The 57671-nt window shown below is 57.5% G+C and carries 56 protein-coding genes (1 of these 56 running past the window's edge); 34 read left to right on the top strand and 22 right to left on the bottom strand.

The window, feature by feature from the left end; translation table 11 throughout:
• Positions 1-87: 87 nt before the first annotated feature.
• From RBB47_RS06790 to RBB47_RS06800, 3 genes are all read right to left on the bottom strand, one after another.
• Positions 88-486: a rhodanese-like domain-containing protein gene (locus RBB47_RS06790; RefSeq protein ID WP_305985011.1), complete on the bottom strand. Its 399-nt coding sequence runs from the start codon at positions 484-486 to the stop codon at positions 88-90.
• 17 nt (positions 487-503) lie between these two features.
• Positions 504-956 (bottom strand): DNA polymerase III subunit chi, encoded by a 453-nt coding sequence (locus RBB47_RS06795; RefSeq protein WP_305985012.1) that lies wholly within the window; start codon positions 954-956, stop codon positions 504-506.
• Positions 957-1395: 439 nt separating this feature from the next.
• Positions 1396-2898 carry a leucyl aminopeptidase gene (locus RBB47_RS06800; protein WP_305985013.1) on the bottom strand — a complete coding sequence of 501 codons (1503 nt, stop codon included), beginning with the start codon at positions 2896-2898 and terminating at the stop codon, positions 1396-1398.
• Between the two features lie 237 nt (positions 2899-3135).
• Here RBB47_RS06800 and lptF point away from each other — a divergent pair, with 237 nt between their 5' ends.
• From lptF to RBB47_RS06865, 13 genes are all read left to right on the top strand, one after another.
• Positions 3136-4320 carry an LPS export ABC transporter permease LptF gene (lptF, locus tag RBB47_RS06805; protein ID WP_305985014.1) on the top strand — a complete coding sequence of 395 codons (1185 nt, stop codon included), beginning with the start codon at positions 3136-3138 and terminating at the stop codon, positions 4318-4320.
• On the top strand, positions 4317-5411 hold the full coding sequence (gene lptG / locus RBB47_RS06810; RefSeq protein WP_305985015.1) for an LPS export ABC transporter permease LptG: 1095 nt from the start codon (positions 4317-4319) through the stop codon (positions 5409-5411). The genes lptF and lptG overlap by 4 nt, the downstream gene beginning before the upstream one ends.
• Before the next feature lie 5 nt (positions 5412-5416).
• A complete protein-coding gene (locus RBB47_RS06815; RefSeq protein WP_305985016.1) occupies positions 5417-7789 on the top strand; it encodes an LPS-assembly protein LptD in 2373 nt (790 codons plus the stop codon).
• A gap of 160 nt (positions 7790-7949) precedes the next feature.
• Positions 7950-8930: a peptidylprolyl isomerase gene (locus RBB47_RS06820; RefSeq protein WP_305985017.1), complete on the top strand. Its 981-nt coding sequence runs from the start codon at positions 7950-7952 to the stop codon at positions 8928-8930.
• Between the two features lie 39 nt (positions 8931-8969).
• Entirely contained in the window at positions 8970-9956 is a 987-nt protein-coding gene (gene pdxA, locus RBB47_RS06825; protein ID WP_371932752.1) for a 4-hydroxythreonine-4-phosphate dehydrogenase PdxA, read from the top strand.
• Between the two features lie 11 nt (positions 9957-9967).
• Positions 9968-10834, top strand: coding sequence for a 16S rRNA (adenine(1518)-N(6)/adenine(1519)-N(6))-dimethyltransferase RsmA (gene rsmA, locus RBB47_RS06830; protein ID WP_305985019.1), 867 nt, complete (start codon positions 9968-9970; stop codon positions 10832-10834).
• A 336-nt stretch (positions 10835-11170) separates the two neighbouring features.
• Positions 11171-13027, top strand: a complete 1857-nt coding sequence (locus RBB47_RS06835) for a peroxidase family protein (RefSeq protein ID WP_305985020.1) — start codon at positions 11171-11173, stop codon at positions 13025-13027.
• A gap of 10 nt (positions 13028-13037) precedes the next feature.
• Positions 13038-13943, top strand: coding sequence for a hypothetical protein (locus tag RBB47_RS06840; protein ID WP_305985021.1), 906 nt, complete (start codon positions 13038-13040; stop codon positions 13941-13943).
• Positions 13940-15253 carry an NADH:flavin oxidoreductase gene (locus RBB47_RS06845; RefSeq protein WP_305985022.1) on the top strand — a complete coding sequence of 438 codons (1314 nt, stop codon included), beginning with the start codon at positions 13940-13942 and terminating at the stop codon, positions 15251-15253. Before RBB47_RS06840 ends, RBB47_RS06845 begins: the two co-directional genes overlap by 4 nt.
• A gap of 34 nt (positions 15254-15287) precedes the next feature.
• Positions 15288-16868 (top strand): cytochrome c, encoded by a 1581-nt coding sequence (locus RBB47_RS06850; protein ID WP_305985023.1) that lies wholly within the window; start codon positions 15288-15290, stop codon positions 16866-16868.
• A gap of 16 nt (positions 16869-16884) precedes the next feature.
• Entirely contained in the window at positions 16885-17307 is a 423-nt protein-coding gene (locus RBB47_RS06855) for a hypothetical protein (RefSeq protein WP_305985024.1), read from the top strand.
• A 172-nt stretch (positions 17308-17479) separates the two neighbouring features.
• On the top strand, positions 17480-17698 hold the full coding sequence (locus RBB47_RS06860) for a hypothetical protein (RefSeq protein WP_305985025.1): 219 nt from the start codon (positions 17480-17482) through the stop codon (positions 17696-17698).
• Positions 17691-18599, top strand: a complete 909-nt coding sequence (locus RBB47_RS06865; RefSeq protein ID WP_305985026.1) for a LysR family transcriptional regulator — start codon at positions 17691-17693, stop codon at positions 18597-18599. The genes RBB47_RS06860 and RBB47_RS06865 overlap by 8 nt, the downstream gene beginning before the upstream one ends.
• A gap of 37 nt (positions 18600-18636) precedes the next feature.
• On the opposite strand, the gene gmk is transcribed toward RBB47_RS06865, so the two are convergent.
• The 7 genes from gmk to fabD form a co-directional block, all read right to left on the bottom strand.
• Entirely contained in the window at positions 18637-19332 is a 696-nt protein-coding gene (gene gmk / locus RBB47_RS06870; protein ID WP_305985027.1) for a guanylate kinase, read from the bottom strand.
• Positions 19333-19336: 4 nt separating this feature from the next.
• Positions 19337-20230 carry a YicC/YloC family endoribonuclease gene (locus tag RBB47_RS06875; RefSeq protein ID WP_305985028.1) on the bottom strand — a complete coding sequence of 298 codons (894 nt, stop codon included), beginning with the start codon at positions 20228-20230 and terminating at the stop codon, positions 19337-19339.
• A gap of 69 nt (positions 20231-20299) precedes the next feature.
• A complete protein-coding gene (gene mltG, locus RBB47_RS06880; protein WP_305985029.1) occupies positions 20300-21427 on the bottom strand; it encodes an endolytic transglycosylase MltG in 1128 nt (375 codons plus the stop codon).
• Between the two features lie 125 nt (positions 21428-21552).
• Positions 21553-22818, bottom strand: coding sequence for a beta-ketoacyl-ACP synthase II (gene fabF, locus RBB47_RS06885; protein WP_305985030.1), 1266 nt, complete (start codon positions 22816-22818; stop codon positions 21553-21555).
• A gap of 82 nt (positions 22819-22900) precedes the next feature.
• Positions 22901-23134: an acyl carrier protein gene (locus RBB47_RS06890; protein WP_305985031.1), complete on the bottom strand. Its 234-nt coding sequence runs from the start codon at positions 23132-23134 to the stop codon at positions 22901-22903.
• Positions 23135-23378: 244 nt separating this feature from the next.
• On the bottom strand, positions 23379-24116 hold the full coding sequence (gene fabG / locus RBB47_RS06895) for a 3-oxoacyl-[acyl-carrier-protein] reductase (RefSeq protein WP_305985032.1): 738 nt from the start codon (positions 24114-24116) through the stop codon (positions 23379-23381).
• A gap of 66 nt (positions 24117-24182) precedes the next feature.
• Entirely contained in the window at positions 24183-25127 is a 945-nt protein-coding gene (gene fabD, locus RBB47_RS06900; RefSeq protein WP_305985033.1) for an ACP S-malonyltransferase, read from the bottom strand.
• Positions 25128-25642: 515 nt separating this feature from the next.
• Between fabD and rpsF the strand changes: the two genes are divergently transcribed.
• From rpsF to RBB47_RS06960, 12 genes are all read left to right on the top strand, one after another.
• A complete protein-coding gene (gene rpsF, locus RBB47_RS06905; RefSeq protein WP_305985034.1) occupies positions 25643-26071 on the top strand; it encodes a 30S ribosomal protein S6 in 429 nt (142 codons plus the stop codon).
• Positions 26072-26077: 6 nt separating this feature from the next.
• Positions 26078-26326, top strand: coding sequence for a 30S ribosomal protein S18 (gene rpsR, locus RBB47_RS06910; protein ID WP_029066450.1), 249 nt, complete (start codon positions 26078-26080; stop codon positions 26324-26326).
• Between the two features lie 108 nt (positions 26327-26434).
• Entirely contained in the window at positions 26435-27040 is a 606-nt protein-coding gene (gene rplI / locus RBB47_RS06915) for a 50S ribosomal protein L9 (protein ID WP_305985035.1), read from the top strand.
• 28 nt (positions 27041-27068) lie between these two features.
• The gene (locus RBB47_RS06920; protein ID WP_305985036.1) at positions 27069-27356 is read left to right on the top strand and encodes a hypothetical protein; all 288 of its coding nucleotides are present in this window, start codon (positions 27069-27071) and stop codon (positions 27354-27356) included.
• 53 nt (positions 27357-27409) lie between these two features.
• Positions 27410-28894: a replicative DNA helicase gene (locus RBB47_RS06925; protein WP_305985037.1), complete on the top strand. Its 1485-nt coding sequence runs from the start codon at positions 27410-27412 to the stop codon at positions 28892-28894.
• Positions 28895-29107: 213 nt separating this feature from the next.
• Entirely contained in the window at positions 29108-29383 is a 276-nt protein-coding gene (locus RBB47_RS06930; protein WP_305985038.1) for a PilZ domain-containing protein, read from the top strand.
• 167 nt (positions 29384-29550) lie between these two features.
• Positions 29551-30693 carry an alanine racemase gene (alr, locus tag RBB47_RS06935; RefSeq protein WP_305985039.1) on the top strand — a complete coding sequence of 381 codons (1143 nt, stop codon included), beginning with the start codon at positions 29551-29553 and terminating at the stop codon, positions 30691-30693.
• Between the two features lie 15 nt (positions 30694-30708).
• A complete protein-coding gene (gene radA, locus RBB47_RS06940) occupies positions 30709-32103 on the top strand; it encodes a DNA repair protein RadA (protein ID WP_305985040.1) in 1395 nt (464 codons plus the stop codon).
• 75 nt (positions 32104-32178) lie between these two features.
• Positions 32179-32790: a CvpA family protein gene (locus RBB47_RS06945; RefSeq protein ID WP_305985041.1), complete on the top strand. Its 612-nt coding sequence runs from the start codon at positions 32179-32181 to the stop codon at positions 32788-32790.
• A 138-nt stretch (positions 32791-32928) separates the two neighbouring features.
• Positions 32929-34401 carry an amidophosphoribosyltransferase gene (purF, locus tag RBB47_RS06950; RefSeq protein WP_305985042.1) on the top strand — a complete coding sequence of 491 codons (1473 nt, stop codon included), beginning with the start codon at positions 32929-32931 and terminating at the stop codon, positions 34399-34401.
• Between the two features lie 9 nt (positions 34402-34410).
• On the top strand, positions 34411-35142 hold the full coding sequence (locus tag RBB47_RS06955) for an SDR family NAD(P)-dependent oxidoreductase (protein ID WP_305985043.1): 732 nt from the start codon (positions 34411-34413) through the stop codon (positions 35140-35142).
• A 65-nt stretch (positions 35143-35207) separates the two neighbouring features.
• On the top strand, positions 35208-35822 hold the full coding sequence (locus tag RBB47_RS06960; RefSeq protein ID WP_305985044.1) for an HAD family hydrolase: 615 nt from the start codon (positions 35208-35210) through the stop codon (positions 35820-35822).
• Between the two features lie 261 nt (positions 35823-36083).
• Here the strand turns inward: RBB47_RS06960 and RBB47_RS06965 are convergent, their stop codons facing one another.
• On the bottom strand, positions 36084-36416 hold the full coding sequence (locus RBB47_RS06965; RefSeq protein ID WP_305985045.1) for a hypothetical protein: 333 nt from the start codon (positions 36414-36416) through the stop codon (positions 36084-36086).
• Between the two features lie 263 nt (positions 36417-36679).
• Between RBB47_RS06965 and RBB47_RS06970 the strand changes: the two genes are divergently transcribed.
• Positions 36680-37051, top strand: coding sequence for a VOC family protein (locus RBB47_RS06970; RefSeq protein WP_305985046.1), 372 nt, complete (start codon positions 36680-36682; stop codon positions 37049-37051).
• 10 nt (positions 37052-37061) lie between these two features.
• Here the strand turns inward: RBB47_RS06970 and RBB47_RS06975 are convergent, their stop codons facing one another.
• From RBB47_RS06975 to RBB47_RS07000, 6 genes are all read right to left on the bottom strand, one after another.
• The gene (locus RBB47_RS06975) at positions 37062-37859 is read right to left on the bottom strand and encodes an inositol monophosphatase family protein (protein ID WP_305985047.1); all 798 of its coding nucleotides are present in this window, start codon (positions 37857-37859) and stop codon (positions 37062-37064) included.
• 87 nt (positions 37860-37946) lie between these two features.
• Positions 37947-39374 (bottom strand): ribosome biogenesis GTPase Der, encoded by a 1428-nt coding sequence (gene der, locus RBB47_RS06980; protein WP_305985048.1) that lies wholly within the window; start codon positions 39372-39374, stop codon positions 37947-37949.
• Between the two features lie 222 nt (positions 39375-39596).
• Complete coding sequence (locus RBB47_RS06985; protein ID WP_305985049.1) at positions 39597-40949, bottom strand: PQQ-binding-like beta-propeller repeat protein; 1353 nt, start codon at positions 40947-40949, stop codon at positions 39597-39599.
• Positions 40946-41629 carry a tetratricopeptide repeat protein gene (locus RBB47_RS06990; RefSeq protein WP_305985050.1) on the bottom strand — a complete coding sequence of 228 codons (684 nt, stop codon included), beginning with the start codon at positions 41627-41629 and terminating at the stop codon, positions 40946-40948. Before RBB47_RS06990 ends, RBB47_RS06985 begins: the two co-directional genes overlap by 4 nt.
• A gap of 195 nt (positions 41630-41824) precedes the next feature.
• Positions 41825-42406, bottom strand: coding sequence for an NnrU family protein (locus RBB47_RS06995; protein ID WP_305985051.1), 582 nt, complete (start codon positions 42404-42406; stop codon positions 41825-41827).
• 125 nt (positions 42407-42531) lie between these two features.
• Positions 42532-42939: a Fur family transcriptional regulator gene (locus RBB47_RS07000; protein WP_305985052.1), complete on the bottom strand. Its 408-nt coding sequence runs from the start codon at positions 42937-42939 to the stop codon at positions 42532-42534.
• Between the two features lie 258 nt (positions 42940-43197).
• Between RBB47_RS07000 and RBB47_RS07005 the strand changes: the two genes are divergently transcribed.
• On the top strand, positions 43198-44592 hold the full coding sequence (locus RBB47_RS07005; protein WP_305985053.1) for a mannose-1-phosphate guanylyltransferase/mannose-6-phosphate isomerase: 1395 nt from the start codon (positions 43198-43200) through the stop codon (positions 44590-44592).
• Positions 44593-44688: 96 nt separating this feature from the next.
• Entirely contained in the window at positions 44689-45894 is a 1206-nt protein-coding gene (gene pcaF / locus RBB47_RS07010) for a 3-oxoadipyl-CoA thiolase (protein WP_305985054.1), read from the top strand.
• Here pcaF and RBB47_RS07015 read toward each other — a convergent pair.
• A complete protein-coding gene (locus tag RBB47_RS07015; RefSeq protein ID WP_305985055.1) occupies positions 45861-46253 on the bottom strand; it encodes a hypothetical protein in 393 nt (130 codons plus the stop codon). The genes pcaF and RBB47_RS07015 overlap by 34 nt on opposite strands.
• A 351-nt stretch (positions 46254-46604) precedes the next feature.
• A complete protein-coding gene (puuE, locus tag RBB47_RS07020) occupies positions 46605-47516 on the bottom strand; it encodes an allantoinase PuuE (RefSeq protein WP_305985056.1) in 912 nt (303 codons plus the stop codon).
• A 211-nt stretch (positions 47517-47727) separates the two neighbouring features.
• Here puuE and RBB47_RS07025 point away from each other — a divergent pair, with 211 nt between their 5' ends.
• The gene (locus RBB47_RS07025; protein WP_305985057.1) at positions 47728-47856 is read left to right on the top strand and encodes a hypothetical protein; all 129 of its coding nucleotides are present in this window, start codon (positions 47728-47730) and stop codon (positions 47854-47856) included.
• Here the strand turns inward: RBB47_RS07025 and RBB47_RS07030 are convergent.
• A complete protein-coding gene (locus RBB47_RS07030; RefSeq protein WP_305985058.1) occupies positions 47846-48217 on the bottom strand; it encodes a hypothetical protein in 372 nt (123 codons plus the stop codon). The two genes, RBB47_RS07025 and RBB47_RS07030, sit on opposite strands and share 11 nt — an antisense overlap.
• Positions 48218-48536: 319 nt before the next feature.
• Between RBB47_RS07030 and RBB47_RS07035 the strand changes: the two genes are divergently transcribed.
• The 5 genes from RBB47_RS07035 to RBB47_RS07055 all read left to right on the top strand — a co-directional run bounded on the left by RBB47_RS07035 (position 48537) and on the right by RBB47_RS07055 (position 57017).
• Positions 48537-49088, top strand: coding sequence for a helix-turn-helix transcriptional regulator (locus RBB47_RS07035; protein ID WP_305985059.1), 552 nt, complete (start codon positions 48537-48539; stop codon positions 49086-49088).
• Between the two features lie 25 nt (positions 49089-49113).
• Positions 49114-50217 carry an efflux RND transporter periplasmic adaptor subunit gene (locus RBB47_RS07040; RefSeq protein ID WP_305985060.1) on the top strand — a complete coding sequence of 368 codons (1104 nt, stop codon included), beginning with the start codon at positions 49114-49116 and terminating at the stop codon, positions 50215-50217.
• Entirely contained in the window at positions 50214-54179 is a 3966-nt protein-coding gene (locus RBB47_RS07045; RefSeq protein WP_305985061.1) for an efflux RND transporter permease subunit, read from the top strand. Before RBB47_RS07040 ends, RBB47_RS07045 begins: the two co-directional genes overlap by 4 nt.
• An 887-nt stretch (positions 54180-55066) precedes the next feature.
• Complete coding sequence (locus tag RBB47_RS07050) at positions 55067-55975, top strand: fatty acid desaturase family protein (RefSeq protein ID WP_305985062.1); 909 nt, start codon at positions 55067-55069, stop codon at positions 55973-55975.
• A gap of 91 nt (positions 55976-56066) precedes the next feature.
• Positions 56067-57017 (top strand): helix-turn-helix domain-containing GNAT family N-acetyltransferase, encoded by a 951-nt coding sequence (locus tag RBB47_RS07055; protein ID WP_305985063.1) that lies wholly within the window; start codon positions 56067-56069, stop codon positions 57015-57017.
• A gap of 11 nt (positions 57018-57028) precedes the next feature.
• Here RBB47_RS07055 and RBB47_RS07060 read toward each other — a convergent pair whose 3' ends face one another.
• Positions 57029-57556, bottom strand: a complete 528-nt coding sequence (locus RBB47_RS07060) for a GNAT family N-acetyltransferase (RefSeq protein ID WP_305985064.1) — start codon at positions 57554-57556, stop codon at positions 57029-57031.
• Positions 57557-57643: 87 nt separating this feature from the next.
• On the bottom strand, positions 57644-57671 hold the 3' end of the coding sequence (locus RBB47_RS07065) for an SDR family oxidoreductase (protein ID WP_305985065.1). 722 nt of this gene lie beyond the right edge of the window; the window shows 28 of its 750 coding nt (coding positions 723-750); the start codon falls outside the window, past its right edge; it ends in the stop codon at positions 57644-57646.

Raw genomic sequence — 57671 nt, forward strand, 5'->3', positions numbered from 1 at the left:
AAACTGATTGTGTTTGGTCACCAACCAGTCTCAGATCTTCAATGTGAGTGAACAACCTTCTTAGATTTCACACCTAGGGTATGGACCCTAACCTCTTTCGACCTTCTCCACCGGGCCACCCTGTTTCACCCAGTCGGTGAAGCCGTCTTTCAGGTGGGCGGCTTCAAATCCCATGTCCATGAGTGTTGAAACCGTCAGGGCCGAGCGCCAGCCGGACGCGCAGTGGAAAATGAACTTCCTGTCCTCAGAAAAAATTTCCTTGAAATAAGGGCTTTCAGGATCAACCCAGAATTCGATCATGCCGCGCGGGCAATGAACGCTACCTGGAATGAAGCCAAGTTTCTGGCGTTCGCGAATATCCCGGATGTCGATGACAACGATACCGGGATCATTGTGCAGCCGTATCGCCTCCCCGGTCTCGACCTCTTCGATCCGTTCCCGTGCGCGGGCGACCATTTCGGCCGACGACAACTTGAGCTTCGCCATATGCAGCTTCCCCGGAGCTATGCCTTTTTCTCCCAGCCACCTTGAGGTGTCTGTTGCCAATAGGCAATTTCAAACCCCTCCGCTTTTGCTTCTTTCCAGCGCTGCCGGGCTTCGGTGACGGCAGTTTCGTCATTGCCGTCGAACATATAGATCGCCCGCTTGTACGCATTAAGTGGCGGCGGTGCGGCCCGATCGACCAGAAAGCGCACGTCGGCCTCGTTCGGATTGTCCTGCTCGGCGGTTAGATAAATCGGCTGATGCTCCGCATAACCATCGGTTTTGGTTCCGTGCGGCAAAAAGCTGTCGTCGGCAAATGTCCACAAATGGGCGTCAAGCGCGTTGCAACGTTCTTCGCTTCCCGTCTGCACAACAACTTTCCAGTCGCGTTCAAGGCACTTTTGCAGCAGCTGCGGCAGTGCCATCTCAAGCGGCTTGTGCAGCAAATGGTAGAAAACCACTTCAACGCTCATGTTTGTCCGGAGCCCCTCTCAGCTTCTGATAGGTAGACCGTGCAAAGTCCTGCCCTGCAGTTGTCAAAATGTGATGCGTGCCTGCAACAGTCATTCATTCAATTCCATTTCGCGGCAAAGACGGCATAGACAGGTCACAAGACTCGTATCATTAACCCTTCGCAAATGTCGATTGACTAGGGTCTGATCCTGGGGACGATCCAAGGATCATATTTGGCGGCCGGTGCACGGTGTTTCCGAACCGGTGCAAAAGGGGATTTAGTGAATGATTGCACGTGTTGTTTTGTTTTGTGCATTGGTGGCCGTCGTTGCAGGCGCCACATTAGGAATGGGAATGCTGGTTGAACCGGCAACTGCCTGCCAGACCTACAAAACGTGCTGAGCAGACCGGAAAGAATTTAAAAAAACCCGCCGAAACGGCGGGTTTTTTGTTGTCCGATCAGCTTTCGTAATGATCGGCGACAAGCTGATTGAGCAGCCTCACGCCGTATCCGGATGCCCAGCTTTGGCAAATGTCGTCCTTTGGCGCACCGAAGGCAGTGCCCGCGATATCGAGATGTGCCCAGGGAACATCGTTGGCAAAACGCTGCAGGAACTGGGCTGCTGTAATGGAACCAGCCCAACGTCCACCCGTGTTCTTAACGTCCGCATTCGGCGTGTCGATGATCTTGTCGTAGTCCTTTGATAGCGGCAGGCGCCAGACCGGTTCGCCGCTCGCCTTTCCCGAAGCAATCAGTTTTTCGGCGAGCTCGTCATTGTTGGCGAAAAGACCGGCATTCAGATTGCCGAGAGCCACAAGAACGGCACCGGTCAGAGTCGCAAGATCGATCATGATGGCCGGCTTGTACTTCTGCTGCGTGTACCAAAGCGCATCGGCCAGCACCAGCCGCCCTTCCGCGTCCGTATTGAGGATTTCAATCGTCGTACCGGACATGGCAGTAACGATGTCACCCGGACGCTGGGCATTGCCGTCCGGCATGTTTTCCACCAGTCCGATAACACCCACGACATTGGCCTTGGCCTTGCGGGCGGCAATGGCATGCATCACACCGACCACCGCTGCCGCTCCGCCCATGTCTCCCTTCATGTCTTCCATACCGCCAGCCGGTTTGATGGAGATCCCGCCGGTATCAAACACAACGCCCTTGCCGACAAACGCGACGGGAGCATCCGCCTTTTTGCCGCCGTTCCAGCGCATGACCGCAAGACGCGGAGGGCGCACGGAACCCTGGGCAACCCCAAGCAAAGCCGCCATCTTGAGCTTTTTCATTTCCTTTTCGCCCAGGATCTCTACCTCGACACCGAGAGCTTCGAGCTCGGCAGCTTTTTTGGCAAATTCAACCGGACCCAGAACATTTGCCGGCTCGTTGACCAGATCGCGCGCAAGCATCACACCATCGGCAATCCCTTCCGAAGCGCTCCAGGATTTTTTCGCTGCTTTCAGGTCTTCGACCTTGAGAGACAGTTTCAGGTCCTTGCCGTTTTCGCTGTCGTCCTTTTTCTTGGATTTGTAGGTGTCGAAGGAATAGGCGCGTAACTTCGCGCCCATGGCGAATTCCGCGACAGCTTCGGATGAAAACTCTACCCCATCCGGTGCTTCAAGCAGAACAGTGGCATCCTGAGCTTTGGCTTTCTGAAGTGCGGCGAACACGGCGCCGCCGAACGAACGCCAGTCCCCCGCTGCAATATCCGCAGCCTTGCCGATACCGAAAACAATCAGCCGGTCCAGTGCAAGACCTGCGGGGGCGACGAGATCGAGGCTGGATTTCTTCTTTCCGGAAAACCCGGCAATTCCGGCAGCACGCGCCAATCCTCCTTCAAGGCCCGACACGACATCGCCCGAAATTTTGCCGAGACTCAGGTCGTCCGCCGCCAAAAGGACGACGACGCCCCCTTTAGGAGCGTCCAGTTTGGAAAAGGCGATTTTTGCAAGTTTGGTCATTCGGGGTCCTTGTAGAGAAATCTTGCCGGGAAAGATCGCTTTGCGGCCGGTCTCGGCAGTGCGTTTGAAGAGCTGCGGTATTGTCAGCAAATCATGGGGTTTCAACATCTTTTCGGCAAGAGCCGACAAAATTAATGTATATTAACCATGCTTATTTATGCGCCATTCACCACATTACGTGTTATTCGGTGCTGGGCGGAATTATCACTGTTTGCAGAGGAACCGGTCCGGCCGCACATGAAGACGCTTGAACGCTACATAATTCGCCGGACACTTTATGCATTCACCCTCACGATTGCGGCGATGACAGGAGTGGTTTGGGCAACGCAGGCGCTCCGCCAGCTTGACCTTGTCACCTCGAAGGGACAGACGATCGTTCAGTTCGTCGGCATCACCATGCTTGCGCTTCCGTTCCTGATCATGATCGTCGCGCCGTTCGCTATGATGATTGCGCTGATCCTGGTGCTGAATGCGCTGTCCGGCGACAGCGAACTCATTGTTATCGACGCCAGCGGCGGCTCGAGATTTCTCGTACTCAAACCCGTTATACTCTTCTCCGTCGCCGTGATGGGGATGATCGCCTTCCTGTCTCTTTACGTCGCGCCCACGGGGCTGGCACAGCTTCGGACCGAAATAACGCGCGTCAGGGCCGACCTCGTTGCCAATATCGTCAAGCCCGGCAAGTTCATAAACGTCGAAAGCGGACTGACCTTTCACATTCGAAACCGTTCGGGCAATGGCACCCTGGATGGATTGCTGTTGCACGACACCAGAGACCCGGAAACGGCTTTCACCTACCAGGCGGATACCGGCCAGATCGTCGAAGCGGCGGATCGCACACTGCTGGTCATGCAAAACGGAACGATCCAGCGGCGCCCGAAACAGGAAGGCGACATATCCATAGTCCGCTTCCAGTCCTACGCATTCGATCTGTCCAACCTGATCCCGGAGGCAGGCGAACCGGTTTTCAAGGCAAGTGAACGGACAACGGCCAATCTGTTTTCACCCGGCCGCAACGACGCCTATGCACTGAAGCACCCGGACAAGCTCGCCAAGGAACTGCACGAACGGTTCAGTCAGCCACTTTATGCGGTCGCCTTCGGCCTCATCGTTTTTGCCTTTCTGGGAAAAGCCCGAACAACACGCCAGGGACGCGGTGCCGCTGTTGTCGGCGCAATCGGTTGTTGCGTCATTTTGCGAACGGCCGGTTTCAGCGTAACCGCCATCTCCGGCAGCTCAACGGCTCTGCTTGGCCTGCTTTATGTCGTGCCGATCGCCGGCTCCGCCCTGGCTCTTGTTTCAATTTTCAAGGAACAGAACGAGCCGCCCAAATGGCTGAACGACTTGCATCTTGCGGTTCAGGACCGGATTGAAGCGTTGAGCAACCGCCTCAACAACCGCCAGACCGGAGGAGCATCATGATCCTCGGCCGGACCCTGGCAGTCTATTTTTCGAACCGGTTTTTAAAGGCCATACTGGGTCTTTTCCTGTTTGCTGCCGTGCTCCTGTTTCTGTTCGACGTCCTCGAACTGATCCGAAGAGGCGGTGATCGCGAAGGCTTTTCTGTCCTGCGCGTGTCCCTTATTTCCCTTCTGCGCGTGCCGCTGCTGCTCGAGCAGGTTATTCCGTTTACGGTCCTTTTCGGCGCCATCGCGGCATTTGTCACCCTTAGCCGCGCGCTCGAACTTGTTGTTACGCGCGCGTCCGGTATCTCCGTCTGGCAGTTTTCCACGCCGGCAATTGTCGTCGGGGTCCTGTTGGGCGTCCTGTCGATCACCGTCTACAACCCCGCTGCCGTCTGGTTTCAGCAAAAGTCTGATGAAGTCGCTACAGGTCTGTTCGGCTCCGACCAGACGTTTCTGCTGCAAAGTTCCAACGATGTCTGGGTGCGGCAGGACGGTCTCGATGGGGAATCCGTCCTTCTTGCAAAGCAGTTGTTGGATGGCGGCACGCGGCTTCTTGGCGTGACCGTATTCACATTCGACAAGGACGGGACATTTCGCGAGCGCATTGAAGCGGACCAGGCGCGTCTGGGGGATGAGATCTGGTATCTGGATGACGCAATTGTCTACACGACCGAGCAAGATCCACAGCCCTATGGCCTCTATCAGATCAGTACTTTCCTGACGGCAACCGAAGTGCGCGAGAGCATCGGGTCGCCAGAATCGATCTCTTTCTGGAACCTCCCCCGCTTTATCGAGTTGGCGAGAAATGCGGGGTTGCCTGCCTATCGGTACAATTTGCAGTACCAGACCCTGCTTGCACGACCGCTTCTTTTGGTCGCTATGATTTTGATTGCGGCGGCAGTTTCCCTTAAAGTATCGAGATTTGGTGGATTGGGGAGCATGATTCTGGGTGGAATCCTGTCCGGGTTCGTGCTTTACGTTCTCACCGAGCTGGCCAAGGACTTCGGGGGCGCGGGTATCGTCCCTCCCTTGGTGGCTGCGTGGGCCCCTGGAATATTTGGAGTACTTATGGGTTTGACAATTCTCTTGCATCAGGAGGACGGATAAGGCCGATGTCTTTGCCGGTTTTCCTGAAGACAGAGATGTGGGCTCAAAAGGGCAGTCTGCTGGCGGCGGCAAGTGTGTTCGCCATCGCCACGACGCTCCTCTATTCCGCCGTTCCAGATGCAAGCGCGCAGGATTTGACGAGTAGCCTTGCCGGCCAGGTCAGCCCAGACGAAGAAATGCTGCTGGAATCCAGTGAAATCACTTATGATTTCGATGCCGACGTTATTGTCGCAACCGGGGATGTCCAAGTCTTCTATGACGGCAACACGGTCCAGGCGCACCAGATTGTTTTCGATCGCAAAAGCGGCCAGTTGACCGCACGCGGAAACGTCATCTTCATCGAGTCAACCGGTAATGTGATCCGCACATCCGAAATGACCCTGTCGGAAGATTTCGCGGACGGGTTCGCCAGAGCCCTTCAGATCGACACAACCAAGCGAACCCGTTTTCTTGCGGAAACCGCCCGTCGCGAAGGCGAGAACGTCACGACGATCGAGAATGGTGTCTACACGGTTTACACAAAGCCGACCAATCCGCCGAACAAACCGCCCCTTTGGCGTGTGCGGGCCGAAAAGATCATTCACAATCAGCAGGAAAAGATCATCCGGTTCGAGAATGCGGCGTTCGAGGTCTACGGAAAGCCGATTGCTTACCTGCCTTATCTGTCGATGCCGGATCCGACCATCAAGCGAAAGTCCGGTTTCCTCGTTCCGAGCGGCATCATAAACGACAAGCTCGGATATGGCGTCACGATACCCTATTACTGGGCGCTCAGCCCTCATTATGATCTGACCACGACACTCACGCCGCTCACAAAGCAGGGCCTGTTTACCGACGTGCAATACCGCCACCGGTTCCAGGCTGGTCAAGTCAGTTTTTCCGCCGCAGGCATTTTTCAGGCACAACCGAGCCAGTTCACCACACGAAGAGCCGATGAGCGCTGGCGCGGTGCGGTGAATTCCACTGCCTCATTTGCGATCAGCCAGGACTGGACGTTAGGGTGGAACATCACCTACAAGAGCGACCGGCAGTTTTTCAACGACTACTCCATGGCGTCGTTTGGCGGCGGCAATCCGTCGGAGATCTTTTTCGAAGGCCGAAATGACCGAAACCTTCTGTCGGTCCGCGCCTATGCGTTTCAGATTTCCCAGGAAGACTACCAGGACAGCGAATTCGACGCGATCGGGTTCTCCCCGGTCGGCAGCTCGCTTCAGGACAAGCAGCCGCTCGTTCTGCCTGTGATCGACTACGATTATGTCTTTTCCGATCCGATCCTGGCTGGCGAGCTTTCGCTTGCCGCGAACTTTACTTCGTTGACACGCGATGAAACCGACGCCTTTTCCGTTGATGGCGGAACGACCCCGAAATTCCGTGGTGTCGACGGAACCTTCTCGCGTTTGTCTTTGCAAGGGGACTGGCGGCGGACATTCATCGATCCGCTGGGTCAGACCTTCACGCCCTTTGCCTATATGCGTGGCGATCTCTTTTTCCTGGCCTCGCCCGACGCTGATGTGACCGCGCTTGCAGGTGAAAGTTTCGTCGGACGTGCAATGCCTGCCGTTGGCCTGGAGTACCGGTATCCGATTATCGCAACGTTCAACGGCGGCAACCAGGTTTTTGAACCGATTGCGCAGGTCGTCGCACGGCCTGACGAACAACGGATCGGGGAACTGCCGAACGACGATGCGCAAAGCATTGTGTTCGATACGACCACATTGTTCGACTACGACAAGTTTTCCGGTTTCGACCGGGCTGAGGGCGGAACACGCCTCAATGTCGGCCTGAATTACAAGATGCAGCTCAACAGCGGCTATTATCTCAGTGGCCTGTTCGGACGCTCCTATCACCTTGCGGGTGAAAACTCCTATGCCGTGCCCGATATCCTCGGAGCAACCGAAGATTCCGGGCTTGCGGCCGATCTTTCCGATTATGTCGGCAGTTTCTATCTCGACACGCAATACGGCGTCAAAGTCGGTGCTCAGGCTCGGTTCGACAAGGATGACTTCAAGGTCAACCGGCTGCAGGCGCAGGCAAGCGCAATCTACGGGCCTGTCGTTTCTTCCCTTGCCTATGCATTTTTGGGCGAACAGCCGGATGTCGGCATTGATGCTCCGCGCGAAGAGATTCTCGGCTCGGCAAGTCTCAGGCTTCAGGAGAACTGGCGTGTGTTCGGGTCCATGCGCTATGACATTGAAAACTCAAACATTGTGCAGGACGGTGTCGGCCTGGGATATGACGACGAAGGGTTTTCCTTCTCCGTTTCCTATGCGGAGGACCGCAGCCGCAATGACGGTAATGAAGTCGACCGGACCCTCTATTTCCGGATTGGCCTGAGAACAATTGCAAATACGCAAGTTTCGAGCGGCGTTCTGAACTAAGACCCGGGTTCGCGTTCTGACCTCAGTCGGTACATCCCATCCGATCCAGCGTGCAATTCACGAAGTTATGTAGTCGTTGATTGTGGCCGGACATTTTAACGCCACGAATTCGGGCAACATGCCGCTTATGTTTTGAATTTGTGGCCGTGATATGCGAAAAATGCGGACCACAATAACACTAACTTCGGTTTGGCTACGCGCCAGCACGGATGGTTTTGCAATGCGGCTCCGCTTCGTATCGGTAATACTCGGCCTAGTCCTGGCGCTGGCCACGCCCCTCGCAACTCCAGCATTTGCAGCGATCAAGGTCATCGTGAACGATGTCCCGATCACGGACTACGACATCACGCAGCGCGCGCGGCTTATCACGTTGACGCAGCGCAAGTCCGCAGCGGCTGCCAAACGCGAGGCAGAGCAGGAGCTTATCGACGATCAAGCGAAACTGTCAGAGGCGGAAAGATACAACATCAGCATAAGCCAGACTCAGGTGGACAACGCGTTCAACAACATCGCGCGCAACGTTAAAATGTCGCCGGCGCAGTTGAACAAGGCCCTGAGAGGCGGCGGCGTCAAGCCGGAAACCCTGAAGCGGCGGCTCAAGGCGCAACTGGCCTGGAACCGCCTCCTCCAGCGACGCTTCAGCGGAAGCATCGAGGTTGACGAGTCGGACATTATCGCCGCGCTGCAGAAAAAGGATGAGGCGGATCGGCGAAAGTCGATTGAGTACGACCTCAAACGCGTCATTGTCGTCGTACCGAAAAACTCCTCCGGCGGTTTCAAATCCAAGCGCAAGCAGGAAAGCAATCAGATCCGCTCCGCCTTCAACGGCTGCGACGAATCCGGCAGCGTCTTGGGCAAGTATAGCGAAGTCGTCGTCCAGACCATCGGCCGTCGGCTTGAGACCGAGCTGCCGGAAAGCATGCGGGACGAAATCAACGCGCTCGAACCGGGTAAACTGACCAAACCCTCCACCACCCCGGTGGGTTACGAAATGATCGCGATTTGCGGTAAGCGGGAAATCGCCTCCGATATCGCCGTTCGTACCCAATTGGAGAGCGAGCTGCAGGTCGAAGCGCAAAAGAACCAGTCGCGCAGGTATCTTCTGGAAGTCCGCCGCCGGGCGACAATCATTTATCGCTAACCTCACATGCGTCGAAACAAAAAGCCCCTTGCGGTCAGCATGGGCGAACCTGCCGGCATCGGACCGGATCTGGCCTTGCTCTCCTGGGCAAATCGCAAAAAGCTCGGGTTGCCGCCGTTTTATGTGCGCGGAGACCAACAGCTGTTCGTGGAGCGTGCAAAAAAGATCGGCATGACACCGCATGTCGTTCCTTGCACACCGAAAAACGCCGTTACCTGTTTTCAAAAAGGACTTCCGGTCGTTCAGACGGGTGAGCCTCTTTCAGATCGCCCAGGAGAAGAACAAGAGGAGACGGCGCCGTCGGTCGTCGCCTCGATTGAAACCTGCATCGAAGATGTGAAATCCGGTCATGCCGCGGCCCTGGTGACAAGTCCGATCAACAAGGCTGCGCTCTACAAGACCGGATTTAACTTTCCCGGGCACACCGAGTTTCTGGGAGCACTCGCTGCAAAGCACTGGCCAGGGCAATCCGCAGAACCGGTAATGATGATTGCCGGACCTGAGTTGATGGTGGTCCCTGTAACGGTTCACATTGCCCTGAAGAATGTACCGGCTGCTTTAACGGAAGCTCTCATTGTCGAAACGGGGAAAATTGTTGTACAGGATCTCCGTGAGAGATTTGGATTTTCCAATCCGAGACTTGCACTTTGCGGACTGAACCCACATGCCGGCGAAAGCGGCACGATGGGGACAGAGGACAGGGACATCATCACGCCGGCAATAGAAACGCTCAAGGATATGGGTATTGCCGCGTCCGGACCGCATCCGGCAGACACCCTGTTCCATCCGGCAGCGCGTGAGACCTACGATTGCGTCCTGGGCATGTATCATGACCAGGTCCTGGTGCCTGCCAAAACGATAGGTTTTGACGATAGCGTCAACGTGACCCTCGGTCTTCCCTTTGTCAGGACGTCACCGGACCACGGGACTGCCTACAGTCTGGCCGGAACGGGAATGGTGCGGATTGACAGTTTTGCGGCCTCCCTGCGCATGGCGCACGCTCTGGCCAATCCTGATCAGGTCTAACGGCTCAAGCGATGGCACAGATCGACGACCTGCCTCCCCTTCGCGATGTCATCGCCACGCATGGCCTTCAGGCCAAAAAATCGTTGGGCCAGAATTTTCTTCTCGATCTCAATCTGACGTCGCGCATTGCACGCTCCGCCGGCGACCTGGCGGATTGCACTGTGTTGGAGATCGGCCCGGGCCCGGGCGGCCTGACTCGCGCCCTGCTCGCTGCAGGTGCCAAAAAAGTTGTCGCCATCGAAAAGGACAGCCGCTGCCTGCCTGCGCTCGTAGAGATCTCTGACCGTTATCCAGGCCGCCTGGAGGTTATCGAAGGGGACGCGCTGACGCTGGACCCGGTCTCACTCATCGGTGGCGGAAAGATTAGGATCGCGGCGAACCTTCCTTACAACGTTGGCACGCAGCTTTTAGTGAACTGGATCACGACACCGACGTGGCCGCCCTTCTGGTCCTCCCTGACACTTATGTTTCAGAAAGAGGTTGGAGAAAGGATCGCTGCACAACCCGGCACAAAGGCCTATGGACGCCTCGGGGTGCTTGCCGGCTGGCGTTGCAAGGGGGGAATTCTGTTCGACATCAGCCCTAAGGCCTTCACACCGCCCCCCAAGGTCACCTCCGCCGTTGTTCATCTGACGCCAAACGAGACGCCCCTGCCCTGCGAACTGACCGCGCTCGAAACGGTCACTGCCGCTGCCTTCGGGCAACGCCGCAAAATGCTGCGCGCAAGTCTCAAATCTCTTTCACCGAACGCCGAAGAACTGATCATGCAGGCTGGGCTTAAGCCAACAGCACGTGCGGAAGAAATCGATATCGCCGGATTTGTCGCTCTTGCCAAGGCTTTCGAAGGTGAGCGGACCGACAGGGCCGGTTCCGAGTAAGCCGACCTAGCGGGCGCATGCCGTCTCCCGTAACAAAGCGGCTTCGGCACGTTTCACTCGTTCGCTCCGCAAGCCGCCGTTTGTCAATCGGCGCAAACCTTCACTTCAAATACTCTTAAAAATTGAACCAAGGTTGTAATAGCAATCGAGGATTGACACAACGTAACTTTTAAGTTTTGATACCAAGAGACGCGAATTTGACGTACCCACCCCTCAGATATACCTGTAAATAATCAAAATTTATTCATATCTAACGTCAAATTTTCTATTTTTTACTTATTTGAGTCATTGCAGATAACAAAAACAAAATAAAAAGCAATTTAGGGAGAGAGCAATATGTCCGATTATAGCCCTTCCATGCTTGACAGGGTTCTTGCAGCCCTGGCGAAATTTACCGAAGACATACGGGTCTGGCATCGTTGGCCGTTTCTGCCGGCAGTGATCCTTGTCCTTGGCCACCGTGTCAATCTGCGACGAAACAATCTGACGGACACGGAAACCGCAAAGCCGTCCATGTCGAAACCGGATGAGTTCGACATCACCGGATGGCGGACCTACGACGGCACGTTCAACGACATGGCGGACCCCTGGATGGGAGCCAAAGGCGCTCGTTTCGGTCGCAATGTTCCCTTGAAATCAACCTACGGCGAGAAGGACCCGGAACTTTACGATCCGAGCCCGCGCCTCATCTCAAACAAGCTGCTTGCGCGTCAATCCTTCCAACCTGTGCCGCATCTGAACGTGTTCGCGGCTGCCTGGATCCAATTCATGGTCCACGACTGGTTGAGCCACGGGGCCAACGACAAGAACAATTTGCTCAACATCCCGGTTCCCGACGACGATGACTGGGCGCACGGTCCGATGCAGATACCGGCGACCAAACCAGATCCTGACACCGGTCCGGGCGACGAAGGCCGCCCGGCGACCTATCGCAACGTTGAAACGCACTGGTGGGACGCCTCGCAGATCTATGGGTCCAGCAAAGACGTTTGCGATCGGCTGCGAACAGACCCGGACACCGGTGATTTTCTGCAAAACGGAAAACTTTGGCTGGATGAAAACGGGCATCTCCCGCTTGACCCGAAGAGCCAGGAGAAGCAGCCTGGCCTCGAACTTGCGGGCGTCAATGGAAACTGGTGGATCGGCCTCTCCGCCCTTCACACGCTGTTCGCGCGCGAGCACAACGCGATTGTCGACCGGCTGACAATTGATCATCCCAAGGAGTCCGGCGAGTGGCTTTTCCAGAAAGCCCGGCTCGTCAACTCTGCACTTCTTGCGAAAATCCATACGGTCGAGTGGACGCCGGCACTCATGGATTCCGACAAGGGCCGCATGCTGATGCGCGGCAATTATTGGGGCCTGACCGGCGAGCGCTACGCGAAGATTTTCGACCGCATCTCCGAAAGTGAAGTCGTTCACGGGATTATGGGCTCTCCCACGGATCATCATGGGGCGCCATTCACGATCACGGAGGAATTCACCGCTGTCTATCGGCTGCATTCGCTGCTGCCCGACGATTTCAGCTTTCGCAAGCTCGACGACAATTCCACGCTTCACGAGACAGACCTTCACGGTGTCTCCATGGGAGCGGCCAGAGGAATTTACGACAAGGCCTCCTTCCAGGATGTGTTTTATTCGCTCGCGACATCCAATCCGGGTGCCCTCACCCTGCACAACTACCCCAATGGTTTGAGAACACTTCAAAAACGCATTCCGGTGGACCGGGTCATCGACCTCGCCGCCGTAGACATCTTGCGGGATCGCGAACGCGGCGTGCCACGTTTTGCAGAATTTCGACGACTGACCGGAATGAAAGAACCGAAAACCTTTGCCGACATCACTGACAACAAGGAATGGCAGAAGCAGCTGGCGGAAGTTTACGACGACGATGTCGAAAAGGTCGACCTACTCGTTGGCACCCTGGCCGAATCCCAGTCGGAACGAGGACAGCCCTACCGTTTTGGTTTTTCAGACACCGCATTCCGGATTTTCATTCTGATGGCGTCGCGGCGCCTGAAGAGCGACCGGTTCTTCACCGACGACTTCCGGCCGGAGGTTTACACGGAAGTCGGCCTTGCATGGGTCAAGGAGAACGGTTTCAGAAGCGTGGTAGAGAGGCATCTGCCTGAATTGACCTCTGCCATGGCGGATGCGCGAAATCCGTTTTTCCCCTGGAAGATCAGCAAGACCTGAGGCCGCCGCCATGAGACGCATAAGGCTTCCACTACTGATCGATCTCATTCTTGCCGACAAATCAGCTGACGTTCGGTCCCTTGCTGCTGATCCGTCTCTCGATCGCGGTTTTCAGACAAGAGGACCATTGGTCAACAGGATGATTGCGCGGCGCATTCGATCCGGCATGACCATCATGGGCATTCCTTTGCCGAGTATCGTCGAGCGCGATGACCGCGAGCGCCAACAAAGGCAGTCTGAACTCGAAGACGCGTTCACGGCGATGGCCGGAAAGAAAGGGTGGGACGAAGAGAGTTTCGACCGGATTGTTGCCGCCATCCGTGCCGATGACAGCAGGGAAATCGCGCTCGCGACGCTGTCGCTTGTGGGCAAACTGTTCGACCCCGCATTTGAGGGCACAAAGCACACCCTGTATGCATCTCAAACACTCGATCGCGCCTTGAAAAACCGGAACCCGCTGCTGTCAATCTGGTGGTCGATGACCGGAGAAGTACGCCACGCGAAACAGAAACTGAAAAAGGTCAGTTCGGGCGATTTCGCAGCGATCCATGCCATTGGTATTGCGGTACACAATCTTGTCGCAAGCTTCGAGCGGATGGCCGACTTGCTCAGTCACCAATCGGCTGCTTCCCGCATTTCACCTGAAGAAGCTGTCGTCAGGGTTCTGGTCGCGCCGGAAACCGTTGCGCGACAGGCGCACAAGCCCGGCCCGTCCCTTGCCGGCGTCCTTTCACCCGGATCGCTCGTTCTGATGAACACACGCGCCGCTCAGGAGGCGAACCCGAGCAGCCGGACAGCCTTCCTGACCGATGCCTGGAGTATCTGCCCTGCACACCAGCTTGTCCCTGCCCTTTTGATGAGCGTGTGGTCTGCCGCGACAAAGCCCGCAGGAACAGGAAAGGAGGCGTCGCAATGAGCGGAGACATCCTTTTTTCACCTCTCAAACTGGGCAAGAACCTGAGAATAAAGAACCGGGTTCTGCGTTCGAACATATCCGGTCGCTTTGACAACGATGACGGCTCCCTGACCCAGACCCGGATCAACTGGGAGACCAAGTTCGCCAAAGGTGGCGTCGGCGCCATCATCTCCTCTTACGTTCCGGTCCTCATCGAAGGCCGGATCATTGCAGGTTATGCCACCATCCACACCGATGAGTTCATTCCGCTTTGGGAAAAACTCGGCAAAGCGGTGCATAAACACAGGGCGAAGTACATCCTTCAGCTCAGCCATTCCGGACGGCAAATGGACCTGCCCGGCATCCACAATCAGATCCGTCCGACCCTGAGTTCCACCAGCAAAGCTGAGTCGCTGCACGGCTTTTTGTGCCGCGCGATGAGCTCGGGTGAAATCGGCTGGCTGGTCGAGGCGTTTGCGCAAGGCGCCAGGCGTGCGCGCGAGGCAGGACTGGACGGTGTCGAGCTTCACGCTGCAAACGGTTACCTGTTCACCCAGTTTTTGAGTTCAGGCATCAATGACCGCAGGGACCACTACGGTGGATCGTTGCGGAACCGGGCCCGTTTTCTGCTTGAGGTGATCTCGGCCATTCGCGCCACCGTTGGACCGGACTTTCATCTGCAGGTCAAACTAAGCGCGATCGACCGCAACAACGTCCTGCCATGGGAAGGAAAAGGCAACGACCTCGCCGACACGATCAAGGTTGCCAAGTGGTGCGAGGCACTCGGCGCAGACGCCATTCACGTCTCGACAGGGTCCCTGTTCCCGCATCCGCTCAATCCCCCAGGCGATCTTCCCCTCGAACTTCTGGCCGTCACCTACGACGCGATGATCTCTTCTGGGGTTCACGGCTTCAGGAATTTCCTGCTGTTCCGCTACCCGATGCTGCGTCCGATCTTCAAATGGCTGTGGTTCCGGATGAAACGCGGCCTTCCGGTGGAAGGTGTCAGCACACCGGAAGCGGCCGCCATAAAGAAGGCAGTCTCCATTCCGGTGATCAGCACCGGCGGATACCAGACTGCATCCACAATAAGGACCGGACTGGAAAACGGCCACTTCGACGCGGTCGCGATCGCCCGCTCGCTGGTTGCCAACAACGATCTGGTCAAGCAATGGCAAGGAGGACGCGAGTTACCGGAACGGCCTTGCACCTATTGCAACAAATGCCTGTTGAATGCACCGAAAAACCCGATGGGCTGCTACGAAGAATCGCGTTTTGCCAACCACGAGGAAATGGTTGCCGAACTCATGTCCGTTTATTCGGACCGTTGAATGCGTATGGGTTCCGAGGAAAGGCAGTGTCAAAATGGCTGATCCCTATTTTCCGACAGCAGTCGAACGAGAACTGGCACGGCGCCGGAAAGTGTCCCGGCCTGTCTTCATCGTTTTTCTGGTGTTGTTCCTGGCGTTCCTCATTGTCCTGATAACCTTGCTGTTCACACTGGCCGGTTTCTTCCGCGAGACAACCCCCCACTATTCAAGTCCAGTAGATCACTTCAAATACGGTTCGATCGGAACGGAGCCGGCAAGCGGGCTGCCGCGCAAGCTTTGGGACGCGCTTCCCTATCTCTTTGAAGAGGAGTTCGGCGGCAAGAAGGACTATTCAGCGTTCGGCTTTCTTTACGAAGACGAAAACGGCGCACCGAAGCCGTTGCCGATCGGTATCTCAGAACGCCGGTACAGGGGCGTTGATCTGGTGTGGTTCAATTGTGCTACGTGCCATGTCGGAACCTATCGCACCGGTGCCGAAGAACCGGCCGTCATCGTTCCGGGAATGCCGTCAAACAATCTGAAACTGGACGAATTCATCGCCTTCGTCGTTTCGACGGCTGCATCGGAAAAACTGTCCAGCGACACTGTTTTTGCCGCGATTGAGGAAAGCGGCGCGCGGCTCGGGGCCTTGGAGAAACTCTACTGGCGCCTCCTGGTGCTGCCCAGAGTGCGCGAGGAGCTGATCGTGCGTGCATCGCGGCTAAAGCCGCTCCAGGAGCATCAACCGGACTGGGGCCCAGGGCGCGTCGATACATTCAATCCCTACAAGGTGATACAGATGAATGTTCCGATGGAGGAGCTCACAGAAGAAGAGCTGATAGGAGCATCGGATTTTCCCTCGATTTTTCTGCAAGGCCCCAAGGAAGGCATGAACCTTCATTGGGACGGCAACAATGCGTCGCTTTCGGAACGCAACCTGTCTGCGGCGATTGGCGCTGGCGTGACACCGGAGACCGTGGATCACAAGGCTATCGGAAGGGTCGCAGACTGGCTTAAGGATCTGGAACCGCCCAAACAGCCTCCCTTGCCGCATTCAGAGGACCAGGCCGACCATGCAGAGGCCATTGAAGCCGGCAAAGCGGTTTACATGCAGGCCTGCGCCGCCTGTCACGGCTTCGTTAATAATGGAACATACGTCTTTGAAGGCGCGGTTCTGGGAGAAGTTGAGCCGATCGACAAGGTCGCGACGGATCGGGGCCGCCTCGACTCCTATACGGAAGCCTTTCGCGCGCAGCAACTTGATCAACTCTTTGCCGGAACGCCGCACCAGTTCAGGCATTTCAGGAAAACCGACGGCTATGCCAACATGCCGCTCGACGGGCTTTGGCTGCGCGCACCTTACCTCCACAATGGGTCCGTGCCGACGCTTTATGATTTGCTGCTTCCGCCCGGTGAAAGACCCCGAACGTTTCTCAGGAGCAGCGATGTGCTCGACGCGGAACGCGGCGGTTTCCAGGCACCGGAGTGCGAAACTTCGACATCAAATGACGCATCAAACAACGGGTTCTGTTTCGACACGTCGCTGATCGGCAACGGGAACTATGGCCACGACTACGGCACGGACCTGACGCCCGCGGAGCGGGACAGTCTTTTGTTATACTTGAAAACCTTTTGACCGGAGGACCGGCACCATGACTGACACACTTTCCCTCGGCTGGAGCGAGGCAGATGCACGCAAGAAGCGTGACGGCTACGTCCGACTTTTGGGCATCAATCTCGCCCTGCAAAGCCTCATCGCGCTCTGGGTTCTGATCTACCCATGGTTCTTCCTGTCAGTTCTGGGGTTGGAGAGTGACGCAGCCGGCCAGTGGGCGCGGGTGTGGGCCGCTATGGTTCTGATGGCAAGCGCCTTTCAGCTACCCGGTCTCATCGACCCGCTTACGCAAAGACTTCCCTGCGTTGTGGGCGTGATCGGACGAGCTTTCATGGCAGTGGTCTTCTTGTGCCTAGGAGGCGGTTTCATCTGGCTCGCCCTGTTCGACGGAATTTTCGCTATTCTGCTGTTCCTTGCTTTCCAGCGCGCGGTGATTTCAGAGCTTCAAACGCGCCCCTAGTTCTGGACAACTGTTTGGGCGTTAACGCCGGCTCTTACGGTCTTGCAAAGAAACAAGAACAGGGTGCGTTCCGTGGCGCACACCGCCAGAAAGCGCCTTCGGTTTGGCCGCCGGAGAAACGTCACTGCCCTCCGTTTCCTTCCCGGCGTAAAAATGCGTGGACCCGCTTTCCGTGTCCGGCGATGCCAAATCCCGAACCAACCAGGTCGGCCACTCCTGCCTGTTGCGCGGCAATGCAGGGCGCTTCACCGTGCTGTGTTTTTTCATTAAAAACAGAAGCTTAATCCAACCAACGCGCATCCCGGGCACCTCCTTCTTGCTTGAGAAAGTGCCAGCTGCAACGCAGAATGTAATTGAATTATTAGACATGCTATCATTCAAAAATGAATAGCAATCAACTGAACTGGGATTCTGTCCGCGTTTTTCTGGTGGTCGCCGAACATCAGAGCCTGAGCGGTGCGGCCGCGCAATTATCGGTATCGCAGCCAACGCTTGGGCGGCACATCTCCCGGCTGGAGGATGAGCTCAATCTGAAGCTGTTTGACAGGCGGCAAACCGGTCTTTTTCTGACTGACAGCGGGCGGCGCCTGCTGGAGGTCGCCAAGACGATGGCGAGCGGCGCTGCAGATTTCAGCAGAGCAGTCGACCTTGAGAAATCCGGTGCCCCCGATCAGGTCTGCCGGATCACGACCGGTGAATGGGGGCTCTACTTTCTGTCGCGGCACGCTGCGGAAATCGTCGCGGGACTGGGCGATGTTCGCCTGGAGTTTTATGCAGACGATTCATTCTGGGATCTTTCAAGACATTCTGCAGACATTGCAATCGGAAACAGGCCGCCCAGCCATGACCACCTGATTTCGCAAAAGCTTGGCGAACGTCACTTTCACGTCTACGCCGCCAAAGCCTATTTAAACGCCCACGAGGATGCGACCGACCCGGCGACCTGGCAGGACCAGACCTGGGCAGGCTATTGCGGCACAAGGGCACGCCTTAAGTCTTCCAAATTGCTTGCCGGGTTGCTGGATGAACGTGCCTGCCGCTACGCAGTGAATAATTCAGTTGCCTTGTGCGAGCTCATCAGGTCAGGCACGGCCATGGGCATCCTGCCTGACTGGATCGGAGAGTATGAAGACCTGACCCGCCTGTCAGCCGAACCTATCGGTCAGAGCGCATCGTGGCTCAGTTTTCACGAAAGGCTTCGACACCACGATAAACTGCACGAAATCAAGAAACGCATCGTGGATCTCTATCATCGCAGATACCACGAGACGTCTCAGCGGGTCGCCCGCTAACGCACCTTCAAGAGCCTCAACTGAAAACGCCGACCATTCAGCCCTTTTCATCCAGCTCGGTCTGCAGATCGTCAACCATTCCCTGGATGAGCGGTCCGATCTTCGGCGAGCGGAACTGCTTGAGCCGTTCGGCTTTCAGGATGGCGCGCACGTTTTCATAGGCCCGTTCCAGATCGTCATTGACGACAACATAGTCGTATTCCGACCAGTGCCGCATTTCCCCGACAGCGGTCTTCATGCGCTTGGCGATGATTTCGTCGGCATCTTCGGCGCGCCGGAACAGGCGAGACTTCATTTCGGCAATCGACGGCGGCAGGATGAACACGGACACCACGTCTGAACGCATCTTGTCATAGAGCTGGAAGGTGCCCTGAATATCTATGTCGAACAGAATGTCGCGGCCGTTTTCGATGGCGTTTTCGACCGGGCCCCTTGGCGTTGCATAATAGTTCCCGTGAACCTCCGCCCATTCCAGCAACTCGTCATGCTCGCGCATCTGCTCGAACCGCTTGGGATCCAGGAAATGGTAGTGCACGCCATCAACTTCGCTGGATCGGCGCGGACGGGTGGTCACCGAAATCGAGAGTTCGAGATTGTCTTCCTTGTCCAAGAGAAGCCGGGCAATGGTGGATTTTCCGGCACCGGAGGGCGACGACAGAACCAGCATCAGGCCGCGGCGTTGCTGCTCGGCCTGGTCCGCACTGACGGTGGTTGCGGCGGGTGCGTCGGTCATGGGGCTACTCCAGATTCTGTATCTGCTCTCGCATTTGATCGATAACCGCCTTCAGATCCAGTCCAATTGCAGTCAATTGCACATCATTGGACTTGGAACACAATGTGTTGGCTTCGCGGTTGAATTCCTGGGCGAGAAAGTCCAGCCGCCTGCCGATGGCACCACCGGTGTCCATCAGTTCCCGGACGGCGGTGACATGCGCGTGCAGCCGGTCGAGTTCTTCCCGGATGTCTGCCTTGGTTGCGAGAAACACCGCTTCCTGGTGCAGCCGTTGCGGGTCAAGTTGACCGTCGGACGCATCCATCAGATCCGAAACCTGCTTTTTGAGCCGTGCCTTGATGGCCTCAGGCTTACGAGCAGGAAGATCTTCAGCAGCCTGCGTCAACTCCGCGATCCGGTCGATCTGGGAGCGGACAACGGTGCTGATTGCATGACCTTCCGTGTGCCGCATGTCGACAAGATCAATCAGGGCGGCATCGAGCGTAGTCAGCAAGGTCCTGTGCAAGGCCGCCTGCGCTTCTTCGTCGTCTTCCGGCTCTTTGAGCTCAAAGACGCCCTTTTGCGCCAGAATGCCATCGAGCGAGGGAGGTGCCAGATCGGGGACCCTGTTTTTAAGCAACTCAATGGTCGACAGCACCGCTTCCAGGGCTGATTCATTTACCTGGAGCTGCTGCTCCGACTGATCTCTCTGCATTGCCAGGCCAATGGAGACATTGCCGCGTCTCAATACCTTGCTGCAGCGTTCCCTGATCTGCGGCTCCAGCGTTTCCAGGCCCGCCGGGATACGAATGCGCAGATCAAGCGACTTGCCGTTGACGGATCTGAGTTCCCAGGTCCAGCGCACCGGGTCCGATTCCCCCAGTGACCGCGCAAATCCTGTCATGCTGGCAAGTGCCATGTGCCCCTCCGGAAGTAATTGGCGGCGCCCCGCCGCCCTGCCCCGACAAGTCAGGATCCGCAGTCTAGGTCAGTTAGATGACGCGGGCTGCGTTTCCTGCTGTTGTTCCGCACGGCGCTCGCGTTCGATTTCACGCCATTTGCGAACATTTGCCTGGTGCTGCTCGTAGGTTTCGGCAAAAACATGCCCACCGGTCCCGTCCGCCACGAAGAACAGATCCTGAGTACGCGACGGATTGGCAACGGCTTCCATAGCTGCGCGGCCGGGATTGCCGATCGGCCCCGGCGGCAAACCGTCGATCTGATAGGTGTTGTATTCGTTCTTGGCGTTGATTTCAGACTGCTTGATTGCAGACCGGTCCTTCAGCCAGGCTTCGCCGCCATATAGCCCATAAAGAATGGTCGGGTCAGACTGAAGCCTCATGCTCTTGTTCAACCGGTTGACGAACACGCCGGCGACACGCGGACGCTCATCGGCAAGCGCGGTCTCCTTTTCCACGATGGATGCCAGGATTACCAGCTCTTCCGGGGAATTCACGGGAAGTTCGTCAGTGCGCCGTTCCCAGATCTCGGCCAGCAGCTTTTCTTGCGCTTCCCGCATCTGTTCCAGAACTTCCTGCCGGGTGGTTCCGCGGGCAAACGTATAGGTCTCGGGCAACAGATCGCCTTCGGCCGGAACATCGGTGATTTCGCCGACCAGGGTCGGGTGCTGCCGGACGCGTTCGATAATTTGCGCCGTTGTCCATCCTTCGGGTATGGTCACGGAATGGGTAACGGCATTGCCTTCAACGAGGTCCGTCATGATCTCATGCATCGACACGCCGGGGGCAAAAGCGTATTCGCCCGCCTTCAATTTGGTCGCGTTCTTGTAGAACCTGATACCGAGATTGAAGACCCACTCGTCGAACATGCTGTCATTGATGACACCCTTGCCGGCAAGGCGGTCCGTAATGCCTGACAAACCCGACCCGGAGGAGATCACAACAGTGGCGTCGTCGGTAAGCGGGCCAGGCTCTTCGAATTTTGTTTTGCCGAGGTAAAGCGCTCCGCCGACCGCCGCCAGACCGAAAACAGCGAGCGTGATGATCAGATTGCTGAGTATGACCAGAGGGTTGCGCACATGCCGCGAGCGTTGAGGCGGTGCTGGAGCCGGCTCGGGTTGCAGAGCTTCTCGCGGACTTTTCGGCTTTATGCGCATATCGGGTCACACCTCCAAAATTGAGCCCAGATCCGTGACTTGGGCTCAAGCGGACCAGTTTTCACAATCAGTTTCTCACGCCGGATGTCAAGAATCGGTCCCCGGCCTGAGTGAACTTGAAAGGGTTATGCGGCAACTTTACGGAAGACCAACGATGCATTCGTGCCACCGAAGCCGAACGAGTTCGACAAGGCGACGTTGATGTCCACCTTTTTCGGCGTGTGCGGCACCAGATCGATCTCGGTTTCCACTGACGGGTTGTCGAGGTTGATCGTAGGTGGCGCCATGCCGTCCTTGATCGCCAAAACCGTGAAAATCGCCTCAACAGCGCCTGCGGCACCCAACAAGTGGCCAATTGAAGACTTGGTGGAAGACATCGTCAGATTGGCGGCATGTTCACCGGCCAGCCTGCTGACGGCACCAAGTTCAATCTCGTCGCCGAGCGGCGTGGATGTCCCGTGCGCGTTGACGTAATCGATCTCTGCAGGCGAAATGTTCGCACGTTTCAAGGCAGCTTCCATGCAGCGATACGCGCCGTCGCCATCCGAAGACGGCGCAGTGATGTGATAAGCATCGCCAGACAGGCCGTACCCGATCACTTCCGCATAGATCTTCGCACCGCGGCGCACCGCATGCTCATACTCTTCCAGGACCACTACACCGGCGCCTTCGCCCATGACGAAACCATCCCGGTCAACATCGTAAGGACGGGACCCTCGTTCGGGATCGTCGTTGAACCCGGTCGAAAGTGCGCGGCACGCAGCAAACCCTGCGATCGCAAGACGGCAAACCGGTGACTCCGCACCACCAGCAACCATCACGTCAGCATCGCCGAAACCGATCAGCCGCGCGGCGTCTCCGATCGCATGGGCTCCCGTGGAGCATGCGGTCACGACCGCGTGGTTCGGTCCCTTCAAGCTGTGGCGGATGGAAACATATCCGCCGGCCAGGTTGATCAGGCGTCCCGGAATAAAGAACGGGCTGACGCGGCGCGGCCCCTTTTCGGCAAGCAGATAGGCGCCTTGCTCAATGCCCTGAAGCCCTCCGATACCGGAACCGATCAGGACGCCGGAACGCGCCTGCTGTTCGTAGGTTTCCGCCTTGAAACCGGAATCGGCCATCGCCTGATCGGCTGCTGCCATGGCGTAGACAATAAAGTCGTCGACCTTACGCTGCTCTTTGACATCCATCCAATCATCGGGATTGAACGCGCCCTCCTCCGACGGATCGAGCGGAATCTGGCAGGCGATCTGGCAGGCCAAATCGTCAACCTTGAAATTCGTGACCTTGTTGGCCCCGCTTTTTCCCTCAAGGATCTTTTTCCAAGTGGCATCGACGTTTCCGCCCAGCGGCGTCACCATGCCCAACCCAGTTACGACAACTCGCCTCATACACCTGCACTTACGTTTGAAGGGCCAAGCGGGGCATTCCCCGCCGGCCCGATCATCATTCACATTTCAAGAAGGGAAACCCTTACTTGTTCGTCTCCAGGAACTTGACAGCATCGCCAACGGTCAGGATCGTTTCTGCTGCAGTGTCCGGGATTTCGACGCCGAATTCTTCTTCGAATGCCATGACCAGCTCAACGGTGTCGAGGCTGTCTGCGCCCAGATCGTCGATAAAGCTTGCACCTTCCACAACCTTGTCGGCGTCAACGCCGAGGTGCTCAACAACGATCTTTTTCACCCGATCCGCGATATCGCTCATCTTTCACTTCCTTATTTTTCGTCTAGTCATCTCGCGAAACTGCCCCATGCCGCTTATCAAATCGTGGTGGCGCGAACTCGCGGTCTTCAAGATGTCGGAGCGTCACGCCTCCGGCGGACCGGTTACAATGACGCAGTTCGTAACAATCGGCGGGTTGGTAACACACTTTGTTGACCATTACCAGCCAGTCCAGACTGCTTCTGAGCCGTCCGGATTCTTTTTGCCTACTCGGCGAAACTTCCTTTTAAATCATAGCCATGCCGCCATTGACGTGCAGCGTCTGGCCAGTGATGTATGCCGCCTCGTCGCTCGCAAGATAAAGCGCAGCCGAGGCAATCTCGTTTGAAGTGCCGAGACGTCCTGCCGGCACGTTTGTCAAAATCGATTCTTTTTGCTTGTCGTTCAGCGCATCGGTCATTGCTGTCTCGATAAAACCCGGTGCGATCGTGTTGACCGTGATGTTCCGGCTGGCCACTTCGCGGGCCAGGGACTTGTACATTCCGATCATTCCGGCCTTGGCAGCTGCGTAGTTGACCTGTCCCGGATTGCCGGTGACGCCGACGACGGATGTAATGCCGATGATGCGGCCGGTCCGGCGTTTCATCATTCCCTTGATCGCAGCCCGGCAAAGGCGGAAGCCGGAGCTGAGATTCACCTCAAGCACCTGGTCCCATTCGTCGTCTTTCATGCGCATGAATATGTTGTCGCGGGTAATGCCGGCGTTGTTTACGAGGATGTCGACCGAGCCCATTTTTTCTTCTGCGGCCGGCAACAGCGCATCAACCGCTTCCCGGTCCGACAGGTTTGCAGGGGTTACGAACGCCCGCTCGCCCAGATCCGATGCCAGGGCCCCCAGCTTTTCCGCGCGCGTACCGGACAAAGAGACCGTCGCCCCCTGGGCGTGCAACATGCGTGCAATCGCCTCGCCGATACCACCGGTCGCGCCGGTGACAAGCGCGTTCTTCCCTTCCAAGCTGAACATTTGGGGTCCTTCCCTGATCGTGATGGTCCCAGGCGGGACTTTTTGTTTTCCCTGGAGAAAGCGGCTTTACCCGGAGATCTTTTCCATGAGCGTGTCGATGTCTTCAGGCGAATTCACCGCAAGACCCGTGGCTTCCTTGTGAATGCGCCTGACCATGCCGGTCAAAACCTTTCCGGTTCCGACTTCTACAAAGGTATCGACGCCATTGCCAGCCAGCCAGAGGATGCTCTCGCGCCAACGAACGGTGCCGGTCACCTGCTCAACGAGGCGCGTGCGGATGTCCGCCGGATCAGTGATCGGCTCTGCCAGAACATTGGCAACCAAAGGCACGGCTGGCACATTGATTTCGGCATTTGCGAGCGCCGCCGACATTGCATCTGCGGCCGGCGCCATCAGCGAACAATGGAACGGTGCGCTAACGGGAAGCATGACCGCTCTGCGCGCACCTTTTGCCTTGGCGATCTCGACAGCGCGCTCAACGGCGGCAAGGTGGCCGGAGACGACGACCTGTCCGGGCGCGTTGTCGTTCGCAGCCTGGCAGATCTCACCCTGGGCAGCTTCTTCCGCAACTTCCTTCGCAACGTCAAAATCAAGACCCAGCAAGGCAGCCATCGCCCCGGCCCCGACGGGCACGGCATTTTGCATTGCGTCGCCGCGCACGCGCAGCAAGCGGGCGGTGGTCGCAATATCCAGGCTTCCGGCTGCCGCAAGCGCGGAGTATTCACCAAGTGAATGACCAGCGACGTAAGACACACTCGACTTGAGATCCAGTCCCTTGGCTTCAAGCACGCGCATTGTCGCCAGGCTGACCGCCATCAGGGCCGGCTGGGCATTGGCCGTCAGCGTCAAGGTGTCTTCCGGGCCATTCCACATCACCTCGGACAGTTTCTGCCCCAGAGCTTCATCCACCTCGTCGAAAACGGCCTTCGCCTCCGGGAAGGTATCGGCAAGAACCTTGCCCATCCCGACATTCTGACTGCCCTGTCCGGGAAACGTGAATGCTATGGTCATCTGGAAACGCTCCGTGAAACGTGATTGGCCCGTATTGCAACTTTGGACCGTCAGCTTTTGAGAGAAGCAGTGTGTCGGCCCGTCGCTAGGCGGACTGCGAACTTGGCGCGAGGCTATGATACGCTCTAGCCCAAGCTGTCAAGGCCCAGCGGGCAAACTTTCGCGATTTAGCGCTGTTTTGCGCGATTTCCTGCCGAATGGCACGTCTGAAGTGGACGGCCGACCGTCGGATCCCGCACGCTTTTTCCAGAACAAATGCTTTAACAGCGATGCGTTCTGGTGTTTTTGGTGCCCAATCAGCCGGTTTGTCCTTGCAATTCCCTATAAACGGAGTATAGAGCGCGCTTCATCCGGGGTTTGGCCGGGGGCTGAACGGAAGGGCGTTTGCCAGGAGCTTTGCAAAAGATCCGACTTCCCGTGTTCCCACTCCCGTAAGATTTCTCGTGCGCCTTTCCGGGTCTACGAGGAGGCTTTGCGCCAATCCCGCGTTGTCAACACGAAGAAAGGCTTGTTTCATGCCTCTTTATGAGCACGTTTTCCTGGCGCGCCAGGATGTTTCGGCCCAGCAGGTCGAAACGCTCGTCGAACAGTTCAAGGGCCTCATCGAAGGCGCTGGTGGTTCTGTCGGCAAAATCGAAAACTGGGGTCTGCGGTCCCTCGCCTACCGCATCAAGAAGAACCGCAAGGCTCACTACACCCTGATGAACATCACGGCGCCGCACGCGGCTGTTGCCGAGATGGAGCGTCAGATGGGCCTCAGCGAAGATGTCCTGCGTTTCATGACCTTCCGGGTCGACGAACTGGACGAAGAACCGTCCGCAATGATGCAGAAGCGTGACCGTGACGACCGCCGTGGCGGTGGCCGTGGTGATCGCGGCGATCGTGGCGACCGTGGTGATCGTTCCGGTGGCGGCCGCCCGCCCCGTCGTGCTGAAGAGGAGTAAGAGACAATGGTTGATATTGCACAGCTTCCGAGCCGCCGTCCCTTCTTCCGCCGCAGGAAGACCTGCCCGTTCTCCGGTTCCAACGCACCGAAGATCGACTATAAGGACATCCGTCTTCTGCAGCGCTACATTTCCGAGCGTGGCAAAATTGTTCCGAGCCGCATCACTGCGGTTTCTGCGAAAAAGCAGCGTGAACTGGCCCGTGCCATCAAGCGCGCCCGCCTTCTCGGCCTGCTGCCATTCGTGATCAGCTAAGGTTTCTGAAACGAAACCCGTTCTCCCGGGTCCGCCCGGGAGATCCGTATTGGGACCGCGGAGAAACGGTCTCTAACCGCCATACGGCGGGACAGTAGGAGAAACGAAATGCAAGTCATTCTTCTTGAGCGCATCGCCAAGCTCGGACAGATGGGCGACACAGTCCGCGTTCGGGACGGCTATGCCCGCAACTACCTGCTGCCGCAGGGCAAGGCGCTTCGTGCCAACAAGGCCAACCTGGAGCGTTTCGAGCGTGAGCGCGCTCAACTCGAAGCACGTAATCTGGAACGCAAGAGCGAAGCTGAAGCAGTTGCCTCCAAGCTGGACGGCGAAGCGCTGATCATGATCCGCTCTGCCGGCGAAACCGGCCAGCTCTACGGCTCTGTTTCCACCCGCGACATTGCCGAAGGCCTGACCGAAGGCGGCTTCACCGTAGCGCGTAGCCAGGTTGAACTGCGCTCGCCGATCAAGACAATCGGTCTGCACAGCGTCCTGATCCGCCTGCACCCGGAAGTGGAAGTCGCCATCTCCGTCAACGTTGCCCGCTCCGAAGACGAAGCGGTCCGTCAGGCGGCCGGCGAAGACCTCACCACTCCCGAACAGGACGTCTTCGAATTTGAAGAAGACGAAGAAGGTGAAGGTGAAGCAGAAGGCGACAGCGAAGAGGAAAGCACCGAGGCTGCCGAGGAAACTCCGGCCGAAGAAGAGGTCTGATCCTCAGCAAACGCTTTCGGGCAAAAATATGAACGGCGCTGCTCTCAGCGCCGTTTTTTTGTTTTGCCAGCAATTGAATTTGCAAGGTGCCGGTTACGGGCTCAACCAGCAATTCCAGAGTCGATTGCAAGGCCTTGAATCCACTGCCCAAATTATTAACCAGCGATTAACCTCCTGGAAAAATCAATTAATTTCAATAGCTAAGAGCTATCGCCTTGAGTCTTCAATCAGGTTTGGAGTCAAGCGGGATTCGAGTCTTTCCCCGCTGATCTGCACAGTCCAGTGGGAAACACTGACAGGTGTTTTTGAACCTTGAGACCGCCTTCGTCTGAGGGTATGCCGGGTGGACTTGGGTCATCGGGGGTAGAAATGAAAGGCAGTTTGCAGAAAGTCGAAACGGAAGAAGACATCCAGCGCCTCGCGCCGCACAACGCGGAAGCGGAAAGACAGCTGCTGGGCGCGATTCTGGTGAACAACGAAACGTTCTACCGGGTCTCGGACTTTCTGGAACCGCATCATTTTTTCGTCCCTTCCCATCAGGACATTTACGAAAAAATCAGCCATCTCATCCGGGCGGGGAAAACAGCTTCCCCGATCACGCTGAAGACATTTTATCCCGCGGACGCAAAGATCGCGGACCTGTCCGCGACGCAGTTCCTGCTTAGACTAGCCGGAGATGCAGCCTCTATAATCAACGCAGAAGACTATGGGCGCACCATTTACGATCTCGCCATTCGCCGGAACCTTATCCGGATCGGCGAAGACATGGTGAATATCGCATTTGATGCGCCCATAGACGTGCCTCCCGGGCAGCAGATAGACGATGCGGAGCGCAGGTTGTTCGAACTTGCCGAGACCGGCCGCAGCGAGGGCGGTTTCGTCTCTTTCGGCGATGCGCTTAGCGAAACCATCGAAATGGCGCACGCAGCCTATAACCGCGAAGGCGCGCTTTCGGGCATATCCACGGGCCTCAGGGAGCTCGACCGGCTGATGGGTGGCCTGCAGCAGTCCGACCTGATCGTTTTGGCCGGGCGTCCGGCGATGGGAAAGACATCTCTTGCAACCAACATCGCCTACAACATCGCCCAGGGCTACAAATCCGAGGAACAGCCGGACGGAACACTCAAGACCGTCAATGGCGGGGTTGTGGGCTTTTTCTCACTCGAAATGTCGGCCGAACAGCTCGCGACCCGTATTATTTCCGAGCAGGCAGAAATCTCGTCTTCCAAGATTCGCCGCGGAGACATTACCGAAGCGGAGTTTGAAAAACTCGCCGCATGCGCCCAGACAATGCAAACGGTGCCGCTTCATGTGGACCAGACGGGTGGCATCTCGATTGCGTCGCTGGTGGCCAAAGCCCGCCGGCTAAAGCGCCAGCGCGGCCTTGACCTCTTGGTGGTCGACTACATCCAGTTGCTCTCAGGATCTGCGAAGAACTCCGGCAACCGGGTCCAGGAAATCACGGAAATCACAACGGGCCTGAAAGCGCTCGCAAAGGAGCTCAACGTCCCGATCATTGCTTTGTCACAGCTTTCCCGCCAAGTGGAATCGCGCGACGACAAACGGCCGATGATGTCGGACCTTCGCGAATCGGGGTCCATCGAACAGGACGCGGACGTCATTTTGTTCGTTTACCGCGAGGAGTATTACCTCTCCAAAACCGAACCGGAGATCGGATCGCCCGAATACGCTGCCTGGGAATCCAAGCATGATGCGGCAAGGGGAAAGGCTGAAGTCATCATTGCCAAGCAGCGCCACGGACCGACGGGAACGGCCAACCTGCACTTCCAGGGCGAATTCACCCGCTTCTCCGACCTGGCAGAAGACGACCACCTGCCGGAGCGCTACGAGTAGTCAATTCCCACTCGCTTGACAGAATGGTTTGAACAGACGTGTTGTTGGCGTGTCTGTTCCCCCTAACCGGAATGTCTCGAGACTTTGAAATCGAAGGCCAGCGACCGGTCTGCCGGCTCGTACAAATTAACAATTTTAAACCATCATTAAGCCTCGCTATTTACCCTAGGTAAATAATCGCGTTCGCGTTCGTATTTTTGGAAAAGAGACAGCGTGTATTCATCGGCGCAAAAACTGTTGGAAGAAGCCCGCATCTTCCCGCGCAAGCGGTGCAAGTGGCCCGGCATTCTGAAACACAACAACTCGCATCGTCCCTGCGTCGTTGAAGACATCAGCGCGGGCGGGTGCCGGATTGCCACCAAAACCAAGGATCTTGCCCAAAACGACGCCGTTATCGTCGAAGTGGAAAGCCGCAAACTCCGGTTTCACGGAGAAATCCGCTGGATCCGAACCGACGAAGCCGGCATCGAGTTTCTCTACCAGGACTAGCTTCCATACCTAGGATTAGGCTTCACTAGCTTGAAATCCAAAGGTTGCCGGCGGTGTAAATACGCCGCATTCCTCGTCGATTTTTCAAATGGCACAGATCGTGGACGATGCGCTAAACTCGCCGGCGATTCCACAGACGTTTCATTTCGCTGGAGCAAAACCGGACTGTGCCTTCACACACGGAAAACGCCTTTCACTCCGATTTATACGGCGGCCGCCTGACAATTGATCTGGACGCGATTGCGCGGAACTGGAGCTATCTGAAGAACAGATTGAGCGGTTCGACGGAATGTGCGGCTGCAATCAAGGCGGACGCTTACGGCATGGGACAGGCAGCTGCAGGCAAAGCGCTGTTCGATGCCGGCTGCCGCACATTTTTTGTTGCTGTTCCAACCGAGGCCCTGTCGCTCAGAAAAGTGCTGCCCGATGCGGTGATCTATGCACTGAACGGTCTGCTGCCCGGTACGGTCGACCACTATCTCGAACACGGAATCCGGCCCGTACTCGGCTCCCATGACGAGCTGACGGAGTGGATTGATGTCTGCAAGTCTGCGGGAAAATCACTTGATGCTGCCGTTCACGTCGACACGGGCATTCATCGGCTGGGGCTTTCACCGGACGAGTTTTCGGCAACGCTTTCCAACGCCGACCTCATGGGTCCTTTTGTTCCCAAGCTCCTGATGAGCCATCTTGCATGCGGTTCAACGCCTGATCACGTGATGAACATTCACCAGCTCGAACTCTTTCGGGACATCACCGAACCGCATGCGCACATTCCGCGATCCCTGGCAAATTCTGCCGGAACCCTTATGGGACAGGAGTTCCACTTCGACCTCGTGCGGCCGGGCATTGCTCTTTACGGAGGGCAGGCCATCGAGGACACGCCCAATCCAATGACACCCGTTGCGAAAGTCGAAGCGCGGATCATGATTGTGCGGGATGTCCCAGAAGGCGACACCATCGGCTACGGCGCACGCCATACGGCGAACCGCCCCCTCAGGAACGCTGTCGTTGCTGCCGGTTATGCGGACGGACTGCTGCGCGGCGCGAGTTCGTCCGACGATCGCCCGGGCGGGTTCGCGATGATCGGTGGTCATAGGGCGCCCATCTTGGGCCGGATCTCCATGGACATGATCACGCTGGACGTCACGGATGTTCCAGATCACCTGGTCAAACGCGGCGCGTTTGTGGAAATGCTCGGACCCAATGTTGCAGCTGCGGACCTGGCAGCTTATGCGGAGACAATCGATTACGAATATCTCACGAGCCTCGGGCAGCGTTTTGAACGCATCTATGCCCCCCTCACCTGATCGGAGCAGTTTTCGATGGCGCGAAGGTCAAGCTCATTTGTGTGCCAGTCCTGTGGAGCTGTCACAGCCAAATGGGTCGGTCGCTGCGAATCCTGCGGCGAATGGAATTCAATCGTCGAGGAACAGACCGGTGGCGGTATAGGCGGTGGTCCGGGTCGCGCTTCGCGCAGCAAGGGACGCGTTGTTCCTCTGGTCGGTCTTTCCGGCGACGCCAAGGAAGCCCCTCGCATTCAAACCAACGTTGCTGAGCTGGACCGGGTCACCGGTGGCGGCTTCGTCCGCGGATCCGCGCTTCTGGTGGGCGGCGATCCTGGTATCGGCAAATCCACTCTTCTGATCCAGGCCGCGGCCCAGCTGGCGCATCTCGGCCACAAGACGGTCTATATCTCAGGTGAAGAAGCAATCGGTCAGGTACGGTTGCGCGCCGAACGTCTGGGGCTGTCCGACGCGCCCGTTGCACTGGCTGCCGAAACGAGCGTTGAGGATATTCTTGCAACGCTCGAAGCCGACACACCTCCTGCCATGCTGATCCTGGATTCGGTTCAAACCCTGTGGACCGACCAGGTGGAATCGCCTCCAGGAACGGTCACGCAGGTTCGCGCCTCTGCACAGGCAATGGTGCGTTACGCCAAGAAGAACGGAACGACGCTGGTTCTGGTCGGGCATGTAACAAAGGACGGTCAAATTGCCGGTCCGCGCGTGGTGGAGCATATGGTCGATGCCGTTCTCTACTTCGAAGGCGACGGTGCGCATCAGTACCGCATTCTGCGTTCGGTCAAGAACCGCTTCGGTGCGACCGATGAAATCGGCGTCTTTGAAATGACCGGCAAGGGCCTCGTCGAAGTCGCCAATCCATCGGCTCTCTTTCTGGGAGACCGGACGACCTCGGCGCCTGGAGCTGCGGTATTTGCCGGTCTTGAAGGGTCCCGGCCCCTGCTTATCGAGATCCAGGCGCTGGTCGCCCAATCAACGCTTGGAACCCCGCGCAGAGCGGTGATCGGCTGGGACAATGCACGCCTCTCCATGATCCTGGCAGTGCTGGAAGCACGCTGTGGAGTCCGTTTCTCACAGCACGATGTTTACCTCAATGTGGCGGGCGGCCTTAAAATCAACGAACCTGGAGCCGATCTTGCTGTCGCGGCGGCCTTGATATCGTCACTTAGCGGGCTTGCCCTTCCGGCCAATTGCGTCTATTTCGGCGAGGTTAGCCTGTCGGGCGCCATTCGGCCTGTGGCCCAGGCGCAGTCCAGGCTAAAGGAAGCGGAAAAACTCGGCTTCGATCAGGCGATTTGTCCGGAGGGCAACCTCAAGGACGGGGCAGGATCGGCATTCAAGGCAACTGGCCTTGCGGAACTTGGGGACTTTGTCGCCAAACTCTCGGCTGAGGCTAGTGCGTCGGGGGGCACTTGACGCATGATGCACCCGGGATCGGAATAGAGACTTCAGCTCATTTCTGGGCGCCAGACAAAGGGACTTTTCAGGAACATGCCGATAACCATTCTGGACGGACTGCTCTTGGCCATCATGTTCATTTCGGCGGTGCTTGCGATGATCCGCGGATTTGTTCGCGAAGTTCTTTCGATCGTTTCCTGGGTTGCGGCGGCGGCCGCGGCATTTTTGCTCTACGAACGGGTCTTGCCTTACGCAAAACAATACATAACTCATGACCTGGTCGCGACCGGCGCCTCGGCAGCGGCCGTGTTCCTGGTGACGTTGCTCATTGTCAGCTACATTACGATGCGGATTTCGGACTTTGTGCTGGACAGCCGGATCGGTGCGCTCGACCGCACGCTCGGTTTCGTGTTCGGCGCGGTGCGCGGTCTGCTGCTGGTCGTCGTGGCGATGATGTTCTTCAACTGGTTCGTTCAGCCGGACAAGCAGCCTGAATGGGTTCTGGATGCCAAATCCCGCCCGATCCTTTTGTCGATCGGTGAAAGACTTGTCGCCGTGCTTCCGGAAGACCCGGAAAAGGCAATCCTTGACCGGATACGCGACGCGGACCTGACAGGCAGCGGCGCTGGAACGCCGTCTGAGGAGCCGGAATACAGCGACTCAGAGCGTCAGGGCCTGGAACAACTGACGAGCGACAACAACTAACGCCATAAGGCGGCGCAGACACTTTGACATGGCATCCCGGCCTCAGGTGCGGGATGCATAACTGCTTTCTCAGGAAGGCAAAGCGATCCGAAGTCCCGGGCCGGTTCAAAAGGCCGGCCGAAAAGAGGAGTGTTCGCCATGGCTGGCGGAACGGAAGTGCACGAACAATGCGACATGGATGGCGATACGCTTCGCGAAGAATGCGGCGTCTTCGGAATTCTCGGGCATGAGGACGCGAGCGCCCTCACCGCTCTCGGCCTTCACGCTCTCCAGCACCGCGGGCAGGAAGCTGCCGGCATCGTGACATTCGACAATGAACAGTTCCGGGCAGAACGGCACCTTGGCCTGGTCGGCGATCACTTCTCCGACGCCGAAACCATCGGACGGCTGACCGGGCGGGCAGCCGTCGGTCATGTCCGCTATTCAACGACCGGCGAAACCATTCTTCGAAACGTTCAGCCCCTGTTTGCGGAACTCGACGGCGGCGGCATTGCGGTCTGCCACAATGGCAACTTCACCAACGCCCTCACCCTGAGACAACAGTTGATCCGGGACGGCGCGATCTGCCAGTCCACTTCTGACTCAGAAGTTGTCCTGCAACTGGTTGCCCGCTCGCGCAAGGCCAAGATCATCGAGCGCTTCATCGAAGCAATCATGCAGATGGAAGGCGCCTATTCCCTTGTCGCCCTGACGTCCAAGAAACTGATCGGTGCCCGGGATCCGCTCGGTATTCGCCCCCTCGTGCTCGGTGACCTGAACGGAGCTCCGATCCTTGCCTCCGAGACTTGTGCTCTGGATATCATTGGCGCGAAATTCATCCGCGAAGTAGAAAACGGCGAGGTGATCGTCTGTACGTCGACAGGGATCCAGTCCTATTTCCCGTTCGGCAAGCGCAAAGCACGGCCCTGCATCTTTGAGTACATCTATTTTTCACGGCCGGATTCCATTCTGGGCGGTCGCAGCGTCTACGATGTTCGCAGCGAAATGGGCAAGCAGCTTGCGCGCGAAACCAGTGTCGAAGCTGACGTGATCGTACCCGTACCGGACAGCGGCGTTCCGGCCGCGATCGGATACAGCCAGGAAAGCGGCATTCCTTTCGAACTCGGCATCATCCGCAATCACTATGTCGGACGAACCTTCATCGAACCGACGCAGCAGATCCGGGCGCTTGGTGTGAAGATGAAGCACAGTGCAAACCGGTCACAGATTGAGGGCAAGCGTGTTGTCCTTGTCGACGACAGTCTCGTGCGGGGCACGACTTCGGTCAAAATCGTCCAGATGATCCGCGAGGCCGGTGCCAAGGAAGTGCATTTCCGCCTTGCCAGCCCGCCGATCAGATATTCCGACTACTACGGCATCGATACACCGGTGCGCGAGAAACTCCTGGCGGCCAAATACAGCCTGGAAGAAATGTGCGCTTATATCGGCGCCGATAGCCTGGCATTCCTGTCCGTGGACGGCATGTATAAGTCCATGGGGTATGAGGGGCGTGACGACGAAAATCCGCAATTCACCGACCACGGCTTCACCGGCGACTATCCGACGCCGCTGACGGATCTTTCCGAAGACCAGGAATTCATCAGTGCGCCGCGCCTGGTGGAGGTCGGCTAAGAGAGAAAAATGGAACGCGACTTTGAAGGCCGGATCGCGCTGGTGACCGGCGCCTCCCGGGGTATTGGCTATCAGATTGCAAAACAACTCGGCGAACGGGGCGCACACGTCATCGCGCTGGCTCGAACCGTCGGCGGTTTGGAAGATCTGGACGACGAGATCAAGGCGGCCGGCGGACAGACCACCCTGGTTCCCCTGGACCTGATGGATTTCGACGCGCTTGACCGCCTCGGGGCCGCCATCTACGAGCGCTGGAAGAAGCTCGATATTCTTGTCGGCAATGCGGGCATGCTCGGCGTGCTGTCACCGATTGGCCATATCAGCCCAAAAGACTTTGAAAAGGTCGTTGCGGTGAACGTGACCGCCAACTGGCGCCTGATCCGCTCCCTGGATCCGCTCCTGCGGCAATCCGATGCCGGCCGGGCACTGTTTCTAACGTCCGTGCAGGCGCAGACCCGGACCGCCTTTTGGGGCCTGCAATCGATCAGCAAGTCTGCTGTTGAAGCAATGGCAAAGACCTGGGCCAACGAGAGCCTGCAGACGGCCATGAAGATCAACCTCGCCGACCCCGGCCCAACCCGCACTGGGCTGCGCGCCAAGGCGATGCCGGGAGAATCGCCCGACAATCTGCCAGCCCCATCGGAGGTGGCCGAAGAACTTCTGGACCTGATAAAGACCGACGTCTTCCGCACCGGTGCTCTCTACGATCGCGTCAGCGGCGAATGGATGGACCTGCGCTAGCGCGAAGATTTCCTGCTGAATAGCTCAATCCCTTCAGCACCCCCCCTGATTTTCGGAGCCCCATCGTGAAAAGCAAACTCAAGGCAATTGCGTGGGATTTCGACGGTGTTCTCAATCGCAACGTGGTCGATGGACGGTTTGTCTGGGCTGACATGATTGAAGAAGATCTCGGCCTCCCTTCGAAAGAGTTTGAGGCAGGAGTTTTCGATGGGTCCTTTCCGGATGTCATTTCCGGGAAAAAAGATCTGCATGAACATGTGGGTGCGTGGCTCACCGCCGGCGGATACTCCCACAAGGCGCAAGATGTCCTGGAATACTGGTTTGCAAAAGATGACCTGCAAGATCCGCTTTCCGGTGATCTTCTTGACAAGCTTGCCGCTGAGGGCATTGTCCAGGTGATCGCAACCAACAACGAGCATTACCGCGCAACCTACATCGAGGAGACGACCGGGTTCGCAAAGCGTGTGAGCCACGTCTTTTCGTCCGGGCGCATTGGGTTTGCAAAACCCGATGCAGCGTTCTTCCATCACGTCACCGATACGCTTCGCGTTGCGCCGGGAGAAATGCTCCTTATCGATGACAGCGCAGTCAATGTGCGCACCGCCCGCTCGCTTGGCTGGAACGCATTTCACTACACGGAAGAGACCCGGCACTCGCTTGCAGCTTATCTTGGCTATTAGGGCCAGGACTCATTAGTTTCGGTAATTGGCGCGGCAAATCGCGATGACCTGTCAGGAATAGCGCGACAAGCGGGCTTGCTGCCCGATTGAACCTTCCGATGCAGCAGATCAAAGCCGTTTTTGCGCCCTTGCGGGATAGAGTGAATTTGCCCGATCGCCTAGTTGCAAGTCATTGGAAACCGGACAGTTTCCAGAAGTTTCGCGCGTCGAATCTGAACAAATTCACCCCTACCAACGCAGCCAAATGAATGGCGCCTGACCTTAGATTTCGATGAAGTTCAGGGTAATCGACTCATCCCACGCTTGCTGTCCAGGCTCGGATGGCCTCAGGTCATCGTTCGATGTTTCCAGGGTCGATTCGGCAACGTCTGCAAGAACCGATATTTTTCCGCGTTCCGTTTCCACCGCCGGATTGGCAACAACACCCAACCAGTCCAAATGGCACCAGTCGCTGTGGTTCTTGTCGCCTGCCTGGTTCGCGCCGTCGTTCCGGTCATCAAAGTCAAAATGAAAAGCATCGGTATCAACGTCTTGGATCTGGTCCTCAGGGCCAGACAGGGCGTCCATGTATTCGTCAAATCGTTGTCTATCCACAGCTACAATCTCCATTCAAAAATGCATTTGTGCCGGCAGCGTGTGAGTTGCGGCGTTTTTGAATGTGATGACGAGCCTTCGGGAAAGAACCTGCACCTGCGCACAGACGTCTTGCAAAACCGCAGCGCTTGAGGGCTACAGGCCGGCCGCATGAGCATCCAGACCCGACGTTTCAAAGTGAAGTGGTTTCAATCTGTGCTTGAACACACAAGCCTCATTTGAAACCATGTCGCGGTTCCCCAAACGGTCATGGGAGAGGCAACATGAAACTCGGTGCGTTTTCAATCAGTCTGGCAGTCAAGGACCTTCAGAAATCGAAAGCTTTCTACGAGGGCCTCGGGTTCTCGGACATGGGCGGATCAGGCTCGGACGGCTGGGCGATCCTGAAAAACGGTGACACCGTCATCGGCCTCTTCCAGGGAATGTTTGAAAAGAACATGCTGACCTTCAATCCCGGCTGGGATCAGAGCGCGCAGAAACTGGACGAATTTGAGGATATTCGCGACCTCCAGAAGAAGCTGATGGCCAAGGGCTATGCGTTCGAATCCGAGGCCGATGAAACCACTACCGGCCCGGCCAGTTTCGTGTTGATCGATCCGGACGGTAATCCGGTCCTGGTCGACCAGCACGTTTAGTTTCGCTCGCTCAGGCCGCCTCGAGAGGGGCAAATGAACTTTCGGCAATTTCCTTGATTTCGTTGAAGACACCCGGCGCGCCAACCACGACACGTGCGCCGTGGTAAAGCGCGTGCGTGATATCCTGCTCCATCACTTCAACGCCGGCTTCCCTCGCGATCAGCAAGCCTGCAAGGCAATCCCACGCGTTCATGTGTGCTTCCACATAGCCAATCAAGCGACCGGATGCCGCGTAGGCCAGCATGAGGCCTCCGGAAGCATTGCGGAAAAAGACGCCGCCCTTGGACACAAGTGCCCCGATTACGTTGACGGCATCGGTCGGAGCCGTCCGTCCATTGAAGCCAACACCGACAGAGCCGTTGGTCAGACTTTGGCTGTCTGATGACCTGATCGGTTTGCCGTTCAGGAACGCACCGTGTCCAGCACCAGCGGTAAAGGTTTCCCCGGCAACCGGATCATGGATAACTCCGACAATGATCTGGCCCTGGTGAACACAGGCGATGATCACGCACCATTGCGGGATTGCGGTAACGAAATTGGCAGTTCCATCGATTGGATCGATCACCCAGGTATAACCGGAACCGCCCTCCTCCATACCGTGTTCTTCACCCAGAATACCGTCGTCCGGATAGGACTTGGCAAGTTCCTGACGGATCAGCGTCTCGACGTTTCTGTCGGCCTCTGAAACCAGATCCTGGTGTCCCTTCTGAGTAATCGTCAGCGTATCGAGTTTCCGGAAGTACTCCAGGCCGAGTTCTCCGGCCCTGATCGCAAGACTTTCGGCAAAAGCAAGCCGTTCGGAAATCATCAAAATGCTCCTTTGGGACCTAAACAACAAATCCGGCAGGCTGTTGCACCTTTGGCAACGCGTACGCTGCGCAATGCCGGACCAACGCTACTGGATCTTTCGTTTCTTCCTGGGTGCGTAGGGGTTGTCCCCCTTGCGATAGGCCAACCGCACGGGCGTGCCTTGAATATTGAATGTCTCCCGCAGGGAATTTACCAGATAGCGCGTGTAGCTTTCCGGCAGTTGTTCCGGCCGGGAACAGAAGACGACAAAATGGGGCGGCCGCGTTTTCGGCTGTGTCATGTAACGCAGACGGACCCTGCGTCCGGCGACAGCCGGCGGCGGATGGTTGACCGTTACGCGGTCCAGCCAACGGTTCAGCTTGGAGGTCGAAACCCGGGCATTCCAGGCTTCATACGCCTTGAAGACGCTTTCGACCAAACGATTGAGACCCTGTCCCTGAAGACCAGACAAGGTCACGATCTGGACACCCCTGATCTGATTGAAATAGCGCTCGTTGGCGTCGCGGATCTTCTTCCAGGCGGCTTCGCGATCTTCGATCAGATCCCATTTGTTGATCGCAATGACCAGGGCCCGGCCTTCGCGTGCAACAAGATCGATAATCTGCAGATCCTGCTTTTCAAAGGACATCGTGGCGTCGAGCGTCACGACGACGACTTCCGCAAACTTGATCGCCCGCAGGGCGTCTGCCACGGAGAGCTTTTCCAGCTTCTCCTGGACCCGTGCCTTCCTGCGAATACCTGCCGTGTCGAAAAGCTTTATGTGACGGTCCTGCCAGACCCAGTCGACCGAAATGGAATCCCGCGTGATCCCGGCTTCCGGTCCGGTCAGCATGCGGTCTTCACCCAGCATCTTGTTGATCAGGGTGGACTTGCCTGCATTTGGCCTGCCGACGATCGCGACACGCAGAGGCCTTTCCTGCGTTCCGGCCGGGTCCTCTTCGTCGATGATCTCGCCGTCCTCGTCGACATCAACATTCGTGACGGCTTCCTCACGCTTGGCTTCTTCTTCTTCCGACACCCTGTCGACATGCGGTTTCAGGGCGTCATAAAGGTCAGCCAGTCCTTCGCCATGCTCTGCGGAAATCGCGATTGGTTCGCCAAGCCCGAGCGAATAGGATTCATAAAGACCGCTCTCGCCGGCGCGGCCCTCAGCCTTGTTTGCAAGCAGGATAACGGGCCGCGTGGTCTTGCGCGCCACTTCGGCGAAATGCGCATCGAGCGGCGTGACGCCCGCGCGGGCGTCGATCAAGAAAAGGACCGCGTCGGCGGTCTCAATCGCTTCGTCGGTCTGGCGCCGCATGCGGCCTTCAAGTGTGTTCCTGTCGGCCTCTTCCAATCCGGCGGTGTCAATAATCGTGAACCTCAGGTCACCAAGACGCGCCTCGCCCGGGCGCCGATCGCGCGTCACACCAGGCGTGTCGTCGACCAGGGCAAGCCGTTTGCCGACCAGGCGATTGAACAAGGTGGACTTGCCGACATTCGGCCGTCCGATGATGGCGACTGTTGCGCCCACGTCAGTTACTCCTGATAGACGGCTTGTTTTGGACCCGTCCCGAAAAATTCAGAGCATCCCGGCTGCGTTCTGCAGAACGCAGCCGGGATGCTCCGACGTACTTATATCGATCTACGCATGACATCCAATCGATTCGGACCGGATGTCCACCAAGCCGGCATCTTTCCCGGTGCGAAAAAGCTGATCCCTGAACAACAGGGCCGAAGCCGACCGTGAATGGCTCTAGTTGATTGCCGTGACCCCGTCGTTGCCGCTCAGGACAATGATGCGTCCGCCGGCGACAATTGGAGTGACATAGACATCCGCGTTCGTGCGCTGGGTGGTCATGATGTTTCCGGAAGACGCATCAACGATTGCAATCTGGCCATCGCTCGAAAACGCCACCAGTGCCCCATTTGCCAGGATGGGGCCGGCCCAGTTCCGTCTGCGCTTTTTCTTTTCCGGCCTCGGCAATGACGTTGCCCAAAGGGTTTCGCCGTTTTTCAGGTCGAGTGCGACCATACGGTCGTCCAAGTCCACCATGAAGAGTGCGCTGCCGGAAACAACAGGCGTGTGCACGCTGCCGAGGTCCTGTTCCCACCGGCGAAGGCCAGTGCGGGTTTCAACTGCAACAGTCCTGCCGGCGACGCCGGTGGCGTAGACTATGTTGCCGGAAACAACGGGGCTGGCCGACACATCCGCAAGCCCGGAAAGGGCCAATGTCCTGAAACCGCGCGAGACACTGTCGATCCAGGCTGCTTCGCCGGACTTGATGTCAATCGCCATGATTTCCCCGGACGAGAACGGAACGATGACGCGGTTGCCGGAAATCGCAGGGTTCGCTGCGGAGAGCAATCCTGCGGTTTCCTCAACGCCGGCGTAGGACCATGTAATCGTGCCGTCCGCCTGCGAAACCGCATAAACCTCGTTGGACTGCGACACGACGAAAACCTGCCCGTCACCCGCAACAGGCGCACCGCGTGCCGGCGTGTCGAGGTCCGCTGTCCAAAGCACCTGACCCGAACCCGCATCAAGCGCGATGAGCTGCCGGTAGCTGGTCGCCGCATAGACGACGCCGTTCGCCACGGTTACGCCGCCACCTGGTCCGATGTCGCGTTCACCTTCCGGGCGGAGGTTCTGTGTCCAGACGCGACCACCCGCTGTCGACAGGGCGACCACTTCTCCGTTCGGCTTGTAGAGGTAGATTTTGCTGCCGTCGCTGACCGGCCGCGCCGACACCCTCAGGGCCGACGACGTAATCCCGCGCCCGGACGATCCGACATTGGTTCTCCAGGCGGTGTTTCCGGAAATCGATACGGCCACATTCCCTGGATCGTTCGTGAGGCCGCCACCGCTTGTCGTCCAGCTTTGACCGCCAGTTGCCGGACCGACATTGGCTGTCTGTCCGAGAGCCCTTGCCGCCGGGTCAGCGCCATCGAAAACGGGCTGCCGCTCTCCGGGAAGGATTTTTTCGCGCGAAAACGGATTGATGGATTCGCCGAATTCACTGACTGAGCCGCACCCGGTAAGCGCCAGGCAAAGCGCACATATGCTCAAAAAACCGCTTTTGCCGGAAATACCTGTCGCAAGTGTCACTGACTGTTTCCTTCACCGTCCGTCGCACCGCCGCTTTTGCCGGCTCGAATTACATCACTTAGAAGAGAGGTGCGCCGGCTGACATCAACCGGTGTTTCCGGGTCGTCCTCCAGGGCGGTAATCCAAGTTTGCGCCGTTTCTATATCGCCGTTTTTCCAGGCACTTAAAGCAAGAAGTTCACGTGCGGCGGCACGAAACGGATCCGTGTCGGCGGTCATTCTCTCAACCCTGTCGGCGACAGCAGCATAATCTTCAAGATCGACGGCAATGTATCCGGCCCGCAAAGCCGCCACGCTGCGCAGCGCTTCCATCAGGCTATTGTCTCGCGAAAGCGCGTCGAATTCGGCAAGCGCTTGCTCTGCCTGACCGGAGCTTGCAAGGTCCGTTGCCAAACGCAACTTGGCCAGCGCCGGGTAACCGCCAACGGCTCCCTCCAATTCGCCGTAGAGGACAGCCGCTTCATCGAAATTGCGTTCCCCCGACAGCCGCATGGCTTCGAAATATGTGTCTCCGGCCTGTTGCGCCTGTGTTTCCTGCCAATAAAGCCAACCGCGATAGCCGGCGGTTCCAATCACGATCAATACCGCAAAGCCGATGACCCAACCGCCGAATCTGGTCCAGAGTCGACGATACTTCTCCTGGCGGATGTCTTCGTCGACTTCACGAAAAATGTCAGACATACGTGTCTTGTTCCTGCATTTACTCTAACGGCCCGGCCGCAAGCCCGGCCACCACCCCGTTACGAGTGGCGCACATTATCCATTTGATCCGTCTCGGGCAATTCCCTGATCGGGCTTAAAACCGCCGTTCGTGGCGCAAGTGGGGCAATTCGTCCCGAATTGACAAAATCCCTTATGATTTTCGCTTGAGCCGTCCTATCCCACCGGAACGCCGATGAGAAGTACATGAAGTTTCCAAACGAACAATCCGTAGATGACGAGGCCGACAAGAATCACCCAAACATCTGAATACTTGCCGGGCGCGGCGACTGCCGAGGCAACCTTCCCGGCATTCGGTCCGCGCCGCTTAAGCGAAATTCGGTCGGCGACAGCCCAGAGAAAAAATCCACCGAAGAGCAGCACGGAGGCAAGATCACCGTTCACAAGGAGGTGGGAGAAGGCCCAAAGCTTGACGGCAACCAGCATCGGATGTTTCAGGGCGCGGTTGATCTTGCAGGGCACATAAGCTGCTACCAGAAAAATGAAGACCGGAACCATCAGCAGCATCGTGACGTGGTTCAGCCAGATTGGTGGATCATAGAGCAGTGGCGGGCCATCAAACCGCGCCACCCCGTACCCGTAGATCACCAGGGCGAACCCGACCGCGGAAGCGAGTGCGAAGACGCCTTTATAGCCATTCTCGCCAAGCCGGGCGATAAGTGCATCGCGCTTTGCCGGCATCATTGGCAGGGTGTGAATGCCCAAAAAAATTATCAGCCCAGCAACCAGCAAGGACATGCCGCTCTCCCTCAATGCGCATGGCCGGTTGGAATCGACACAATCCCCGGCCGAATGCGGACCATAAGAAGCAGGTGAAAAACCTGCAACAGGCTTTGCCGCGGCAAAATTTCAAAGAGGCGCAATCAGCCCTGGGACGAGCAGTGCTTGCAGGTTCCGCGAAGTTCGATGGTTGCGCCCGACAGTTTGAAGCCTTCTGCCTGCGTCCAAGCATTCAGCAGATTGATTGCCTCGCTCGGCGCGAATTCGATGACGTCACCACATTGCTCGCAGATGGCAAAAGCCGCGGTGCCATGATCTGAGCACCCCTTGTGGCTGCAAGCGACGAAAGCATTCAGGCTTTCAAGCCGGTGAACCATGCCGTACTCAACCAGCTTGTCGAGTGCCCGATAGACCTGAAGCGGCGCTCTGAAGCCGTTCTCGCGCAGCAGATCAAGGATTGCATAAGCCGTCAGCGGTCCACCGGCATCCGATAGAGAGCCGAATACCAAGGCCTGGTTCTTCGTCAATTCGGGGTGCGCATGCACAGTCACGGACGGTCTCCTGATTTTTTCGCCCCGGGTTGCTGTTTCATTCTCCGCATCCTGCCTCATCCTTCTCACGAGTCTGGCCCCGGGGACAAGCCTCAAGACACACAAACCAAGGACCGCGACAAGGTATATGGGCCGGGCTGTCTCGTTTCACATCTTACCACCAAGTCCAAACCCGTCCGAACGTAAGCCGTTAATCAATTCAGATGCATTGATGTATATATAGGAACTGAGAAATCGCGTGTTTTCGGGATCAAGTCCATGATATTTCCCTGCATTCTGTCTGGTGGCGTCGGCTCGCGGTTGTGGCCACTCTCGCGCAAGGACAGACCGAAGCAGTTTTTGCCGCTGTTCGACGGCGAAAGCCTGTTCCAAAAGACTTGCAAAAGGGTCAACCAGACGGGTTTTGCGGCACCGATCGTGATCGGTAGCGACACGCACCGTTTTCAGATGGGCGAACAGTTGTCGGAGCTGGGCATTGAAGCCAACACCATCCTGCTGGAACCCGTCGGGCGCAACACGGCGCCCCCTGCCCTGATGGCCGCAATCATCGCCTCTGAAAGCGACCCAGACGCGCTTATCCTGCTGCTGCCCTCCGATCAACTGATCCGCAAGGAGGACGTTTTTCTTCAGGCAGTTCACGCGGCTGAAAACGCGGCAAGGAGCGGATCAATCGTCACGTTCGGCATCACCCCGAGCGAGCCGAACACCGGTTACGGCTATATCAAGATCGCACCAGGTGATGCTCCGGTGCGCGCAGTTGAAAAGTTCGTCGAAAAACCCGACCTCGACCGGGCCAAGGCCTTCTTGGCCGACGGCAGTTATGCCTGGAACGCCGGCATTTTCCTTTATTCGGCGCAGACAATGATCGAGGCATTCAAGACCCATCAGCCGGCGCTCTATAAGAGCATTACCGCTGTCATGGAAACGCGTCATAGCGATCTTGATTTTACCCGCATTGACCGGGCCAACTTTGAGAAGCTCGACAACATCTCCGTTGACTATGCAATCATGGAGAAAGCGGCCAACGTCGCCTGTGCACCAGTGGCACCGGAGTGGGACGACCTCGGATCCTGGTCGGCGATCTGGACCGTTCTTGACAAAGACGCAGACGGAAACACCGGCCTTGGCGACACCCGTTTTCTCCATAGCAGGAATTGCCTCGCCTACTCGCAGCAAAGTCTGGTTTCAGTCATCGGTCTCGAAGACGTGATGGTCATTGCCACCAGCGACAGCGTTCTCGTGGCGCACAAGGACCATGCGCAAGACGTCAAGAATGTCGTGGAACAATTGAAGTCCGAAGGCCGGCACGAGGTTGACCACCATCCCCGCGCCTACAAGCCCTGGGGGTATACGGAGCGTATAAGTACAGGCGACCGCTTCGCGGTCCAGTCCATGATGATCAAGCCCGGCAAACGCCTTACGCTTCAGAGCCATCTTCACCGCGCCGAACACTGGATCGTCGTGTCGGGCACCGTTGAGATCACCATCGGTGGCCAGACATCACTGCTCACAGAGAATCAATCCGCCTATGTTCCGCTTGGCGCCCAGCACACATTGCACAATCCCGGCAGGATACCGGTGCGGATGATCGAGGTGCAGTCCGGGACCTATCTCGGAGAGGACGATATTCTGCGGCATGCGGACGGCGAATGACCAAGCGCCGTCCCGGGCAAGCGCAGCGGCCTTGCATCCACGGGCGGATATCTTACAGACTTGTGCTCTGAAAAAGTTGTCTCCAGGAAGCCCTTCATGCATCACGCTTACATCTGTGACTACGTGCGCACGCCTATCGGCCGATATGGCGGTATCCTGTCTTCAGTGCGTGCAGATGACCTCGGTGCCATTCCGATCGAGGCACTGATCGAACGCAATTCTGACGTGGACTGGTCTGCACTGGACGATGTCTTCTACGGATGTGCCAACCAGGCCGGGGAAGACAACCGCAATGTGGCGCGCATGTCATCCCTGCTTGCGGGCCTCCCCGACACCGTGCCGGGCCTCACTCTCAACCGTCTGTGCGGCTCGGGCCTGGACGCCCTGATGACGGCAACCCGGGCGATCAAGTCCGGCGAACTTGATCTTGCCATTGCCGGCGGCGTTGAGAGCATGTCGCGGGCGCCCTTTGTCATGCCCAAGGCCGAGACGCCGTTTTCGCGCAACGCCGACATTTATGACACGACGATAGGATGGCGGTTCGTCAATTCGCTGCTCAAGCGCCAATACGGCATCGACTCCATGCCCGAGACTGCAGAAAACGTAGCGGAAGACTTTGCGATTTCACGCGCTGACCAGGACGCGTTTGCGCTGAGAAGTCAGCTCAAGACGGAAGCTGCCCAAAAGAACGGCCGGTTGGCGCAGGAGATCGTGCCTGTGATGGTCCCGCAGCGAAGGGGCGACCCGAAACTGGTCGATACGGACGAACATCCAAGGGCGGGAACGACACTCGACGCTCTTCAAAGGCTGAAGACACCCTTTCGCGACAACGGCAGCGTTACGGCGGGCAACGCATCAGGGGTCAATGACGGAGCGGCTGCGCTGCTGGTGGCTTCCGAGGCTGCGGTAAATAAATTCAACCTGAACCCGATCGCCCGTGTCGTAGGTGGAGCAACGGCAGGCGTTCCGCCGCGCATCATGGGCATCGGGCCGGCGCCCGCGACGCGGAAACTCTGCGCAAGGTTCGCAATTTCTCTCTCCGAATTCGATGTCATCGAACTGAACGAGGCCTTCGCAGCCCAGGCGGTTGCCGTCATGCGCGACCTCGGTCTTCCGGAAGACAGCGACACGCTCAATCCAAATGGTGGTGCGATCGCGCTTGGTCACCCGCTCGGCATGTCGGGCGCACGCATCGCCGGTACGGCCGCTCTTGAATTGAAAAAACGAAGCGGAAAGCTCGCCCTCGCCACAATGTGCATTGGTGTCGGTCAGGGCATTGCGGTGGCACTTGCATCCGCATGATGCTGACCCGCGTATCTGAAAGGCTCACCTGAGGCCGTCGCCGGCAGGTCTGCTTGAGCCCGTTTTGACAAGTCTTCGGCCACGTCATCGAGCCTGTCAGCCAGTCTTTCAAAAACGAGAGATGGCATTCGCATTGCCGCGATATACAGCGTTACGAACTCGTCGTATGCACTCTTCCAGTTGAAATTCCGAAGGTCGCTGTAGGCCCCATCTGCCATGTCTTTGAGCTCAACGGCATCTTCTACCATGGGACGTACAAACCCGGCGGCGCGCTCGGGTTCTGTCGCCACCCACACAGCCGCATAGATCGAAAACAGAGCAAATACAAAGACATGCAAGTTTCTTATCAGAAATCGCATTTCGACCCCGGAAAAGGTTAATAGAATCTTAACGCTCTTCCGGTCGTAAATTACGCAACTTGAACACGCAACCACGGATTTCAGTTTTAAGTTGTAATTCGAGGCGTATGGTTAATATCCAGATCTTTCTCAAATGATCGCATGCGTCCTCCCCTGAACAAACAGAGCGACGCAAACACAACCAGTCCTCGATCAAATGTCCGAGAGTTCAATCTTAAGGTTAAATTTAAGAAAGCGTTTACTAACGCAGCGTGATGCTGTTTCTAGGCGTTGTTGCGAGCAGATATTTACAGTGCCCCATGAGCCTTCCGGAAATCGGCTCGTGGGGCAAATTTATTTCAGACGCCTTTCTCAGACCCGCCCATGATGCGCGTGCCAGTGCCAGGCGATGTCAATGCGCCTGGCAACCCAGACATCGGCATGGCTGGCAATGTAGTCCAGGAAGCTGGCCAAGGCGGCAATGCGTCCGGGGCGGCCCACCAGTCTGCAGTGCAGCCCGATATTGAGCATCTTCGGCGCACCCCGGCGGCCTTCGTCGTAGAGCGTGTCGAAAGCATCCTTCAGGTAGGTGAAAAACTGGTCGCCGGAATTGAACCCCTGGGCTGACGCAAACCGCATGTCGTTGGTGTCTAGCGCGTAAGGAATGACAAGGTGATCGCCGTTCGGCCCTTCGATCCAATAGGGCAAATCGTCTGCGTAGCTGTCGGAATCGTAGAGGAACCCTCCCTCCTCCAAAAGGAGCTGCTGGGTCTGCATGGAGCACCGCCCCGTGTACCAGCCGAGAGGCCGCGCTCCGGTGACCTCTTCGTGGATGCGGATCGCCTCCTGGATCTGGCGTCGTTCCTCGTCCACCTCCATGTCGGCATGCTCGATCCACTTGAGCCCATGCGAGGCGATTTCCCAATCCGCCTCCTTCATAGCTTCGACCGCCTCGCGATTGCGCATCAGAGCAGTCGCGACCCCGAACACTGTGAGCGGCAACGAGCGCTCGGTAAACAGGCGCCACAGGCGCCAGAAACCCGCACGAGAACCGTATTCGTAGATCGATTCCATGTTCCAATGCCGCTTGCCGGCCCAAGGCTCTGCCCCAACGATCTCCGACAGGAATGCTTCGGAGGCCGGGTCACCGTGAAGAATGTTATTCTCGCCGCCCTCTTCATAATTCAGGACAAACTGAACCGCGATTTTCGCACGGCCCGGCCACTGCGGGTCGGGCGGCGTGCGGCCATATCCGATCATGTCACGCGGATAGGATTCGCTCATAGTGTGCTCCAAAAGTTCCCGATGACCTGGCTGATCCCGTGGCAACATGACCGCATCTACCAGCCGCGTGCAAGTGCCCGCGCCCCCCAAAAGAAAAATCTATCATTGGTAAAATTTTACAGACCCGGTTACCGGCGTCTTAGCGTTCGGCGCGTACCCTTCGCAACGCGGAACATCAAATGTGGCGGTCGTGATCGCGAGGACTGACGAGATGAAACTTTCATCCGCAGGATTGCTGCTGCTTCTTGCCGCGGCCGCCATGACGCTTTTCTCCGATGCGGAATCGGGAACTTCGAGCAGCGCGAACGCCCAGGTCATTCACCATGGGTTTACCGACTAGAGCCCTTGCCTCCAGCTGCGACCGTCACCGTGGCTTGCTGACGCTGTTGCCCCAAGCGCACAGGCGGAAGCCTGAAAGATGTTCCGCCACCGCGGCCGGTCTCTCCAAGAAGCATGATTGCGGATCCGACGACGACCGAAACGAGCGTGATCACCAGAGCGAATGCCAGCATCAAGACCGGCAGAACAGGGTCTTCGGCATTCAGCACAAGAACCCTCAGATTTCCGATATTCGACCAGAAGATGCCGCCGAGCACCAGAAACGCGACGCAAATGCCGGCGGCGCCATTGACAGCCAGAAGCCGGAACAAGGGGTCTTCGAGCAATCTCAAAAGACCAGGCTTGCTGCTTTTGTCGACCATACGACCTCTCCTTCACGCTGCAACTGCGAACATCGAATCAAACTAACGCACGGTCAGAAAACAGCAACCCGTCAATTCAAACAGGTGCGCTGCAAAATCAGAATCGGCGCGTTTTCGACGGCGGATGAAAACTAAGTTTACCACTTGAAAAAATTGTGCGATGCACACTTGATTCATTTCAGAATGATATATATTAGTCCGATATATCGAACCAACATATAAACTTTCTGCTGTTCGCCCGGACGTCTCATCCGGCATCGGTCGGCGAACGTAGGAAGACCGTCAGCCCGGGAGGACGCTCCCGGAAACGGAGAGACCCATGAGCGTACGCAGCCTGTGCCTTGCGATCCTGTCCTTCGGGGATGCGACCGGATATGAAATCCGCAAGGAATCCACCGAAGGCCGATTCAGCTATTTCGAGGATGCGAGCTTCGGGTCGATTTATCCCGCTCTTGCACGGCTTGAGTCCGAAGGGCTCGTGACCGTCCGCGAAGAACCGCAGGCCGGAAAACCGGCCCGCAAGGTCTATTCGATCACGGAGGCCGGCCGGTCGGAGTTTATCAACTACCTGTGCGAGCCACAGGCCCGCGACACGTTCAAGTCACCCTTTCTGCTGATCGCTCTGAACGCAGAGCAGCTTCCGCCGGACGTTATCCGCCGCGCGCTTGAGCGCCGGAAGGCTCAGGTCCGGGAGGAATTGCAGCAGCTTATGGACACAGACAAGGAATGCAGCCACCCGGGGTCCAACTGGACCCGCAGCTACGGGATCGCCTGCATGAATTGCACACTCGATTATTTGGAAGAGCACGGTGAGGCGCTCATCAAGATTGCTGAAGACGCGGCAAAGCCGGTTTCGGACGCCGCCGAGTAAGCCTGGGGTTTTGGAGTAAGGACAGATGAAAGTGAAACTCTCCTATTTTCTGGCAGCAGGGCTCGCCGTGGGCATCGGCGTATGGATGTCCAGCGGTACGGTTGTCGTTGGCGGGGTCGGTGACGGGGAAAATGCCGTCCCGCCTCCGGCTGAACGCGCCGCGAACAGCGCTGATACGGTTTTTCAGGTCAAGGTCATGAAGCTGGCCGCGCAGGACCGGCAGGCGATTCTTGAAGTGCGCGGGCGCACGGAAGCAGAAGCCAAGGTCGCCGTGCGCTCCGAGACGACAGACGACGTTGTCCGCCGGCCTGCCCGCGAAGGCGCGCACGTTTCTGCCGGCGAGGTGCTGTGCGAACTCGATACCGGCACGCGTGAAGCGCGTATCCTGGAGGCCAAGGCCTTGCTGGCGCAGGCAGAACTCGATCACACGGCGGCAACACAGCTTGCAAATAAAGGCTTCACGGCACAGACCCGCGCCGCTGCGACACAGGCATTGCTGGATGCTGCCAAAGCACGCGTGAAGGAAGCCGAACTGGAGCTCGAGCGGACGATCATCCGCTCGCCGATCGATGGCGTTATCGAGAGCCCGATGGCGGAAATCGGTGCGCAGCTCGACAATGGCGGCATCTGCGCGACTGTGGTGAACTCTGATCCCATGATCGCCATCGGTCAGGTTTCTGAACTGAATGTCGGCCAGATCTCCATCGATATGCCGGCGGAAGTCAGACTTGTCACGGGCGAAGTAATGAACGGCAAGGTTCGTTACGTCTCTCCGTCTTCAGATCCGGACACACGCACATTCCGCGTCGAAGTCGAGTTGCCGAACCCTGACGGAACAGCCCGCGACGGCGTCACTGCCGTAACGCGTTTGCCGATGCCGGTCGAAAAGGCTCACAAGATCTCTCCGGCGATCCTGACCCTCAACGATGAGGGTGTCGTCGGTGTGCGCGCCGTCAATGACGATAACAAGACTGCTTTCTATCCCGTCAAGGTTCTTGGCGGTGAAGAAGACGGCCTCTGGGTCGGCGGTCTGCCGCAGGACGTCACGGTGATTGTCATTGGCCAGGAATATGTCGGTGACGGACAGACCGTCCAGCCAGTCTTTGAAACCGCGGAGCTCAGCCAATGATAAACATGCTTGAAGGTGTCCTCAGACGCCCCAAGACAGTCTTCGTGCTGATGATCGCGCTCCTGGTTGCCGGGGTCTTCAGTTATATCAGCATCCCCAAGGAAGACAGTCCGGACATCGATGTCCCGATCTTCTACGTCTCCATCGTTCAGCAGGGTATTTCGCCGGAAGATGCCGAGCGCCTGCTGGTCCGTCCAATGGAAACGGAGCTGCGGGGTCTGGATGGCCTGAAGGAAATCACGGCGATTGCCTCTGAGAGCCATGCCGGCATCGTACTGGAATTCGACATTTCCTTTGACAAGGATGAGGCTCTTGCCGACGTCCGCGACAAGGTTGATGCCGCCAAGGGCGAATTGCCTGCGGATGCCGAAGAACCGACGATCACCGAAACAAACTTCGCTCTGGTCCCGACCATCACCATTGCACTGTCGGGCAACGTGCCGGAACGTACGCTTTACCAGCATGCGCGCCGGCTGAAGGACCAGGTTGAAGCCATCGACACCGTTCGCTCGGCAGACCTGAAGGGCCACCGGGAAGAGCAGCTTGAGGTTCTGATCGATTCCGAAAAGTTGGAATCCTATGCGATCACCCAGCAGGAGCTGCTGACGTCGCTGTCGAACAACAACCAGCTTGTACCAGCAGGTTTCCTCGACGGCGGCCAAGGCCGGTTTAACGTCAAGGTGCCTGGTCTCATCGAGTCCGCGATCGACGTCTACTCCCTGCCGATCAAGCAGGCAGGCGAAGGTGTCGTGACGCTTGCAGATGTGGCGGAAATCCGCCGCACGTTCAAGGATGCAGATTCTTATACCCGCGTGAACGGCAACCCGGCCATCGCGCTGGATGTCACCAAGCGCATCGGCACCAACATCATCGAGAACAACCTTGCCATCCGCGCGGTTGTCGATGAAGCCACCAAGGACTGGCCGGAGACCATCAAGGTCGACTACATGATCGACATGTCGTCGAATATCTTCGAGGTGCTCGGTTCGCTGCAATCCTCGATCCTGACGGCGATCTTCCTGGTCATGATCCTCGTTCTGGCAGCCCTTGGACTGCGATCCGCGCTGCTTGTCGGTCTGGCGATCCCGACCTCGTTCATGGTCGGCTTCCTGATCTTGTCCGGTCTTGGCTACACGGTGAACATCATGGTGATGTTCGGCCTCGTGCTGACCGTCGGTATGCTCGTTGATGGCGCAATCGTCATGGTTGAATATGCCGACCGCAAGGTCCATGAGGGCATGGAAGACCGCGAGGCCTACATCCGCGCGGCAAGGCTGATGTTCTGGCCGATCGTTTCGTCCACCGCGACCACGCTCGTGGCGTTCCTGCCCATGCTCTTGTGGCCAGGCGTTGCCGGCGAGTTCATGAGCTACCTGCCGATCATGGTGATCATCGTCCTGTCGGCTGCGCTGCTGACGGCAATGGTGTTCCTGCCGGTCACCGGCGGTATCTTTGCCATGGTCACGCATTGGATTGAGCGCCGTGCCGCTTTCGTGCTGGCGACCTTGTTTGGCATCATCGCCGCTCTCGCAACACTGTCGGCCTTTGGTGCGAACCCGGGATCTCCCGAATTTGCAGCCGCCCTCGCCGCCTCACCTTTGGCGGTTCCGGCCGCGGCTGCAGCCCTGTTGGTGGCTGGTGTCTTGTCGTTCCTGGTTTTGCGCCCATTCGTGCGCTGGCGCCGTGATCGTGCCGCAAGACAGGTGGAAACCGAAAGCAAGAAGCCGCTGAAGCGCTACCGTTCGGTGACGTTCGTCTCGCTGATCTTCGAGATGATCGCAGTCGGTTTTGCCGCCTACTTTGCCTATTTCCTGGCGACCACCCGTCCGGCGATCATCACGGACACGATAGACTCTGCTTTCGGCACCCTGGCCGGACTGGCTCAACCGCTTGCCGTCTTGTCACACCCGATCGCACTCGATACGGGCTTCTATCTGGTTGTCGTCGGACTTGCTCTCGTGGCGGTCTGGGCCGGGTATAAGACGATCTCGCCGCTCGTCCATCTGTTTGAATGGGTGTTCGACGGCCTTCGCAAGACGCTCGGAATGGGCAGCCGCAACGGTGGAACCACGAGCGACAAGCCTGAAGAACTGCAATTCGATACAAGCACGGTCAAAGGGTTCACCGGTCTTTATGTCCGCCATCTGAAGCTTCTGGCGGGCAACCCGATCGGCAACATCCTGACGATTGTCGTCGTTCTCGGCACCTGCGCCCTGATCTTCACTTCGTTTGCGTCGAACCCGACAGGCGTCGAGTTCTTCGTCGATGAGGAACCTGATCAGGCGGTTGTCATGGTTTCGGCACGCGGCAACATGTCTGCTGCTGAATCGCTTGAAATCGTCAAGAAGGTCGAAGCCGAAGTGCTACAGACCGCAGGCATCCAGAACGTCATCACCTCCGCCTTCCCGCCAGGTGGCGGCGGTGGACCCGACTTCATCGGTGGTGTTCAGGACAAGCCGGCAGACGTGATCGGCGAGATGACGCTCGAGCTTGCAAAATACTGCTGCCGTCGGAACGCATCGGAAATCTTCGCCGAAATCCGCGAGCGCTCCGCCGACATTCCCGGCATCAAGGTCGAAACCCGCAAGATCGAAGGTGGTCCTCCCACGGGCAAGGACATCCAGCTTGAAGTCAAGTCGACCGACTATGACACCATGGTTGAGCAGGTTGCCTTCATCCGCAGCAAGCTCGACGAGATGGAACATCTTCTCGACCAGGAGGATGATCGTCCCCTGCCCGGCATCGAGTGGCAGATTGAAATCGACCGTGAACAGGCAGGCCGCTACCAGGCAGGCATCGGCTCTGTCGGCAACATGGTCCAGCTCGTCACCAACGGTGTCCTCATCGGCAATTACCGGCCGACGGACTCCGAAGACGAGGTTGATATCCGCGTACGCCTGCCAGCCGACGAGCGCACGCTCGACCGGTTCGACCAGCTGCGCCTGCAGACAGCACTCGGTCTGGTTCCGATCGCAAACTTCATCGACCGGTCTCCGGAACCGAAAGTGTCGTCGATCACGCGCCGTGACGGGCTCTACTCGATGATGCTGAAAGCGACCGTCGACCAGACGGCTGTCGATGCGGAAGGTAAACCCGTAACGGTTGATGCCAAGGTTCAGGAACTCAACACCTGGCTGGAAGCGCAAACGTTCCCGGACAACATCTACCTGCAGTTCCGCGGTGCGGATGAGGATCAGAAGGAATCGGGCGAGTTCCTGATGCGGGCCATGATGGCGTCGCTGTTCCTGATGTTCCTGATCCTGCTCACACAGTTCAACTCGTTCTACCAGACGTTCCTGACCCTCTCCACGGTGGTTATGTCGGTGATGGGTGTGCTGCTTGGCATGATGCTGACGGGACAGAAGTTCTCGATCATCATGACCGGAACGGGTGTTGTCGCGCTGGCGGGTATCGTGGTGAACAACGCGATCGTCCTGATCGACACCTATAACCGCTTCCGGCACGACGGCTTCGATCCGCTTGACGCCATCCTGAAGACCTCCGGTCAGCGTATCCGTCCGATCCTGCTGACCACGGTCACAACGATCGTGGGCCTGGTACCGATGGCAACCGCCGTCAATCTGGACTTCTTCACCCAGACGGTCGCGGTTGGCGGTATCACGGCGATCTGGTGGATCCAGCTTTCGACCGCTGTTATTTCCGGTCTTGCCTTCTCCACGATCCTGACGCTGATCATGATCCCGGTAATGATCGCTGTGCCAAGCACGTGGGCGAATGCGGGCAAGGCGGTTTGGGCCTCTACCGCATCTCTTTTCGCCACCCGCGAAAAGGCAGTGCCAGTCGAGGGCCCGGCAGACGAAGATCCGCAGCTCGAACAGGATGTCGAGTGGACCGATCCGGAACTGGAAAAGGAACGCCCGGCGGCCAAGGTGGTCTCCATGCCCAAACCGGCACCGCCCAAGGTGCCGCCGCAGGAAGAACCGCCGCTCGCGGCTGAGTGATCCGGCGACAACGAAAAGACCGAAGGGCCGCGCCTTGCGCGGCCCTTTCTTTTTGCAAAAGACGCTCCCTCTTCCCTTTTCTCGCAGAGGGCGGAATGTCGGCTCGCCACAAGAAAATTGGCCGCCGTTCGTTCACAGATGCTGAAAATTTTCCCTCTCCCACTGGGAGAGGTTCTTGAGCCTGTAGCAACGCGCGTTCAAATAGTCATTCACTCATCCTGAGGAGGACCGGCAGGTTCGTCTCGAAGGGTAGGCCGCTAGCGTCAGAACATGCCGCCCATCCTTCGAGACAGCGCTCACGCGCCTCCTCAGGATGAGGATGTGGTGGTGGTAGCCGGACCAGTACATTTCTGCGGTTCTTGCGTTCAAGCGGCGCAAGGTGGGAGACCTAAAGAACCCTAGGCAACGTGTACATTTGGTTTTCTCCCCTCATCCTGAGGAGGACCGGCAGGTCCGTCTCGAAGGATGGGCCGCAAGTGGCAGATATGTTGCCCATCCTTCGAGACAGCGCTCACGCGCCTCCTCAGGATGAGGATGTCGTGGTGGTAGCAGGGCCAGTACATTTCTGAGGTTCTTGCGTTCAAGCGGTGCAAGGTGGGAGACCTAAAGAACCCTGGGCAACGTGTACATTTGGTTTTCTCCCCTCATCCTGAGGAGGACTGGCAGGTCCGTCTCGAAGGGTAGGCCGCTAGTGTCAGAATATGTTGCCCATCCTTCGAGACAGCGCTCACGCGCTTCCTCAGGATGAGGATGTCCCGGTGGTGGTCGTCGTGTTCCAAAGCAGCTTGAGGACTGGTCTTTTCAGGTCGTAGACAGTGGGAGACAAAATCCGGTTTGCACCACTATGCAATGCCCTTACCCTTGAGAACGTTGCTTACGAGGACCAGATGGATCACCGCGCTTTGATTGCCGGCATGACAGATGCGCAAAGGGCCGACCTTACGGAAAAGTCGGACCGGAAAGGGCTTGTGCCGCTGATCGCGCATTTCGGTCTGATCGCGTTCTTCGGTACAATGATTGCTTTCCGCGTTCCGGGCTGGCCGGTGCTCCTTATCGTTCAAGGTGTCCTGATCGTGTTCCTCTTCACCCTGCTACACGAAACGATCCACCGGACGGCGTTCAAGACAGTCTGGCTGAACGATCTGGTGGCGAGAGTTTGCGGTTTTTTGATCCTCGTACCGTCTGACTGGTTCCGATACTTTCATTTCGCCCATCACCGCCATACGCAGGATCCGGACAACGATCCCGAACTAGTCGGTGGCAAACCGGAGAACCTCTTCGAATACATCGTCCACATCAGCGGGCTGCCGACATGGTGGAGCGAAGCCAAAACGCTGATCAGTAACGCAACAGGACAATGCACGGACCCGTTTGTCCCTGCGAACGGCAAGGCGAAGGTTCAACGCGAAGCGATTGTATCGCTGGCCGCGTATGGGCTGCTGCTCATTCTGTCGGTTGCCACCGGATCCGGCGTGCTGCTCTTTGTCTGGATCCTGCCATGCCTGCTCGGCCAGCCTTTCCTCCGGCTCTATCTGCTTGCCGAGCATGGCCGGTGCCCGCTCGTGGCAAATATGCTGGAAAACAGCCGGACCACATACACAAACATCCTGGTTCGAAGACTTGCGTGGAACATGCCCTACCACGCCGAGCACCACAGCTATCCGACCGTGCCGTTTCACAAGCTGCCCGATCTGAATCGGCTGACCAAAGACCACCTCGGTTCGACGTCGCAGGGGTACAGGGAATTCCACGAGGACTATCTCGCCGAACTACGCGACATTCCAGGATCACGCTGAAACCGATGTTCCAGTCGGGACGAATTACGGCTTGCCAAGGATCGGCGGCATTCATATAGTTGCATCATACAACTTTATGAATGAGCACATCATGACAGACGCTTCTCCTTCCCTCGTTCAAGACATTCGTGCGGCCTCGCGGCAGCTCGTCCGCGAGTTCGGATTTCTGGACAAGACGATTGCTGGAACGGACCTTTCGGGGTCCGGCGTCCACGCCATGATGGAAATCGGTCTTCATCCCGGGCTCACGGCGAAGGAGCTTGCGGCAAGGTTGAAGCTGGAAAAATCAACCATCAGCCGGCTGCTCAAATCGCTTGAGGTAAGAGGCGAGATTATCCAGACGCGATCCGACAAGGATGGACGTGTTTTCGGCCTGAGCCTGACCAACAAGGGCTGGGAAACATTTGCCAAGATCGACCGTTTCGGCAACGACCAGGCGCTTGGAGCGCTTTCCAGAATCCGGAACGGGTCAGCACGATCAATTGCAAATGCCCTGACGACCTATGCGGACGCGCTTGCAGCCAGGGACACATCTACGGAGCAAGTGGAACACGCCCACAAGATTGTCGAAGGCTACCAGACCGGCATGATCGGCGACATCGCCGCGCTTCATGCCCGCACGCATGGCGTGCTCATCGGAATGGGGCCGACCTTCGAAAGTGTCGTCTCCCAGGCCATGGCCGAGTTCATGCCGCGCATCGACAACCCCGTCAACAACAGCTGGAGCGTCGTGGAAAAGGATGAAATCATCGGATCCATCAGCATCGACGGCGAGGACCTTGACGGCAACGTCGCCCATTTGCGCTGGTTCATCCTGTCTGAAAAACTGCGTGGGCTCGGTCTCGGCAGGGAGCTGTTTTTGAGGGCGCTTGATCACTGTGACGGCCACGGCTTTGATGAAATACACCTGTGGACACTCAAGGGCCTCGATGCAGCCAAAACGCTCTACGAGCGAAACGGGTTCGAGCTGGCCGACGAATATGTTGGCGACCAATGGGGCAAGTCGGTGACCGAGCAAATGTTTATCCGCAAGAGACCCTGACCGTTGGCCGGTCAAGCTGACCAGAGCGCAGGATCCAACCAGGCATCCGGAACAACAAGTTTTCCCGAAGCGGTTCGATCCGCCCCATCCAGCCGAATGGATTGCCAGGCATCTTTCCATTCGTCCGGAATCGGACAAGGCGTTTCGACTGCGTGGTCAGGCTTGAATCCAAATCGGCCGTAGTAACCGGGATCGCCCAAAACCATCACTTGCGCCACGTTTCTTGACGCGAGTTTGTCGAACCCGGCTCGGACAAGTGCGCTGCCGATACCCGTTTTCTGCAAGTCCGGCGCAGCGCATAACGGGCCCAGCAAGGCAGCAGCCACGTTGCCCGGCTCAATGCTGCAGAAGGTGAAAATCACATGTCCGGACACCCGGCCATTTGTGATGGCCACAAGAGATATCAGGGGAGCAGCGCCGCTCAGGAGATCTTTTACGAGCGGGAACAAATCCTCATCCGGAAACGCCTCCCGATATAGACGCTGCAAATCGTCCAGATCGCCTAAGGTCGTGGTGCGCAGCTCAAGTCCTTCCGCCATCGGTTTCCTTTCCCGTGCCCAAATCCCGCCTCCAACACACCGGCGCAGCGAAGCAACGCTGCACCGGACAGTCGGCCGACTGGCAATCTATGCCTTTGTGATGGAATTGCCACCA

The organism is Roseibium sp. MMSF_3544 (assembly GCF_030732845.1).
In the GTDB taxonomy this organism is placed as follows: Bacteria; Pseudomonadota; Alphaproteobacteria; order Rhizobiales; family Stappiaceae; genus Roseibium.

Bases quoted from the DNA above. Each gene is read 5' to 3' on its own strand.
- RBB47_RS06790 (WP_305985011.1), bottom strand. From the start codon at position 486: ATGGCGAAGCTCAAGTTGTCGTCGGCCGAAATGGTCGCCCGCGCACGG.
- RBB47_RS06795 (WP_305985012.1), bottom strand. From the start codon at position 956: ATGAGCGTTGAAGTGGTTTTCTACCATTTGCTGCACAAGCCGCTTGAG.
- RBB47_RS06800 (WP_305985013.1), bottom strand. From the start codon at position 2,898: ATGACCAAACTTGCAAAAATCGCCTTTTCCAAACTGGACGCTCCTAAA.
- lptF (WP_305985014.1), top strand. From the start codon at position 3,136: ATGAAGACGCTTGAACGCTACATAATTCGCCGGACACTTTATGCATTC.
- lptG (WP_305985015.1), top strand. From the start codon at position 4,317: ATGATCCTCGGCCGGACCCTGGCAGTCTATTTTTCGAACCGGTTTTTA.
- RBB47_RS06815 (WP_305985016.1), top strand. From the start codon at position 5,417: ATGTCTTTGCCGGTTTTCCTGAAGACAGAGATGTGGGCTCAAAAGGGC.
- RBB47_RS06820 (WP_305985017.1), top strand. From the start codon at position 7,950: ATGCGGACCACAATAACACTAACTTCGGTTTGGCTACGCGCCAGCACG.
- pdxA (WP_371932752.1), top strand. From the start codon at position 8,970: ATGGGCGAACCTGCCGGCATCGGACCGGATCTGGCCTTGCTCTCCTGG.
- rsmA (WP_305985019.1), top strand. From the start codon at position 9,968: ATGGCACAGATCGACGACCTGCCTCCCCTTCGCGATGTCATCGCCACG.
- RBB47_RS06835 (WP_305985020.1), top strand. From the start codon at position 11,171: ATGTCCGATTATAGCCCTTCCATGCTTGACAGGGTTCTTGCAGCCCTG.
- RBB47_RS06840 (WP_305985021.1), top strand. From the start codon at position 13,038: ATGAGACGCATAAGGCTTCCACTACTGATCGATCTCATTCTTGCCGAC.
- RBB47_RS06845 (WP_305985022.1), top strand. From the start codon at position 13,940: ATGAGCGGAGACATCCTTTTTTCACCTCTCAAACTGGGCAAGAACCTG.
- RBB47_RS06850 (WP_305985023.1), top strand. From the start codon at position 15,288: ATGGCTGATCCCTATTTTCCGACAGCAGTCGAACGAGAACTGGCACGG.
- RBB47_RS06855 (WP_305985024.1), top strand. From the start codon at position 16,885: ATGACTGACACACTTTCCCTCGGCTGGAGCGAGGCAGATGCACGCAAG.
- RBB47_RS06865 (WP_305985026.1), top strand. From the start codon at position 17,691: ATGAATAGCAATCAACTGAACTGGGATTCTGTCCGCGTTTTTCTGGTG.
- gmk (WP_305985027.1), bottom strand. From the start codon at position 19,332: ATGACCGACGCACCCGCCGCAACCACCGTCAGTGCGGACCAGGCCGAG.
- RBB47_RS06875 (WP_305985028.1), bottom strand. From the start codon at position 20,230: ATGGCACTTGCCAGCATGACAGGATTTGCGCGGTCACTGGGGGAATCG.
- mltG (WP_305985029.1), bottom strand. From the start codon at position 21,427: ATGCGCATAAAGCCGAAAAGTCCGCGAGAAGCTCTGCAACCCGAGCCG.
- fabF (WP_305985030.1), bottom strand. From the start codon at position 22,818: ATGAGGCGAGTTGTCGTAACTGGGTTGGGCATGGTGACGCCGCTGGGC.
- RBB47_RS06890 (WP_305985031.1), bottom strand. From the start codon at position 23,134: ATGAGCGATATCGCGGATCGGGTGAAAAAGATCGTTGTTGAGCACCTC.
- fabG (WP_305985032.1), bottom strand. From the start codon at position 24,116: ATGTTCAGCTTGGAAGGGAAGAACGCGCTTGTCACCGGCGCGACCGGT.
- fabD (WP_305985033.1), bottom strand. From the start codon at position 25,127: ATGACCATAGCATTCACGTTTCCCGGACAGGGCAGTCAGAATGTCGGG.
- rpsF (WP_305985034.1), top strand. From the start codon at position 25,643: ATGCCTCTTTATGAGCACGTTTTCCTGGCGCGCCAGGATGTTTCGGCC.
- rpsR (WP_029066450.1), top strand. From the start codon at position 26,078: ATGGTTGATATTGCACAGCTTCCGAGCCGCCGTCCCTTCTTCCGCCGC.
- rplI (WP_305985035.1), top strand. From the start codon at position 26,435: ATGCAAGTCATTCTTCTTGAGCGCATCGCCAAGCTCGGACAGATGGGC.
- RBB47_RS06920 (WP_305985036.1), top strand. From the start codon at position 27,069: ATGAACGGCGCTGCTCTCAGCGCCGTTTTTTTGTTTTGCCAGCAATTG.
- RBB47_RS06925 (WP_305985037.1), top strand. From the start codon at position 27,410: ATGAAAGGCAGTTTGCAGAAAGTCGAAACGGAAGAAGACATCCAGCGC.
- radA (WP_305985040.1), top strand. From the start codon at position 30,709: ATGGCGCGAAGGTCAAGCTCATTTGTGTGCCAGTCCTGTGGAGCTGTC.
- RBB47_RS06945 (WP_305985041.1), top strand. From the start codon at position 32,179: ATGCCGATAACCATTCTGGACGGACTGCTCTTGGCCATCATGTTCATT.
- purF (WP_305985042.1), top strand. From the start codon at position 32,929: ATGGCTGGCGGAACGGAAGTGCACGAACAATGCGACATGGATGGCGAT.
- RBB47_RS06955 (WP_305985043.1), top strand. From the start codon at position 34,411: ATGGAACGCGACTTTGAAGGCCGGATCGCGCTGGTGACCGGCGCCTCC.
- RBB47_RS06970 (WP_305985046.1), top strand. From the start codon at position 36,680: ATGAAACTCGGTGCGTTTTCAATCAGTCTGGCAGTCAAGGACCTTCAG.
- RBB47_RS06975 (WP_305985047.1), bottom strand. From the start codon at position 37,859: ATGATTTCCGAACGGCTTGCTTTTGCCGAAAGTCTTGCGATCAGGGCC.
- RBB47_RS06990 (WP_305985050.1), bottom strand. From the start codon at position 41,629: ATGTCTGACATTTTTCGTGAAGTCGACGAAGACATCCGCCAGGAGAAG.
- RBB47_RS06995 (WP_305985051.1), bottom strand. From the start codon at position 42,406: ATGTCCTTGCTGGTTGCTGGGCTGATAATTTTTTTGGGCATTCACACC.
- RBB47_RS07005 (WP_305985053.1), top strand. From the start codon at position 43,198: ATGATATTTCCCTGCATTCTGTCTGGTGGCGTCGGCTCGCGGTTGTGG.
- pcaF (WP_305985054.1), top strand. From the start codon at position 44,689: ATGCATCACGCTTACATCTGTGACTACGTGCGCACGCCTATCGGCCGA.
- RBB47_RS07015 (WP_305985055.1), bottom strand. From the start codon at position 46,253: ATGCGATTTCTGATAAGAAACTTGCATGTCTTTGTATTTGCTCTGTTT.
- puuE (WP_305985056.1), bottom strand. From the start codon at position 47,516: ATGAGCGAATCCTATCCGCGTGACATGATCGGATATGGCCGCACGCCG.
- RBB47_RS07025 (WP_305985057.1), top strand. From the start codon at position 47,728: ATGAAACTTTCATCCGCAGGATTGCTGCTGCTTCTTGCCGCGGCCGCC.
- RBB47_RS07030 (WP_305985058.1), bottom strand. From the start codon at position 48,217: ATGGTCGACAAAAGCAGCAAGCCTGGTCTTTTGAGATTGCTCGAAGAC.
- RBB47_RS07035 (WP_305985059.1), top strand. From the start codon at position 48,537: ATGAGCGTACGCAGCCTGTGCCTTGCGATCCTGTCCTTCGGGGATGCG.
- RBB47_RS07040 (WP_305985060.1), top strand. From the start codon at position 49,114: ATGAAAGTGAAACTCTCCTATTTTCTGGCAGCAGGGCTCGCCGTGGGC.
- RBB47_RS07045 (WP_305985061.1), top strand. From the start codon at position 50,214: ATGATAAACATGCTTGAAGGTGTCCTCAGACGCCCCAAGACAGTCTTC.
- RBB47_RS07050 (WP_305985062.1), top strand. From the start codon at position 55,067: ATGGATCACCGCGCTTTGATTGCCGGCATGACAGATGCGCAAAGGGCC.
- RBB47_RS07055 (WP_305985063.1), top strand. From the start codon at position 56,067: ATGACAGACGCTTCTCCTTCCCTCGTTCAAGACATTCGTGCGGCCTCG.
- RBB47_RS07060 (WP_305985064.1), bottom strand. From the start codon at position 57,556: ATGGCGGAAGGACTTGAGCTGCGCACCACGACCTTAGGCGATCTGGAC.